This is a genomic window from Comamonas trifloxystrobinivorans (genome assembly GCF_043359985.1).
GTDB lineage: Bacteria > Pseudomonadota > Gammaproteobacteria > Burkholderiales > Burkholderiaceae_C > Comamonas > Comamonas trifloxystrobinivorans.
In genome coordinates this window covers 1-54,840 of the sequence record NZ_JBHZGV010000009.1, presented here as the reverse complement: position 1 = coordinate 54,840, position 54,840 = coordinate 1, and the positions used below count along the sequence as shown (strand labels likewise).

55 protein-coding genes (1 of these 55 only partly in view) are annotated in these 54,840 nt (G+C 62.1%); 26 read left to right on the top strand and 29 right to left on the bottom strand.

Going from position 1 to position 54,840, the window contains the following annotated elements; genetic code table 11:
• Positions 1–946, bottom strand: partial view of a tripartite tricarboxylate transporter substrate binding protein gene (locus ACFIQF_RS12065; RefSeq protein WP_393943103.1) — the 5' portion only. 17 nt of this gene lie to the left of the window's left edge; the window shows 946 of its 963 coding nt (coding positions 1–946); it begins with the start codon at positions 944–946; its stop codon lies beyond the left edge, outside the window.
• 119 nt (positions 947–1,065) lie between these two features.
• Here ACFIQF_RS12065 and ACFIQF_RS12060 point away from each other — a divergent pair, with 119 nt between their 5' ends.
• Both ACFIQF_RS12060 and ACFIQF_RS12055 read left to right on the top strand, forming a co-directional pair.
• The gene (locus ACFIQF_RS12060) at positions 1,066–1,953 is read left to right on the top strand and encodes a LysR family transcriptional regulator (RefSeq protein ID WP_393943101.1); all 888 of its coding nucleotides are present in this window, start codon (positions 1,066–1,068) and stop codon (positions 1,951–1,953) included.
• A gap of 190 nt (positions 1,954–2,143) precedes the next feature.
• Entirely contained in the window at positions 2,144–3,754 is a 1,611-nt protein-coding gene (locus ACFIQF_RS12055; protein WP_393943100.1) for a carboxylesterase/lipase family protein, read from the top strand.
• Positions 3,755–3,879: 125 nt separating this feature from the next.
• Here ACFIQF_RS12055 and ACFIQF_RS12050 read toward each other — a convergent pair whose 3' ends face one another.
• The 6 genes from ACFIQF_RS12050 to apbC all read right to left on the bottom strand — a co-directional run bounded on the left by ACFIQF_RS12050 (position 3,880) and on the right by apbC (position 9,767).
• On the bottom strand, positions 3,880–4,266 hold the full coding sequence (locus tag ACFIQF_RS12050) for a DUF6616 family protein (protein WP_393943099.1): 387 nt from the start codon (positions 4,264–4,266) through the stop codon (positions 3,880–3,882).
• 27 nt (positions 4,267–4,293) lie between these two features.
• A complete protein-coding gene (locus tag ACFIQF_RS12045; protein ID WP_393943097.1) occupies positions 4,294–4,788 on the bottom strand; it encodes a MarR family winged helix-turn-helix transcriptional regulator in 495 nt (164 codons plus the stop codon).
• A 95-nt stretch (positions 4,789–4,883) separates the two neighbouring features.
• The gene (locus tag ACFIQF_RS12040; RefSeq protein WP_393943096.1) at positions 4,884–5,171 is read right to left on the bottom strand and encodes a hypothetical protein; all 288 of its coding nucleotides are present in this window, start codon (positions 5,169–5,171) and stop codon (positions 4,884–4,886) included.
• 4 nt (positions 5,172–5,175) lie between these two features.
• Positions 5,176–7,467, bottom strand: coding sequence for an FdhF/YdeP family oxidoreductase (locus tag ACFIQF_RS12035; RefSeq protein WP_393943094.1), 2,292 nt, complete (start codon positions 7,465–7,467; stop codon positions 5,176–5,178).
• Positions 7,468–7,734: 267 nt separating this feature from the next.
• Positions 7,735–8,676 carry a LysR family transcriptional regulator gene (locus tag ACFIQF_RS12030; RefSeq protein ID WP_393943093.1) on the bottom strand — a complete coding sequence of 314 codons (942 nt, stop codon included), beginning with the start codon at positions 8,674–8,676 and terminating at the stop codon, positions 7,735–7,737.
• The gene (gene apbC, locus ACFIQF_RS12025) at positions 8,676–9,767 is read right to left on the bottom strand and encodes an iron-sulfur cluster carrier protein ApbC (RefSeq protein WP_393943091.1); all 1,092 of its coding nucleotides are present in this window, start codon (positions 9,765–9,767) and stop codon (positions 8,676–8,678) included. The genes ACFIQF_RS12030 and apbC overlap by 1 nt, the downstream gene beginning before the upstream one ends.
• A gap of 136 nt (positions 9,768–9,903) precedes the next feature.
• Between apbC and ACFIQF_RS12020 the strand changes: the two genes are divergently transcribed.
• The 4 genes from ACFIQF_RS12020 to ACFIQF_RS12005 all read left to right on the top strand — a co-directional run bounded on the left by ACFIQF_RS12020 (position 9,904) and on the right by ACFIQF_RS12005 (position 14,506).
• Positions 9,904–10,470 carry a restriction endonuclease gene (locus ACFIQF_RS12020; RefSeq protein WP_393943089.1) on the top strand — a complete coding sequence of 189 codons (567 nt, stop codon included), beginning with the start codon at positions 9,904–9,906 and terminating at the stop codon, positions 10,468–10,470.
• A gap of 83 nt (positions 10,471–10,553) precedes the next feature.
• Positions 10,554–11,807: a patatin-like phospholipase family protein gene (locus ACFIQF_RS12015; protein WP_393943088.1), complete on the top strand. Its 1,254-nt coding sequence runs from the start codon at positions 10,554–10,556 to the stop codon at positions 11,805–11,807.
• A gap of 126 nt (positions 11,808–11,933) precedes the next feature.
• Complete coding sequence (metG, locus tag ACFIQF_RS12010) at positions 11,934–14,084, top strand: methionine--tRNA ligase (protein ID WP_393943087.1); 2,151 nt, start codon at positions 11,934–11,936, stop codon at positions 14,082–14,084.
• A 62-nt stretch (positions 14,085–14,146) separates the two neighbouring features.
• Entirely contained in the window at positions 14,147–14,506 is a 360-nt protein-coding gene (locus ACFIQF_RS12005) for a hypothetical protein (RefSeq protein ID WP_393943085.1), read from the top strand.
• A gap of 15 nt (positions 14,507–14,521) precedes the next feature.
• Here the strand turns inward: ACFIQF_RS12005 and ACFIQF_RS12000 are convergent, their stop codons facing one another.
• Positions 14,522–15,184, bottom strand: coding sequence for a YitT family protein (locus ACFIQF_RS12000; RefSeq protein WP_393943084.1), 663 nt, complete (start codon positions 15,182–15,184; stop codon positions 14,522–14,524).
• A 239-nt stretch (positions 15,185–15,423) separates the two neighbouring features.
• Positions 15,424–15,918, bottom strand: coding sequence for an outer membrane protein assembly factor BamE domain-containing protein (gene bamE / locus ACFIQF_RS11995; RefSeq protein WP_393943082.1), 495 nt, complete (start codon positions 15,916–15,918; stop codon positions 15,424–15,426).
• A gap of 42 nt (positions 15,919–15,960) precedes the next feature.
• Between bamE and ACFIQF_RS11990 the strand changes: the two genes are divergently transcribed.
• The 3 genes from ACFIQF_RS11990 to ACFIQF_RS11980 all read left to right on the top strand — a co-directional run bounded on the left by ACFIQF_RS11990 (position 15,961) and on the right by ACFIQF_RS11980 (position 17,565).
• Complete coding sequence (locus ACFIQF_RS11990) at positions 15,961–16,167, top strand: DUF3460 family protein (protein ID WP_393943081.1); 207 nt, start codon at positions 15,961–15,963, stop codon at positions 16,165–16,167.
• Positions 16,168–16,330: 163 nt separating this feature from the next.
• On the top strand, positions 16,331–17,128 hold the full coding sequence (locus tag ACFIQF_RS11985) for a segregation and condensation protein A (RefSeq protein ID WP_393943412.1): 798 nt from the start codon (positions 16,331–16,333) through the stop codon (positions 17,126–17,128).
• 74 nt (positions 17,129–17,202) lie between these two features.
• Positions 17,203–17,565, top strand: coding sequence for a 5-carboxymethyl-2-hydroxymuconate Delta-isomerase (locus ACFIQF_RS11980; protein ID WP_393943079.1), 363 nt, complete (start codon positions 17,203–17,205; stop codon positions 17,563–17,565).
• Between the two features lie 93 nt (positions 17,566–17,658).
• On the opposite strand, the gene ACFIQF_RS11975 is transcribed toward ACFIQF_RS11980, so the two are convergent.
• The gene (locus tag ACFIQF_RS11975; protein ID WP_393943078.1) at positions 17,659–19,479 is read right to left on the bottom strand and encodes a chorismate-binding protein; all 1,821 of its coding nucleotides are present in this window, start codon (positions 19,477–19,479) and stop codon (positions 17,659–17,661) included.
• 75 nt (positions 19,480–19,554) lie between these two features.
• Between ACFIQF_RS11975 and ACFIQF_RS11970 the strand changes: the two genes are divergently transcribed.
• Both ACFIQF_RS11970 and panC read left to right on the top strand, forming a co-directional pair.
• Positions 19,555–20,202: a tRNA-uridine aminocarboxypropyltransferase gene (locus ACFIQF_RS11970; RefSeq protein ID WP_393943076.1), complete on the top strand. Its 648-nt coding sequence runs from the start codon at positions 19,555–19,557 to the stop codon at positions 20,200–20,202.
• A 143-nt stretch (positions 20,203–20,345) separates the two neighbouring features.
• Positions 20,346–21,197 carry a pantoate--beta-alanine ligase gene (gene panC / locus ACFIQF_RS11965; RefSeq protein WP_393943074.1) on the top strand — a complete coding sequence of 284 codons (852 nt, stop codon included), beginning with the start codon at positions 20,346–20,348 and terminating at the stop codon, positions 21,195–21,197.
• Between the two features lie 27 nt (positions 21,198–21,224).
• Here the strand turns inward: panC and ACFIQF_RS11960 are convergent, their stop codons facing one another.
• From ACFIQF_RS11960 to ACFIQF_RS11925, 8 genes are all read right to left on the bottom strand, one after another.
• Positions 21,225–22,310 (bottom strand): purine-nucleoside phosphorylase, encoded by a 1,086-nt coding sequence (locus tag ACFIQF_RS11960; protein ID WP_393943073.1) that lies wholly within the window; start codon positions 22,308–22,310, stop codon positions 21,225–21,227.
• Between the two features lie 86 nt (positions 22,311–22,396).
• Entirely contained in the window at positions 22,397–23,461 is a 1,065-nt protein-coding gene (locus ACFIQF_RS11955; RefSeq protein ID WP_393943071.1) for a malate/lactate/ureidoglycolate dehydrogenase, read from the bottom strand.
• 41 nt (positions 23,462–23,502) lie between these two features.
• Positions 23,503–25,029: a UxaA family hydrolase gene (locus ACFIQF_RS11950; protein WP_393943410.1), complete on the bottom strand. Its 1,527-nt coding sequence runs from the start codon at positions 25,027–25,029 to the stop codon at positions 23,503–23,505.
• Between the two features lie 39 nt (positions 25,030–25,068).
• The gene (locus ACFIQF_RS11945) at positions 25,069–26,463 is read right to left on the bottom strand and encodes a TRAP transporter large permease (protein ID WP_393943069.1); all 1,395 of its coding nucleotides are present in this window, start codon (positions 26,461–26,463) and stop codon (positions 25,069–25,071) included.
• Positions 26,464–26,476: 13 nt separating this feature from the next.
• A complete protein-coding gene (locus ACFIQF_RS11940; RefSeq protein ID WP_393943067.1) occupies positions 26,477–27,034 on the bottom strand; it encodes a TRAP transporter small permease in 558 nt (185 codons plus the stop codon).
• A 158-nt stretch (positions 27,035–27,192) separates the two neighbouring features.
• Complete coding sequence (locus ACFIQF_RS11935; RefSeq protein WP_393943065.1) at positions 27,193–28,185, bottom strand: sialic acid TRAP transporter substrate-binding protein SiaP; 993 nt, start codon at positions 28,183–28,185, stop codon at positions 27,193–27,195.
• A gap of 80 nt (positions 28,186–28,265) precedes the next feature.
• A complete protein-coding gene (locus tag ACFIQF_RS11930; protein ID WP_393943063.1) occupies positions 28,266–28,979 on the bottom strand; it encodes a FadR/GntR family transcriptional regulator in 714 nt (237 codons plus the stop codon).
• A 199-nt stretch (positions 28,980–29,178) separates the two neighbouring features.
• Positions 29,179–30,198: a LysR family transcriptional regulator gene (locus tag ACFIQF_RS11925; protein ID WP_393943061.1), complete on the bottom strand. Its 1,020-nt coding sequence runs from the start codon at positions 30,196–30,198 to the stop codon at positions 29,179–29,181.
• Positions 30,199–30,368: 170 nt separating this feature from the next.
• Here ACFIQF_RS11925 and lysA point away from each other — a divergent pair, with 170 nt between their 5' ends.
• Both lysA and ACFIQF_RS11915 read left to right on the top strand, forming a co-directional pair.
• Positions 30,369–31,619 carry a diaminopimelate decarboxylase gene (lysA, locus tag ACFIQF_RS11920; protein WP_393943060.1) on the top strand — a complete coding sequence of 417 codons (1,251 nt, stop codon included), beginning with the start codon at positions 30,369–30,371 and terminating at the stop codon, positions 31,617–31,619.
• Between the two features lie 247 nt (positions 31,620–31,866).
• Complete coding sequence (locus tag ACFIQF_RS11915; protein WP_393943058.1) at positions 31,867–32,004, top strand: hypothetical protein; 138 nt, start codon at positions 31,867–31,869, stop codon at positions 32,002–32,004.
• A 515-nt stretch (positions 32,005–32,519) separates the two neighbouring features.
• On the opposite strand, the gene ACFIQF_RS11910 is transcribed toward ACFIQF_RS11915, so the two are convergent.
• On the bottom strand, positions 32,520–33,920 hold the full coding sequence (locus ACFIQF_RS11910) for a M20/M25/M40 family metallo-hydrolase (RefSeq protein WP_393943056.1): 1,401 nt from the start codon (positions 33,918–33,920) through the stop codon (positions 32,520–32,522).
• Positions 33,921–34,131: 211 nt separating this feature from the next.
• On the opposite strand from ACFIQF_RS11910, the gene ACFIQF_RS11905 reads away from it, so the two are divergent.
• Positions 34,132–35,022 carry an NAD(P)-dependent oxidoreductase gene (locus ACFIQF_RS11905; RefSeq protein ID WP_393943054.1) on the top strand — a complete coding sequence of 297 codons (891 nt, stop codon included), beginning with the start codon at positions 34,132–34,134 and terminating at the stop codon, positions 35,020–35,022.
• 46 nt (positions 35,023–35,068) lie between these two features.
• Here the strand turns inward: ACFIQF_RS11905 and ACFIQF_RS11900 are convergent, their stop codons facing one another.
• From ACFIQF_RS11900 to ACFIQF_RS11885, 4 genes are all read right to left on the bottom strand, one after another.
• A complete protein-coding gene (locus tag ACFIQF_RS11900; RefSeq protein WP_393943052.1) occupies positions 35,069–36,070 on the bottom strand; it encodes an NAD(P)H-dependent glycerol-3-phosphate dehydrogenase in 1,002 nt (333 codons plus the stop codon).
• A 133-nt stretch (positions 36,071–36,203) separates the two neighbouring features.
• Positions 36,204–36,662, bottom strand: a complete 459-nt coding sequence (gene secB / locus ACFIQF_RS11895; RefSeq protein ID WP_393943051.1) for a protein-export chaperone SecB — start codon at positions 36,660–36,662, stop codon at positions 36,204–36,206.
• Between the two features lie 126 nt (positions 36,663–36,788).
• On the bottom strand, positions 36,789–37,046 hold the full coding sequence (gene grxC, locus ACFIQF_RS11890) for a glutaredoxin 3 (RefSeq protein ID WP_393943049.1): 258 nt from the start codon (positions 37,044–37,046) through the stop codon (positions 36,789–36,791).
• 117 nt (positions 37,047–37,163) lie between these two features.
• Positions 37,164–37,571 (bottom strand): rhodanese-like domain-containing protein, encoded by a 408-nt coding sequence (locus ACFIQF_RS11885; RefSeq protein WP_393943048.1) that lies wholly within the window; start codon positions 37,569–37,571, stop codon positions 37,164–37,166.
• Positions 37,572–37,854: 283 nt separating this feature from the next.
• Here ACFIQF_RS11885 and gpmA point away from each other — a divergent pair, with 283 nt between their 5' ends.
• The 4 genes from gpmA (at position 37,855) to ACFIQF_RS11865 (ending at position 41,691) form a co-directional block, all read left to right on the top strand.
• Complete coding sequence (gene gpmA, locus ACFIQF_RS11880; RefSeq protein WP_393943046.1) at positions 37,855–38,595, top strand: 2,3-diphosphoglycerate-dependent phosphoglycerate mutase; 741 nt, start codon at positions 37,855–37,857, stop codon at positions 38,593–38,595.
• Between the two features lie 247 nt (positions 38,596–38,842).
• A complete protein-coding gene (locus ACFIQF_RS11875; protein WP_393943044.1) occupies positions 38,843–40,342 on the top strand; it encodes a S41 family peptidase in 1,500 nt (499 codons plus the stop codon).
• A 73-nt stretch (positions 40,343–40,415) separates the two neighbouring features.
• Positions 40,416–41,165 (top strand): HesA/MoeB/ThiF family protein, encoded by a 750-nt coding sequence (locus ACFIQF_RS11870; RefSeq protein WP_393943043.1) that lies wholly within the window; start codon positions 40,416–40,418, stop codon positions 41,163–41,165.
• A gap of 139 nt (positions 41,166–41,304) precedes the next feature.
• Positions 41,305–41,691, top strand: coding sequence for a response regulator (locus ACFIQF_RS11865; RefSeq protein ID WP_393943041.1), 387 nt, complete (start codon positions 41,305–41,307; stop codon positions 41,689–41,691).
• Positions 41,692–41,763: 72 nt separating this feature from the next.
• Here the strand turns inward: ACFIQF_RS11865 and ACFIQF_RS11860 are convergent, their stop codons facing one another.
• A complete protein-coding gene (locus ACFIQF_RS11860) occupies positions 41,764–42,396 on the bottom strand; it encodes a response regulator (RefSeq protein ID WP_393943039.1) in 633 nt (210 codons plus the stop codon).
• A gap of 113 nt (positions 42,397–42,509) precedes the next feature.
• Between ACFIQF_RS11860 and ACFIQF_RS11855 the strand changes: the two genes are divergently transcribed.
• From ACFIQF_RS11855 to ACFIQF_RS11830, 6 genes are all read left to right on the top strand, one after another.
• Positions 42,510–43,892, top strand: coding sequence for a sensor histidine kinase (locus ACFIQF_RS11855; RefSeq protein WP_393943037.1), 1,383 nt, complete (start codon positions 42,510–42,512; stop codon positions 43,890–43,892).
• A 151-nt stretch (positions 43,893–44,043) separates the two neighbouring features.
• On the top strand, positions 44,044–44,205 hold the full coding sequence (locus ACFIQF_RS11850; protein ID WP_393943035.1) for a DUF1328 domain-containing protein: 162 nt from the start codon (positions 44,044–44,046) through the stop codon (positions 44,203–44,205).
• A gap of 107 nt (positions 44,206–44,312) precedes the next feature.
• A complete protein-coding gene (locus ACFIQF_RS11845) occupies positions 44,313–44,699 on the top strand; it encodes a hypothetical protein (protein ID WP_393943034.1) in 387 nt (128 codons plus the stop codon).
• Between the two features lie 83 nt (positions 44,700–44,782).
• The gene (locus tag ACFIQF_RS11840) at positions 44,783–45,103 is read left to right on the top strand and encodes a BON domain-containing protein (protein WP_393943032.1); all 321 of its coding nucleotides are present in this window, start codon (positions 44,783–44,785) and stop codon (positions 45,101–45,103) included.
• A gap of 322 nt (positions 45,104–45,425) precedes the next feature.
• Complete coding sequence (locus ACFIQF_RS11835) at positions 45,426–46,553, top strand: zinc-binding metallopeptidase family protein (protein ID WP_393943030.1); 1,128 nt, start codon at positions 45,426–45,428, stop codon at positions 46,551–46,553.
• Positions 46,553–47,281, top strand: coding sequence for an alpha/beta fold hydrolase (locus ACFIQF_RS11830; protein ID WP_393943028.1), 729 nt, complete (start codon positions 46,553–46,555; stop codon positions 47,279–47,281). Before ACFIQF_RS11835 ends, ACFIQF_RS11830 begins: the two co-directional genes overlap by 1 nt.
• 48 nt (positions 47,282–47,329) lie before the next feature.
• On the opposite strand, the gene coaD is transcribed toward ACFIQF_RS11830, so the two are convergent.
• The 4 genes from coaD to ACFIQF_RS11810 all read right to left on the bottom strand — a co-directional run bounded on the left by coaD (position 47,330) and on the right by ACFIQF_RS11810 (position 51,500).
• Complete coding sequence (coaD, locus tag ACFIQF_RS11825; RefSeq protein ID WP_393943026.1) at positions 47,330–47,824, bottom strand: pantetheine-phosphate adenylyltransferase; 495 nt, start codon at positions 47,822–47,824, stop codon at positions 47,330–47,332.
• Between the two features lie 127 nt (positions 47,825–47,951).
• Positions 47,952–48,626 (bottom strand): 16S rRNA (guanine(966)-N(2))-methyltransferase RsmD, encoded by a 675-nt coding sequence (rsmD, locus tag ACFIQF_RS11820; RefSeq protein WP_393943025.1) that lies wholly within the window; start codon positions 48,624–48,626, stop codon positions 47,952–47,954.
• Complete coding sequence (locus ACFIQF_RS11815) at positions 48,626–49,969, bottom strand: M16 family metallopeptidase (RefSeq protein WP_393943024.1); 1,344 nt, start codon at positions 49,967–49,969, stop codon at positions 48,626–48,628. The genes rsmD and ACFIQF_RS11815 overlap by 1 nt, the downstream gene beginning before the upstream one ends.
• Before the next feature lie 73 nt (positions 49,970–50,042).
• The gene (locus ACFIQF_RS11810) at positions 50,043–51,500 is read right to left on the bottom strand and encodes a M16 family metallopeptidase (protein WP_393943022.1); all 1,458 of its coding nucleotides are present in this window, start codon (positions 51,498–51,500) and stop codon (positions 50,043–50,045) included.
• Positions 51,501–51,528: 28 nt separating this feature from the next.
• On the opposite strand from ACFIQF_RS11810, the gene ftsY reads away from it, so the two are divergent.
• Positions 51,529–52,719 carry a signal recognition particle-docking protein FtsY gene (gene ftsY / locus ACFIQF_RS11805; RefSeq protein WP_393943021.1) on the top strand — a complete coding sequence of 397 codons (1,191 nt, stop codon included), beginning with the start codon at positions 51,529–51,531 and terminating at the stop codon, positions 52,717–52,719.
• A gap of 39 nt (positions 52,720–52,758) precedes the next feature.
• Here ftsY and cutA read toward each other — a convergent pair whose 3' ends face one another.
• The gene (gene cutA, locus ACFIQF_RS11800) at positions 52,759–53,118 is read right to left on the bottom strand and encodes a divalent-cation tolerance protein CutA (RefSeq protein WP_393943020.1); all 360 of its coding nucleotides are present in this window, start codon (positions 53,116–53,118) and stop codon (positions 52,759–52,761) included.
• A 408-nt stretch (positions 53,119–53,526) separates the two neighbouring features.
• Here cutA and rpoH point away from each other — a divergent pair, with 408 nt between their 5' ends.
• Positions 53,527–54,504: an RNA polymerase sigma factor RpoH gene (gene rpoH / locus ACFIQF_RS11795; protein WP_393943019.1), complete on the top strand. Its 978-nt coding sequence runs from the start codon at positions 53,527–53,529 to the stop codon at positions 54,502–54,504.
• Positions 54,505–54,840 lie beyond the last annotated feature (336 nt).

Below are 54,840 nucleotides of genomic sequence, written 5' to 3'. Positions count from 1 at the left end.
CGATGGATTTCACAAGCGCCGACAGTCTTTCTATCTCCGTCTTGTAAAACAAGGTATTTTCTTGCGAGGATTTTTCTGCAAAAATAATCTTGGATTGCGCTTCCAACGTTTTTCTTGCAGTGGCATCCTGCATTCCCGCATAAATAGCCGAGCGCAGCTTCTCCATAATATCTGGCGGCGTTCCTTTTTTTGCCATATAAGCGGTCCAAATGGTGTAATTAAAGCCATTCATGGTTTTTGATTCATTGACGCTGGGCACCTGGGGCAAAGCCTCCAAACGCTTGGGCTCCAAGGTGGCAATGATTTTCAAACGCCCTTCGCGCTGCAAATCCAGGTAGTTCGCTTGCATGGGCAAAAACGCAAAATCTATTTGCCCGCCGGCCAACTCGGCCAGCAGGGGAGCACCGCCTTTGTAGGGCACATGCGTCAATGCGATCTGGGAGCGGCTGCCAAATGCCGCGCCCACCAAATGGATCATCGAGCCCACACCGCCCGAGCCATAAGCCAGCGGCGTCTGGGCCTTTTTGCCCAGGGCCACCAACTCGTCAATGCTGGCCACCGGCAAATCGCCGCGTGTCACCAGGATGTAGGGGGAAATGGCCACCGGCGCCAGCATCTCGAAATCCTGGGGCTTGTACTTGACCGCCTTGTTCGTCAGGCCCGCCAGAATTAGCTCGTTGGGCGAGCCCTGAAAAATATAGGCTCCGTCTGCCGGTGCATTCAAGACCTTGGCCGCGCCGATGGCGCCATTGGCACCGCCGAGGTTCTCGGTGATGACGGTGCCTGACAAAGCTTTGGCGATGGGCCCTTGCAGAGCACGCGCCGTGATATCGCTGGCGGCCCCGGCCGGGTACGGCACCATGATCGCCACTGGTTTGCTCGGATAGTTGCTGCTTTGCGCAGAGACGCCGTTCGAAAACGCCGCCATTGCAACCAGAATCGACATGACCGCCTTACGCATCTGCTGCCTCCTTGATTGATGTGCAGCGATCGTAGGGCTCGCCTTATGATGTGTCTACTGCATTGTAATTATTCAAATGATGCGCCTGATGCATAATAAAAGCCATGAACCTGCAGCAGCTCAAACACCTGGTCGCCCTGATAGACACCGGCTCCTTTTCCAAGGCTTCCGAGAAGGTATTCCTGTCGCAGCCCGCGCTCAGCCGCAGCGTGCAGGCCTTGGAGGAAGAGCTCGGCGCGGTCTTGATCGACCGCATTGGCAAGCGCAACGAAGCCACCGAGCTCGGCCGTCTGGTGGCCGAACGCGCCAGAAAAGTGCTGCTGGAGGTGGAAGACATTCGGCGCGAGGCCGAGCTGCAAGCCCAAGGCTGCCACGGCGCAGTTCGGCTGGGGCTGGGTGCCGCGCCCAGCGCCTTGCTGTCGGCAGAGCTGATGCGTTTTTTGCTGGAGCAGCATCCCAAAATCAAGCTGAAACTGGTGCGCGGCTCCACCCCCACGCTGCTGCATTTGTTGCGCGAGCGCGAGATTGATGGCTTTGTGGTCCATGAGCGTACCTTGGGTGCCGATGTGCGCGATCTGCAAGTCTCCCGGCCCCACACCCTGACATCCGGTTTTCTTTGCCGGCCAGACCACCCACTGCGCGAGCGGCCCAGCGCCAGCCTGGCAGACATCTGCCGCTACCCCATCATCTCTACCGGCCTGAGCCCCGAGGCCACCAAGCTCCTGTCCAAAACCGGCAACCCGCTGCATTTTGAAAGCGAGGATGTGCCCTACCTTTTTCAAACCGCCTGCAACACCCATGCCATCTTGCTGGGCGTGCAGGCCTTTCTCAGTCTTAATACCGAGCACAAAGCATTAACTGCCCTGCAAATGCAGCCGCCCCAAACCTTGTCAGCCAATTTTGTCTTTGTCGAGCTATTGGGTAGAAGCGCCAGTACCCCCATGCGCATCGTCAGCGATTTTTGCCATTCAGTATTTCAGCGCTACGAATAAAACCTGGCGCTCCGCATAAATGCAGGTACCTCATGCTTCAAATGAGAACAATGCATTAGACGCCACGCTCTCCCCATTTCTAAAATCCCATCGCTCCAACCGTGGCTGAATCACGGCCTCGAGAGTATGGAGTGGCCGTGCATTCAATCACTGAAGCGCTGCAGTTTCACAAAAAAGAGATGGAGACGAAATGAAATCTATTGCCAGTTTTCTCTGTTTGGGTGCATGGATTCTGAGCGGTTGCGGCTCCGGCCATGAGACCTCCAGCACCCGGATTGAAACCCGGGAAGGGCCAGTCGAAGGGGTGATCGAAGCGGGGCTGATGGCTTTCAAAGGCATCCCTTATGCGCAAGCGCCGGTGGGCGCCTTGCGCTGGCAGGCGCCGCAAAAACCGTTGCGTCGCCAGCAAGTGCTGAGCGCCAATACCTATGCGTCCGCGTGCATTCAAACCACGAGCTCTGCCGCAGGCACAACGACTCCGGCCACCGAAGGCCCAGCTGAGCTGGCTGGCGCATTTCCGCCACCGGCCTCCGCCTCTGAAGATTGCCTCTATCTGAATGTCTTCAAGCCCGCAGCAGCAAGCGCTGGCGCCCGGCTTCCGGTTTTGGTTTATGTGCATGGTGGCGCCTTCACCCAGGGCTCGGGAGAAGGGGATTTCAGTGCCCTGGTCCAGCAAGGCGTGCTGGTGGTGAGCATCAATTACCGCTTGGGTGCGCTGGGCTACCTGGTCGACAGCGAAATCGCCAAGGGCGACAGCCAGGCAGCCTTCGGCAACTTCGGCTTGCGGGACCAGATTGCCGCGATCGACTGGGTCCACGACAACATCGCGGCATTTGGTGGCGATCCCCAACGCATGACCTACTGGGGCACATCTGCTGGCGCCACTTCCGGCTTTTCCGTGCTTCAGTCGCCCTTGAGTAAAGGGCTGCTCGCCGCAGCGGTGCTGCAAAGCGGCGGCGGTGGCAGCTACTCCAATCCCAGCATTGAGCAATCTGCCAAAGCTGGCTCAGCGCTGGTGAAAAAACTCCAGTGCGATAGCGCACCAGACAGGGCGGCCTGCCTGCGCGCGGTACCTGCTGCGGACATTCTGGCTGCGCAAGACAATGTTCGCTGGCGCCCTACGGTCGATGGCGTAGTGCTGACCCACGCTCCAGCACAAGCATTTGAAAGCGGCAACTTCAACCACGTACCGGTCATACTGGGCGGCGTGCGCGACGAAGGCACCTTGTTCTCCACGCCGGCTTTGCCTGCGAGCTACTACGCCTCCGCTGTCTCCAGTTTGATCTCGCTGTCGGGGGCGAGCGCAGAAACTGCCTTGCACGACTATCCCCTCAGCGCCTTCTCTTCACCCGGAATGGCGTTTGCCCGTGTGCAGGGCGATGCCTTGTACGCCTGCGGTAACGCTGCGCGTGGCGACGCTCTGTCGCGCTGGGTCCCTGTCTACAGCTATGAATTTACCGACCCCGCAAAGTCATTCCCTGCCGAGCCTGCAGCCTACTATTACGGCACATTCCACGGTTACGACTCTCTCTACTGGTTTGGCACCCGCAATGCAGCTACGGTCGACGCACAGCGCCTGTCGCTGCAAAACGCCATGCTCGAGTATTTGCTGCAATTCATCCGCACCGGCAACCCGAATCGCCAGGAAGGGACACAGGTACCCTGGCCACGCTATTCGCAAAGCAGCCCCACGGTGCAAGCCTTGACCATCCCGCAGATCGCGCCACGCACGGACTTCAAAGCCGTCCACCGTTGCGACTCCACCTGGGCCGCCCCCCAGCTTCCGGCGGGCTTTTTCTAGTGCCTCCATTCCACAAAGACCATCTACCCACCGGCGGAACCGGCTAAGCGTCGAGTTTTACGGCAAGCGCTCGCCATCATCCGGATGCCTTGCTGCGACTTGCCGCGCTGGAGCAACCTGAGCGATCAGGCGCTTACCAGGTCGGCAAAGTGCGCTGCAAAATCCCCGCTCGCACCGGCGGCATTCAGATGGTCAAAGTACTCATACCAGCCGCTGGCCTGAATGCCTGCCAACAGGCCAGCGCGTGCTTGTGGATTGGGGAAACGCCAAACGCCAAGAAAGCGGTGTTCGCTGGATTGATCGATTCCCGGCTCCACCTTGGCCAACGTCAGCACCTCAACACCCATGCTGGACAACGCGCCCATGGCATCCTGAATCCCTTGCAAAAACTGATGGCGATTTTCAGCAGACAGTGCCGTCCAACGGGCGTTGGGCGTATAGAGTTCGACGAGATAGTGAGACATGGCTTCCTCCTGAAAGCTTGGTGGTAAATTCGCGGCGCTCGCATGCAAATGCGGTTTACTGCTTAACACTCGCAGTCATTGATTTTTCGTCCCCACATTGGCAGACACTTTCTCGAGCAAGGCCGTCAACTGCTTGCGCTCTGGCTGCGTGAGATTGCCGTAGAGACTGGCGATCCAGCGGCCATGCTGCTCAAACACAGCCTTGGCAACACGCTTTCCTTTGCGCGTGAGTCGGATACGCAATGCGCGTCGGTCATTTGCGTCGGCATGCCTCTCAATCAACTCTTCACGCTCCAGCCCATCGAGCAGCCCGGTGACCGTAGCGCGGGTCACTCCGGCTTCTTCCGCCAACATATTGGGCGCCAGACCGTCGGAAACAGAATCCAGCAGAAAGAGCAGCACAAACCTCCCTTCGGACAGGCCATGCGGTGCCAGCAGTGCGGCGCAATCACTGTCGATCTCCGTGGCGAGTGACAGCGTCTGAAAGCACAGGCGAATCCCTTCCACATCTGGGAGATTGCGTCGTTCGGCCTCTCTTAGGAGAGCCAGATATTTCTGTTCCAACTTCATTTATTAGTCAACACATTGTATGGCGGCTAATTATATGCGAGATGCATACCTTCAAGCAAGTCGCTCAGGTATGCCACTTCAGAACTGAAACAGTTTCAGTCGTCTTGCGCTGCCAACAGATCGATTCCCTCAGGCGTCAACACCACCAGCCAGCGGCCATCGTCCTGCCACATACGCAGCAGACCGGGGCCGCGCTGAGCGCCCAGCATGGCGTCGGTGAGCATGGTGATCTCGCGCATCAGCACGCTCACGCTGGCGTCTAACCGCTTGCTCAAACGCGTCAAAGGAATCCCTTGCTGGGCACGTTCGCCGCGCGCATTCTGCTCGTCGTGAATGGCAAGCAGAATGCGCCAGGCCAGCGGCAATGCCGCTTCATCATTCATCAACTCAGGCAACGGCCTGCCCTGCTTCAAGCACTACGGGAATCGACTTGGAGGTCGGCGTGCCCGCATTGGCCGCAACGGCAGACAAAGGCACCAGCGGATTGGTTTCCGGGTAGTAAGCAGCAATATCTCCGCGAGGGATGTTGTACGCCACGAGTTTGAAGCCATCGGCGCGGCGCTCCTGGCCGTCGTCCCAGACCGTGCGGATGTTGATCCAGTCTCCGTCCTTCATGCCCAGCGCACGAATGTCTTCGGCATTGATGAACACCACGCGGCGCTGACCGAAAACGCCGCGATAGCGGTCGTCCATGCCGTAGATGGTGGTGTTGTACTGGTCATGCGAGCGTGTGGTGAGCAGCGTGAAGACGATCTGATCGCGCACACGCTCGCGTGCCTTGTGCGATGGGGTGTCACGCGGCACGTCGTGGGCGTAGAAGGTGGCCTTGCCATTGGCGGTGCTCCACACGCGCTCGCTGGCGGTGTTGCGCAAGCGGAAACCTCCGGGCACGGCCACGCGTTGGTTGAAGTTGGCAAAGTCGGGGAAGACTTTTTCAATCTCATCTCGAATCAGTGCGTAGTTGCCCATCAACTGCAACCAGTTCACACGGCTCTTGGCACCCAGTGTGGCGTGCGCCAATCGGGCCACGATGGCGGGCTCGGAGAGCAGATGCTCAGACGCTGGCGGATTGATGCCCATGGAAATGTGCACCATGCTCATCGAGTCTTCCACCGTCACGCCCTGCACGCCAGCGGCCTGCATGTCGATCTCGGTACGGCCAAGGCAAGGCAGGATCAGCGCCTCTTTGCCGTGCACCACATGGCTGCGGTTGAGCTTGGTGGTGACATGTACGGTGAGGTCGCAACGCTGCAGCGCCTTCCATGTTTCATACGTGTCGGGCGTGGCCGCGGCGAAGTTGCCACCGAGTGCAAAGAATACCTTGCCTTTGCCGTCGCGCATGGCCTCGATGGCCTCCACGGTGTCCACGCCGTTCTGGCGCGGTGGCTCAAAGCCGTAGACGTCGCGCAGCTTGTCGAGCAAGGCTGCGGGCGGCTTTTCCCAAATGCCCATGGTGCGGTCGCCCTGCACGTTGCTGTGGCCGCGCACAGGGCAAGCGCCTGCGCCGGGGCGGCCCAGGTTGCCGCGTAGCATCAGCAGGTTGACGATCATCTGAATGGTCGCTACCGAGTGCATGTGCTGCGTGATGCCCATGCCCCAGCAGGCGATCACGCTCTTGGCTTCGATGTACACATCCGCCGCGCTGCGCAACTGCGCTTCGGTCAGGCCCGATTCTTCTTCGATGATCTGCCACGACTCGCCGCGCAGGCTTTGCACCAGCGCTTCAAAGCCACTCGTGTGCTCGGCGATGAAGGCGCGGTCGAGCACATTGCCACGCGCACCGTCTTGCTCCAGCACATGCTTCATCATGCCTTTGACGGCCGCCAGATCACCGCCTACGCGCAACTGGAAGTAATGCGTGCTGATGGGCGTCGAGCCCAGCGTTGCCATCTCCAGCTTGTCCTGTGGGTCAGCAAAGCGCTCCAGCCCGCGCTCGCGCAGCGGGTTGAAGCTGACGATGCGTGCGCCGCGCTTATGCGCCTCGCGCAACTCACCCAGCATGCGCGGATGGTTGGTGCCGGGGTTCTGGCCGAAGATGAAGATGGCATCGGCCTTTTCAAAATCCACCAACTCCACGGTCCCCTTGCCCACACCAATTTGCGGGCGCATGGCACTGCCGCTTGGCTCATGGCACATGTTGGAGCAGTCGGGGAAATTGTTAGTGCCGAACTCACGCACAAACAACTGATAGAGGAACGCGGCCTCGTTGCTGGCGCGGCCCGAGGTGTAGAAGATGGCCTCGTTCGGGTCCGGCAGCGCATTCAGGTGCTTGGCGATGATGGCAAATGCATCATCCCACGCAATGGGGCGGTAATGATCGCTCGCCGGGTCATACACCATGGGATGCGTGAGCCGGCCCTGATCTTCGAGCCAAAAGTCGCTTTGCTGGGCCAGATCGCTTACCGTATGTTTGGCAAACAGCTCGGGGCCAGCACGGCGGGCCGTAGCTTCGGCAGCCACAGCCTTCACGCCGTTCTCGCAGAACTCGAAGGTAGACGCATGGTTGCGATCCGGCCACGCACAGCCCGGGCAGTCAAAGCCATCGGGCTGGTTGGCCGATAGCAAGGTTTTAGCGCCCTTGATCGCTATATCCTGCTGCAACAGCGTGTTCTTGACACTGTTGAGCGCGCCCCAACCACCGGCGGGACCTTTGTAAAAGGCAATTTTCTGTTCGTGCATGGCAAACCCTCCACTACAGTGAGTGGCTGAAGGCTTGCATTTCAGCGGTCTGGGCGCTGCCGGTCAAATTTCTTCTGCCTATGCCGGCATTCAGAATAAAAATGAGAGCAGACGATGCTCCACAGGCGCGGCAGCAAAAAACCGGTATTCAAACAGCACCGCTTAGCAGCGAAGCGGGCATGGAAATCAGGCTCCCAACACAGGCTTGCAACCAGCTTGGTCACCACGCTTATGCTTCACCTGAGATCCGTCAGGCCGCATGCTGGATCAGCTGCTTTGCAACGCCCCCGCGTGGTGCAAACACTGCCCCCGCCACACTTCATCACCCATCAACACCAACGCCGCTTGCAACGCCGGCATGCTCGCCTGCGTTTGCTGGTAAATAAACGCCACTTCGCTGTGCACGGCAGGCTCCACCAGCGGGGCAGCATGTACGCCCGGCAAATGGCGCACCGTGGCCAACACTGCGCCGGGCACGATGCTCGCCATGCCTGCTTCCAACACCGCTTGCAGCAAAGCCTGGACGGAATTGGTCTCCAGCACTGGCCGCACTTGCAGGCCGACCGAGGCAAAAGCGCGCTCGACGATCTGGCGGTTGTGCATGTCGGGCGTCAGCAGGCAAAGCCGGTCCACCCGCGCTTGTGCCCAGGGCAAGGGCTGGTCCCATTGCGGATCAGCGCTTTCCACAGCGCTACGGCAGCGCAGCAGGTAGTACTGCTCCTGGTATTGCGGCAGGCATTGGGTGCGCGGGCTGCGGATGCGGTCGCTGTAGCCCAGCGCCAGGTCCAGGTTCAGCGCTTCGAGCCCGCGCTCTATGTCGGGCGAGCTCATCGAATGCAATACAGGCTGCAGGGCCGGATGGCGCTCGCGCAGCAGCGCTGCAAAGCGCAGGAGCATGGGCATGGCCGTGGGCACGGCCGCCATGCGCAGCTGGCCTTGCAGGCGCCCGGCCTGGGCGGAGAGCGTTTGGCGCAGGCGCTCTTCCTGCATCAGCATTTCCAGCCCGGTTTGCAGCACCTGTTCGCCTTCGGGCGTGAGCCCGGCAAACAGGCGGCCGCGCCGCACAATGGCCACGCCAAACTCTTGCTCTAGCGCCCGCAAGGCATTGGACAGCGCGGGCTGCGTGATGTGGCAAGCCTCCGCCGCCCGCGCAAAGTGGCCGTGCGCTTGCAGCGCAGCCAGGTAGCGCATGGCGGCGAGGACGTTCATCAGGTGTTGCTGCTGACCGTGATGCTGGGGAACTTGGACGAGAAGTCCTTGGCCTGCTGTGCAATCTTCACGGCAATGCTGCGCGCCACTTGCTTGTAGATGCCAGCCACTTCGCTCTCCGGCGCGGCCACCACGGTAGGCGTGCCGCTGTCGGCCTGTTCGCGGATCTGCAGCGACAGCGGCAGCGCGCCCAGGTAATCGAGCTGGTATTCGGCAGCCATGTGCTTGCCGCCATCAGCGCCAAAAATATGCTCGACATGGCCGCAGTTGGTGCAGACGTGCATGGCCATGTTCTCGATCACGCCGAGCAGCGGAACGCCCACCTTCTCGAACATCTTGATGCCCTTGCGCGCGTCCAGCAGCGCAATATCTTGCGGCGTGGTGACGATAACGGCGCCCGTCACCGGCACGCGCTGGCTCAGCGTCAGCTGAATGTCGCCGGTGCCCGGTGGCAGGTCGATCAGCAGGTAATCCAGGTCTTTCCAGTTGGTCTGGCGCAGCATTTGCTCAAGCGCCTGCACGGCCATCGGGCCGCGCCAGATCATGGCCTGGTCCTGGTCCACCAGCAGGCCGATCGACATGACCTGCACGCCGTGGTTGAGCTTGGGTTCCATGGTTTTGCCGTCGCTGCTCTCGGGCTTGCCCGAGACGCCCAGCATCATGGTCTGGCTGGGGCCGTAAATGTCGGCATCCAGCACGCCCACGCGGGCGCCTTCGGCGGCCAGTGCCAGCGCCAGATTGGCCGTGGTCGTGCTTTTGCCCACGCCGCCCTTGCCCGAAGCAATGGCAATGATGTTCTTCACGCCCGGCAGCAAGGGCACGCCGCGTTGCACCGCGTGCGAGATCACCTTGTTGTGGATGGACACCGAAACGTTCTCCACACCCGGCACGGTTTTGGCAGCCGCCACCAGCTGGCTGCGCAGTTGCGGCACCAGGCTTTGGGCGGGGTAGCCCATCTCCACATCAAAGGCGACATCGCCGCCGCTGATCTGCAGATTGCGCACCGCGCGGGTGCTGACATAGTCTTTGCCCGTGTGCGGGTCTTGTACGCTGGCCAGGGCGGCCATCAGCGTGGTTTCGTTCACTGTCATCGTGTTCGCTATTCCTGAGACAGCAATAAGTCTAGCGAAGCTGGCTTGCCCTTGTGAAGCAGCGACAATCACGCCTGGGCCGCCCCGGCGGCAAACCTGTTCGATTGAAGAAAGAGCTGCGCCCGTGAAACTGAAGATGGCTGAGAATTCCGTGTTTGCGATTTTGCTGCGCTCGTCGTGGTGGATCAGTGTGGTGGTGGGCGCCGTCATCGTGCTGCTGTGCCTGGCCTTGTTGCCCAAAGACATCCGCTTTGTCGGCGCTGCCGGCAGCCTGCCTTTCCTGGTGATCGGGGCAATTGCCGCCAAGCGCCAGTGGAAAGAGCCCAGCAGCGCCGCCACCGAAGCGCTGCTGGCCCAGGCCACCAGCCTTTCGGCCCGCGACCTGCAAGCCTGGCTGACCCGCGCCTGGCAGGCCGAAGGCTATACCGTCACGCCACGCAAACAGGCCGATGCCGACATTCAGTTGCAGCGCGAAGGCAAAACCACCCTGGTGCTGACCAAGCGCAGCAAGGCTGGCGTACACGGTGTTGAGCCGTTGCGCGCTCTGCACGAAGCCGCACTGCAAGCCAACGCCGCCAGCGCCTATGTGCTGCTGCAAGGCGAGCTGAGCGAGAATGCCCGCCTGTTCGCCCGCGATAACCAGATTGCCGTGCTGCAAGGCAAGGGCCTGGCCACGCTGCTGCACAAAGCGCCAGCACCGTAAAAACAAGGGCTTGAAAAGCCACTGCAGCCAATGCGCGACAGCGAAGTTTGGCGCTTGGCCGGGCTTTCCGCTATGGTTCTGCCATGGCCTCCGCTTTGCACCACGACCCGCGTGATGGCCCGACGGCGATTGTGCTTTCGGGCGGCGGCGCGCGCGCTGCCTACCAGGTGGGCGTGCTGCAAGCGCTCTCGCGCCTGCGCCAGAACGCCGGGGCCGACCACGAGCCCACGCCCTTCCCCATTGCGGTGGGCACCTCGGCCGGCGCCATCAATGCGGCCGGCCTGGCCTGCGGCGCTGACCATTTTGACCGGGCCGTGCAGCGCCTCTCGCGCGTGTGGCGCAATTTCTCCACCAGCCAGGTCTATCGTGCCGATGCGTTTGGCGTCGCCCGCAGCGGCGCGCGCTGGCTGAGCCTGCTGACCCTCGGTTGGGCGCTCACGCGCTGGCACTACAGCAAGCCACGCTCGCTGCTGGACAACACGCCGCTGTTGCAATTGCTGCAAAACGAGCTGCCGCTGGAGAAGCTGCCACATTTGCTGCACAGCGGCCAGTTGGCGGCGCTGGCGATATCGGCATCAAGCTACACCACGGGCGAACACGTTACCTTTTACGAAGCCGGGCCGCATGTGCCGAGCTGGTCGCGCATGCAGCGCCGGGCGCTGCAAGACCGCATCACGCACCAGCACCTGATGGCCTCGTCGTCCATCCCCTTTATCTTTGCGCCCACCGAGATCAGCATTCGCGGCCAGTACAACTACCTGGGCGATGGCGCCATGCGGCAGACCGCGCCGCTGGCCCCTGCCGTCCACCTGGGCGCCAAGCGCATTGTGGTGGTGGGCGTGGGCCGCTCGCACGAGGTGGTGCAACTGCCGCAAGGTGAGCACCCACCCTTCCCCAGCCTGGCGCAGGTGGCGGGTCACGCACTGTCGACGATTTTTCTCGATGCGCTGTCACTGGACGTGGAGCGCGCCCAGCGCATCAACCACACGCTCAGCCTGATTCCGCCCGCCGAGCGCGAACGCGCTGCGCTGCGGCCGGTCGATCTGCTGGTGTTCACACCTTCGCAGTCGCTCGACGCGATTGCGCTGGCGCACCTGCAAGACCTGCCCACGCCGGTGCGGGCGCTGCTGGCCGCCGTGGGCGTTTCGGCGCACAACCACAGCATTGGCAGCGCGGCGCTGGCCAGCTACCTGCTTTTCGAGCCCGGCTACACCCGCGCCCTGATTGCGCTGGGCCGCGCCGACACCATGGCCCGGCAAGACGAAGTACGGGCCTTTTTTGGCTGGCCTGAGCGTGCGAATCCCCCGATCCGCCTGTCCGGCTCTGTAAACCCCTAAAATTGCCCGGTTCTGGTGCGCCGCGGGGCGCAGACGGTGGCCACCGGCCCGCCGTCCACGTGACCAGAACCCGTGCCCGGCCTGGGCCGAGCACCCTTCAGAGTGATCAGAAAGTTCCGCAACCCTATGTCTCAACGAAAGTTATTCGTCACCACCGCCCTGCCGTATGCCAACGGCAACTTCCACATCGGCCACATCATGGAATACATCCAGGCCGACACCTGGGTGCGTGCGCAGCGAATGCAGGGCAATGCCGTGAACTTTGTCGGTGCCGACGACGCCCACGGCGCGCCCATCATGATTGCCGCCGAAAAGGCCGGCAAGACGCCCCAGCAGTTTGTGGCCGACATCGCCGCCGGCCGCAAGCAGTACCTCGACGGCTTCCACATCGCCTTCGACAACTGGAGCAACACCGACAGCCCGGAAAACCACGAGCTGTCCAAGCAGATCTACCTCGACCTGAAAAAGGCCGGTTTCATCGAGACGCGCACCATCGAGCAGTTCTTCGACCCCGAGAAGAACATGTTCCTGCCCGACCGCTTCATCAAGGGCGAATGCCCTCGCTGCCACGCCAAAGACCAATATGGCGACAACTGCGAAGTCTGCAGCTCGGTCTACGCGCCTACCGATTTGATCAACCCGTTCTCGGCCCTGTCCGGTGCCAAGCCGGTGATGAAGTCGTCCGAGCACTTCTTCTTCAAGCTCTCCGACCCACGCGCTGTGGAGTTCTTGACCGAGTGGACGCAGGACGGCCAGCACGTGCAGCCCGAAGTGGCCGCCAAGATCAAGGAATGGTTTGGCGTGCGCACCAACCCCGATGGCTCGACCAGCGAAGGCCTGGACGACTGGGACATCTCGCGTGATGCGCCCTACTTCGGCATCGAGATTCCCGACGCACCGGGCAAGTACTTCTACGTGTGGCTGGACGCGCCCGTGGGCTACCTGGCTTCGCTGAAGAACCTGCTCAACCAGCGCGGCGAAGATTACGACGCCTACATGGCCGACCCGGCGCTGGAGCAGTACCACTTCATCGGCAAAGACATCATCACCTTCCACACGCTGTTCTGGCCTGCGATGCTGAAGTTCAGCGGCCGCAAGACGCCCACCAAGATCTGCGTGCACGGCTTTTTGACCGTGAACAACGGCGAGAAGATGAGCAAGAGCCGTGGCACCGGCCTCGATCCGCTCAAGTACTTGGCGCTGAAGATGAACCCCGAGTGGCTGCGCTACTACCTGGGTGCCAAGCTCAACGGCCGCAACGAAGACATCGACTTCACGGCCGAAGACTTCATGCTGCGCGTCAACTCCGACCTGATCGGCAAGTACGTCAACATCGCCAGCCGCGCTGCCGGCTTTATCAGCAAGCGCTTTGAAGGCAAACTCGGCCAGGTGTCCGAAGACGGCCAGGCCCTGCTCGCCACGCTGCGCGAAGCCAAGGACGGCATCGTTGCCGCCTACGAAGCCCGCGACACGGCCCGCGCTGCACGCGAGATCATGTTGCTGTGCGACAAGGTCAACAGCTATGTCGACGCCAACAAGCCCTGGGAGCTGGCCAAGAAGGAAGGCATGGAAGCGCGCCTGCTGGACGTGTGCACCACCTGCATCGAGGCCTTCCGCATTCTGACCATTTACCTCAAGCCCATCCTGCCCGGTGTGGCTGCCGAAGTGGCCAACTTCCTGATCGTGCCGCCCGAGAGCTTTGCCGACGTGGCCAAGCCCCTGGGCCAAGGCCACCAGATTGGCGAGTACAAGCATCTGATGCAGCGTGTCGACCCCAAGCAGCTCGAAGCCCTGTTCGAGCCACCCGCAGGCAGCGCCGCCGCTGCAGCCGCCGAGCCAGCCAAGGCCGAGAAAAAGGCGGCCAAGAAGGCCGAGCCAGTGATCGACCCCAACGCGCCCGGCGGCGAGCCGCTGGCCGAAACCATCAGCATTGACGACTTCGCCAAGATCGATCTGCGCATCGCCAAGATTCTGGAATGCAAGGCCGTCGAAGGCTCCACCAAGCTGCTGCAACTGACCTTGGACGTGGGCGAAAAAGATGCCGAAGGCAAGCCCACCACGCGCAATGTGTTCAGCGGCATCAGCAGCATGTACCAGCCAGAACAACTGGTGGGCAAGCTGACCGTGTTGGTGGCCAACCTGGCCCCGCGCAAGATGAAGTTCGGCCTGTCCGAAGGCATGGTGCTCGCCGCCAGCCACGCCGACGAAAAGGCGCACCCCGGCATCTATGTGCTGGAGCCCTTCCCAGGCGCACAGCCGGGCATGCGCATCCATTGATGGCCAGCTTTAGCAAGCTCACAAAGCCCCTGCGCCCCTGGGCCGCAGGGGCTTTTTTCTGCATGGCGCTTTCTGGCTGCACCGTGGTGGCCGTAGGCGCAGCCACAGTGGGCATTGCAGCATCGGCAGTTGGCGTGGCGGCCGACGTGGCCGTGGGCACCGCCAAGCTCGCCGGCAAAGGCGTGGGCAAAGCCTATGACGCGATATCGGACGACAAGCCCGACAACAGCGGCCTGAGCATCAAGTACCGCGAAAGCGACCCGAACCGCCCCTACCAGCCCGGCCCCGGCGTCAGCAATGCACGCGACCCGGAGACGCTGGAGCCTGTGACGGCCTCACCGGCAGCAGCAGCGCCTGCACCGGCTCCCGCAGCGCAAGCAGAGCCTGTGCGCCGCCTGGAGCCCAGCATCTCGGCGCCCTGAAACGCGGCGTGCTGATCAGTTGCCCTGGTAGCGCCCGGGCCGGTGGCTGATCCACAGAAAAATGCCCATGATCACCGCCGCCAGCACCGAGTAGGCCACGCGCTCCAGCGGCACCACCCACAGCGCCAGCAGCACGACGGTGCAGTCAATCATCAGCTGCACCTTGCCGGCGCGGATGCCGTAGCGCTCTTGCATATAGAGCGAGACGATGGTTGCGCCGCCCAGGCTGGAATGGTGGCGCGCCAGAAACAGGCAACCCGTGCCCATCATCAAACCGCCCAGAACAGCGGCGTACAAAGGGTTCAGATAGTCGATGTGGATGAGGCGCGGCCCCAGATCGGCCATCAGCGCCAGCATGGCCACCGACACAAAGGTCTTGAGGGTGAACTCCGGCCCCATGCGCCGCCAGGCGAACCAGTAGAACGGCAGGTTGATGGCGAAGAAGATCGCGCCAAACGGCAGACCGGTCACGTAGTGCAGCAAAAAGGCCAGGCCTGCGGTGCTGCCGGTGAGCAAACCCGCCTGGGCAAACAGCATCATCGTGATCGAGACAAAGAGCGAGCCGGTAAAGAGCGCCTGTGCGTCTTCAAAACGGCCATGGCGCAAGCTCGCCGCAGGTGCAGGGCTGCTGGCCACGGTGCCCGCAGATGGGGCTGGGCGGGAAAGCGGTGTAGACATGTCGGGTGGACTGCAAATTTCATGCCCGCGCCTGGGTGTGGCGCAGGCTGCCTGGCGCGGATAGCGCTAGGTAGTAACCCGAATTCTAGAGAGCTTTAGCCACCCCAAAAACGGTGCGGGCATCAGCTGCCCGCCCTTTTTTGTGCATTGCAGCAAAAGTGTTGCTGAACGGCTGCACCAGGGCGCTTCAGCTTTCGGCGCAGGCCGCTGGCAGCAAGGCGCTTGCTTGCGCCCGCGCCTTACTTGCTGGGCATGATCATGGTGCTGCCGCTGCGCACCACCTTGCCCTGGCTGTCAAACACCACGGTGAACAGCATCTTGGTGCTGGGCGGGTCGTTCCACTTCCAGTCCCACTCGGCCTCGTTTTTCAGCGGGTAGCTGCTGCGCTTGGCGGGCTGGCCGAGCAGGCGGCGCACCTCCTGCTGGTCCATGCCGGGGCGCACCTTGGCAAAGTACTCGGGCGCCAGCACCTGGCGCAGCGCGGTCATCTTGCCGTCTTTGCCGATGGTGATCATGTAGTTTTGCGTGCCTTCGGGCTGGCGCGTGTATTCGAGCGTGTGCGCGCCGTCGGCCTCGTCCCAGATCTGGTTGGGCGGGCCGAATTTGTCGCGCACGTCCTGCTCGGTCGAGACAAACTCCTCCAGCTCCTTGATGCGCTGTTGGTCGCAGCCCACCAAAAACACGGTCGCAGCGACTGCAGCGACGCCGATTGCAAGCTTGGTGACGAGGGACATGGTCAGGTTCGGTAGAATCGAGGAAAGAGGTAAATATAAGCCATGTCATTCTTCCAACGCCCCCATTACGAATCCGACGCCACGCAGTTCCTCCTCAAGCTCAAGGAACAGCGCCCACACCTGGAGCAAGGCCAGCGCGAAGGCCGCGCCCTGCTGTGGGACAAGGAGCTCGACCGCGATGAGCAAGCCGATTTCAAGGCTGGCCGCGTGGCACAAAAGCCCTACGTCTACCAGACCAACCACGATTGATCGGCCAGCAGCTGCTGGCAGAAAGCTCGGCCTGATTGCTTCCCAGCAATTACCAGGCAAGCACCGACAGCTCTTTATTTGATAGCAACCCATCCACCGCATGGCGCAACCCGGCAACCTGGATTCTGCTGACCCCGCCACCACGGCCGAGGCCGAAGCGGCGATGCCGGCAGTGGTCGACCAGGTGGCTTTGGCGCGTCTGTACGGCGAGCCCCTGTTCGCGTTGCCGCAGGATCTGTACATCCCGCCCGATGCGCTGGAGGTGTTTCTCGAGGCCTTTGAAGGCCCGCTCGACCTGCTGCTCTACCTGATCCGCAAGCAAAATTTCAATATTCTTGACATTCCGATGCTGAGTGTCACGCGCCAGTACCTGAGCTATGTGGACGAGATTCGCAGCCGCAACCTGGAACTGGCCGCCGAATACCTGCTGATGGCAGCGATGCTTATCGAGATCAAGTCGCGCATGCTGCTGCCGCCCAAAAAGCAGGCAGAAGGCGAAGAGGCCGAAGACCCGCGTGCCGAGCTGGTGCGCCGCCTGCTGGAATACGAGCAGATGAAGCTCGCCGCCCAGGGCCTGGGCGCTGCGCCCACCTACGGGCGCGATTTTCTGAAGGCCCAGGTCTTTATCGAGCAAGCGCTGCAACCGCGCTTTCCCGATGTGGAGATCAGCGAGCTGCAAGCGGCCTGGCGCGATATTTTGAAGCGCGCCAAACTGGTGCAAACGCACAAGATCACCCGCGAAGAGCTGTCGGTGCGCGAATACATGAGCGCCATCCTCAAACAGCTGCAAGGCCGCCGCTTTGTGGAGTTTGAAGACATTTTCGAGCCCGAAAAAGGCAGCACCGTGCTGGTCGTCACCTTTATCGCGCTGCTGGAGCTGGCCAAGGAAACCCTGATCGAGATCACCCAGGCCGAGGCCTTTGCCCCGATTTACGTGCGCCTGGCCTACACGCCGGTCTGAGCACTTTTACGATTTGTACGCACGGCTGCCGCGCCCGGCAGCCACGGTTTTGCAAGTTTTCCAGGAGAGACAACATGCCCCATCTGATCGTTGAATACAGCGCCAACCTCGAAGGTTTCCCCGAAGCCCAGGTGCTGGACGCCCTCAACGCCACCGTCATCGCCACCGGCCAGGTGCAAAAAGAAGCGGATCTGAAAAGCCGCACCTTCCGCACCGAGCAATTCGTCATCGGCAACGACCCCACCGCCTCGCGCGGCTTTGTCCACGCCGAGCTGCGCCTGCTCGCCGGCCGCACGCCCGAAGTCAAACGCGATCTCTCCGACCGCATCGCCGCCGTGCTGCGCGAACTCACACCCCACCCCGAAGGCATGCTGGTGCAACTGAGCGTGGATATTGTCGATATGGACAAGGGCGCTTACTACAAAGGCGCGCTGTAACGCGGCTACCGCGCTGCTTGCAGCAAGCTGAGCAGGCCGCCGTTTGGCGGCCTTTTCTTTTTTCTTCAGCCAGCCTCTGCGGTAAGGCTTTGATCAATCCCTCAACTGCGGCCCCGACCCCACCATCTGCGCCGGAATCCAGCCGCGCAAACTGTTGATAAAAGCCCAGCCCTGCACACGCGGCACATCAGCCAAGCGAATCACGCCTTCCGCCACCCGGCCTTCGGCCAAAGCCACTGCGCGGCCCACGCCGTTGAGCAAGCCGCAATGCAAGGGCGGTGTCACCCAGCGCCCATCGAGCATAGCGGCGATATTGCCGCGTGTGCCTTCGGTCAGCTCGCCAGCTTCGTTCCACAAAACCGTGTCAAAAACAGCGGCATCGCTGGGTGCCCAGCGCTCGTAGTGTGCGCGGCGCGTGGTTTTATAGCGGACGAATTCGCCATGCGCCTCGGCCAATGGCGCTGTCGCCCATTGCAACTGCACCAAGGCGGGCGATGGCGGGCAGGCAAAAGCCTGGCAATCGAACTGGCCACGAGCATTCAGCAGCAAGCGCACGCGCCACAAGCCTTGCGGGTGCGCGTCGGCCACGGTTTGCAAGGCGGCTTGCGCAGCAGCCTCGTTCCAGCGGTAGGCAAAATGCGCTGCCGCCGCAGCCATTCGCTGCACGTGCAAGCTGCGGTGGCGCAGCGTTCCAGCCTCCAGGGCCAAGGTTTCGATCAATCCAAAATCCATGCTGGCTCGCTCCAGAAATGCGCGTTTGTGCTGCCATTCGCGCCATTCGCCATCCGCCGTTGCATCAGCCGTGATGCCGCTGCCAATGCCACATTGCAATTGCTGGCCGCGCTGCACCACGGTGCGGATGGGCACATTGAAAGTGGCACGCACGCCGCCAGCGCCATCGGGCCGCACCACGCCCAACGCGCCGCAATACCAGCCGCGCGGGCCGCTTTCCAGCTCGGCAATCGCCTGCATGGCTGCCCGCTTGGGCGCGCCGGTGACCGAGCCGCAGGGGAACAAGGCCGCGAGCACATCGAGCAGGCGCGTGCCCTGCGGCAAACGAGCCCGCACGTCCGACGTCATCTGCCAGACCGTGGGCAAGGCTTGCAGCGCAAACAGCTCCGGCACGCGCACCGAACCCAGCTCGGCCAAGCGGCCCAGGTCATTGCGCAGCAGGTCGACAATCATCACGTTCTCAGCCCGCTCCTTGGCGGAGCTGCGCAACGCCTCGGCCTGCGCCGCATCTTGCTGCGGCGTGGCGCCGCGTGCGGCAGTGCCCTTCATCGGCCGGGTCAGAATCTCGCCCGAGCCACTGGCGGGCTGGTGCCAGTCAAAAAACAGCTCGGGCGATACCGACAGCACCTGCTCATCACCCATGTCCAAGCCCAGCGCATAACCACCCGGCTGCGCCCGCTGCAAAGCCTCAAACAAAGCGTCAGCGTCGCAAGCTGGCTCGCTGTGGGCTTGCAGCTGCTGCGTGTAGTTGATCTGGTAGAAAGCGCCGCTGGCAATGCCGGCGTGGATGCGCGCAATGCGCTCATCAAAATCTGCTCTGGCCAACGGCTGCTGCCACTGCATAGGCGGCAAGTCAGCGGTTGCTGGCGCGGCGGCTGGTTGTGCCGCCAGCACTTGTTCCGCGCTGAACAAGGCAAACCAGACCAGCGGGCCGGGCGCAGGCTTTTGCACCGGCAAGCGGGCGTCAAGCGCAGCAGCGGCCTCGTAGCGCAAACCGCCCACACAAAAATAGCCGTTACGCGCTGCTTGCTCCAACTGCAGCAACAAGGGCGCCAGCTCGGCGGCTTCGTGTGCCTGCAGCACTTGGACCGGCGATTGCAAATGCAGCTGCAAGCGCGGCGCACCAGCCTGCAAAGGCTGGCCCATGTCGATTCGGGCAGAAATGGGCGGTGAGTTGCGCATGGGCCGCAAGCATAGCGGCGCTGCCATGCCCCCAGAGCGTGTTGACGATCTGCTTGCGGCAAAATAGCGCTCCGCATGACTTCCACTCCCCGCCGCGCCATTTGCCTGCATTGCCTGCGTCCGCAAAGCGCCTGTATCTGTGCTTTGGCGCAGCCCGTGCTTTGCGCAGCACAAGTGCTGATCTTGCAGCACCCGCTGGAACTGCACGAGGCCAAAGGTACTGCCCGCCTGTTGCACCTGTGCCTGCCCGGCAGCCGGCTGGAAGTGGGCGAGCAGTTTGACGCAGCCCAGCTGCAGCAATGGCTGCACGCACCTTGGCAACCCAACGATGCACCGCGCCAGCCCGTGCTGCTCTACCCGCCTTCGCCCGATTTGCCAGCGCCGCCAGCCCTACCCGAGCCCTTGCCTGCCAGCGCGGTGCGTCTGGTGGTCATCGACGGTACCTGGCGCAAAAGCCGCAAGATGCTGTATGCCAACCCGGCGCTGCAAACCTTGCCACGCCTGGGCTTAGCGGCCAGCCTGCCGTCGGAATACCGCATTCGCAAAGCGCAGCGCGCAGGCCAGCTCTCCACGCTGGAAGCCTGTACCCATGCGCTGGCCGGTTTGGAGAACTGGGCTGCCGACGGCGCCGAACCCCAGGCGCTGCTCAACAGTTTTGACAGCTTGTTGAACCAGCTCACAGCGCAACGCAATCAGCAGCAGCCGAGCAACGGACAGCCCTAGAGCCCCCGGCGGAACCGGCGGCGAGCAAACGTATTGCCGTTCATCAAACCAGGCGGCAGCGCAGGCTCTTTCGGCTTGGCAGTACAGCACCACATGGTGTAAAACGCAGGCCAACTTCTGCTACGGCGAATCGCCTGCCTGTCATGCAAATTGTCCATTCCATCCCCGATCTGCGCGCCGCCCTGGCGGGCTGCCAGCGGCCTGCCTTTGTGCCCACCATGGGCAATCTGCACGAAGGCCATTTGTCTTTGGTACAGACCGCTCAGACACGCGGCACACTGACGGTTGCCAGTATTTTTGTGAACCGCCTGCAGTTTTTGCCGCATGAGGATTTCGACAGCTACCCACGTACCTGGGACTCCGATTGCGCCAAGCTGCAAGAGGCGGGCTGCGATGTTTTGTTTGCGCCGCGCGAGCACGATCTGTACCCCGTGCCGCAGCTATTCAAGGTGCAGCCCGATCCGGCCATTGCCGATATTTTGGAAGGCGAGTTCCGCCCCGGCTTTTTTACCGGCGTCTGCACCGTGGTGATGAAACTGTTCAACGCGGTCTTTGCCGGCACCGGTGGTGGCGCTGCGATTTTTGGCAAAAAAGACTACCAGCAGCTCATGCTGATACGCCGCATGGTGCAGCAGTTCGCCATGCCGATTGATGTGGTCAGCGTCGACACCGCCCGCGCCGATGATGGCTTGGCGCTCAGCTCACGCAACGGCTACCTCAGTGCGGCAGAGCGCCAGCAAGCCGTGGCTTTGTCGCAAGCCTTGGCAGAGCTGGCCCGCAGCGTGCGCAGCGGCGAGCAGGGGCTGGCCGAGCTTGAAGCCCAGGCCATGCAAAAGCTCCAAGCCCAGGGCTGGGCGCCCGATTACATGACGGTGCGCCAACGCACCGATCTGCAACCGCCACCTGACGCACAGACGCTGCGCGAAGGCCCTCTGGTGGTGCTGGGCGCAGCGCGCCTGGGTACAACGCGCTTGATCGACAATCTGGAGTTCTGAGCGGGCTAGCACGCCTTTCGCTGCGGATCAGCGCAGCACTGGCACGCCCTTTTGCCACTGCGGCCAGTTCTTCACCACGGCGTCGACAAAAGTGCCACCCACGGTGGCGACATTGGCCACGGTTTCGGCAAAGCCGCCTGCGGTTTCGCCGGGCTTGGGGTCCAGATGGGCCTGCGTGCTTTCGTTGGGGTTGCCCTGGTCAAAGTTGACCGAGCCGCGCAGGCTCAATATGCGCTCCGTGCCCTGCGTGCGCTTGAGCACCAGTGCAATGGCGGCGGCTTCCATCTCGGTGGCCACATAGTCGTCCGCACCATACAGCTTGGCGATGTACTGCGCCTCTTTCGACAAACCCGGGCCGTGGAAGAACGTGTCGCCCGTCATGTGCGTGCCCACATGCACGCTGGGCGCTTTGCGGGCCGCCGCATCCGGATAGCGCATGCGGTAGCTTTGCGCGGATTCGCTGTCTTGCAACTCCACTTTGCGCGTCATTTCATAGGCCGCCTTGGTCAGTGCCGGGCTCAGCTGAAAGCGGCGGTATTGCTCGTAGCCCTTGCGCGGCATGAAGACGGGCTCGCCCGGCTGGCCTTCTTCGGGTGCCCAGCGGTGGCCCAGGTCGTAATCCACCAGCCAGCTGCCCCAGGTGACGTCGCCAATCGTGCCACGCGAAGGCGGCGTACCGGCCACGCCGCTGATCACGTAGTAGGCCTTGGAGAAGTTGAACTGCGGGTTGAGCACGATGGCCTGCATCGAGGCCGATGAGTTGACCTTGCCCATGCCCAGCACGCTGCCGCAAACGCCGTCTGCGTTGCAGTACACCGGGTTCAGCGCGCCGGGCACGGTGATCGGTTTAGCGTTGAGAAAGTAGCGCTCGTACCAGTGCTGGAACTCACCCGCCCGGTCGCCCGTGTTCTGGCCAATCTCGAACATGGCGGCAATAAAGACTTTGACTTGGATGGGCGCGGCAGCGCTTGCGGTGTTTGGTGCGCTGGCTGCTTTGGGCGCGTTTGCGTTGGTGCTGACCATGCCGCAAGCAGTCAGCAGGAGCGCAGCAGCGGCGCTCATGCCAATCATGGCACCGCGCAGTGGCAGGCCGGCGGGGGTAGAGGCTGTCATGGCAAATCCTTGGTCCGGGAAAATCAGCAAGATTGTGCAGCATGCCCTATGCCAATGGGAGGCCAAACGGCCGCGACAACGCCCTGTTACAGCTCTACCGTGAACCCCACTTTTTTACCCGCGGCCACAATCTCACCCAAGGTTGTATCGTCCAGCACAATGCCGTCACGCTCTCGTGCCACACGGGCTGCTCGTTCAGGCTCTCCGGCGATCTGTACACCGTCAAACCCGGCACCGGCCGGGCTTTGGCGCAGCCAATCGACAAACGCGGTGGCCTCTTGCTCAAAGCGGGCCTGGGTGCCCAACTTGGCCGGGTCTATCAAGATGGTGAGCATGCCGTTCAACACTGTGCGCGCATTGTCTGCCGGGCGGTGCCAAGTGCCGCCGCCGCTCAGGGCGCCGCCCAGCAGCTCACAGGCCATCGCCATGCCGTAGCCCTTGTGCTCACCAAAGGTCATCAGCGCGCCAAACAGGCCCGTGTCCGGCTGCGGCACCACCACGACGCCGGGGTTGTTGGTGGGTGCGCCGTGTTCGTCGATCAGGTAGCCATCTGGCACCGATTCGCCTTTGTTGTAGGCAACCCGCATCTTGCCCTGCGCCACGCGGCTGGTGGCAAAGTCGAGCAAGAAGGGCGCGCCTCCCGGCAATGGCACACCAATACAACAAGGGTTGGTGCCGAACCTGCCGTCGCCGCCGCCCCATGGCGCGACTACCGGGCGCGACAACACATTGACAAAATGCAGTGCCACCAGCCCTTGGGCGGTGGCCATTTCTGCGAAGTGGCCGATGCGCCCCAAGTGGTGCGCGTGGGCCAGCGTCATGATGCAACTGCCGTGTTGCCGGGCCCGCGAAATGGCCAGCTCCATCGCCTGTACACCAACCACCTGGCCGTAGCCATATTGGCCGTCCAGCGCCAGCATGGTGCCGATGTCCATGTTCACGGTGACTGCGGCGTTGGGCTTGAGGCCGCCTTCTGCCACCGCGTCCACATAGCGCGGCAGCATGCCTACGCCGTGGGAGTCGTGGCCACTCAGGTTGGCCAGAACCAGGTTGGCGGCCACTTGCTCGGCTTCGGCGGGTGCGCTGCCGGATGCCATCAGAATGCGAGCGACTTGCTCACGAAGAACCGGTGCAAAAATGTGTTTGGGCATAAATAGAGGGTCTAATCCAACGGTGCTGATCGGAGCTTGCGCTACATCACTGCGCCCACTTGCCAGGGCACAAATTCATTTTGGCCGTAGCCGTGTTGTTCGCTCTTGCTGTGTGCGCCGGAGGCGGTAGCCAGCATCAGCTCAAAAATGCGCTGGCCCATCTCTTGGATGGATGCGCTGCCGTCCACAATCTCACCGCAGTTGATGTCCATGTCCTCTTCTTGGCGCTGCCACAGCACCGAGTTGGTTGCGAGTTTGAGCGATGGGGTGGGCGCGCAACCATAGGCCGAACCCCGCCCCGTGGTGAAGCAAATCAGGTTCGCGCCCCCCGCCACCTGGCCGGTAGCGCTGACGGGGTCATAGCCCGGGGTGTCCATGTACACCAGGCCGTGCGCGGACACGGGCTCGGCATATTCGTACACGGCCTCCAGGTTGCTGGTGCCACCTTTGGCCACTGCGCCCAGGGATTTTTCCAGAATGGTGGTGAGCCCGCCCGCCTTGTTGCCAGGCGAGGGGTTGTTGTTCATTTCGCCGCCGTTGATGGCGGTGTAGTTCTCCCACCAGTGAATGCGATCCACCAGCTTTTGCCCGACTTCTTGGCGCACAGCGCGCCGCGTCAACAGGTGTTCTGCACCATAAACCTCGGGCGTTTCACTCAGGATGGCCGTGCCACCATGGGCCACGAGAATGTCTACCGCGGCGCCCAGTGCCGGGTTGGCGCTGATGCCGGAATATCCATCCGACCCACCACACTGCAGGCCGACGGTAATGTGGGCTGCGCTGCAGGGTTCGCGCTGCACATCGTTGGCGCGGGGCAGCATCTCATGGATGAGGGCAATGCCTTTTTCCACAGTCTTGCGCGTGCCGCCGGTGTCTTGGATGTTGAAGGTGCGAAAGTTGTCCCCCTCGGTCAAGTGGCCGGAGCTGAGCCAGGTATTGATCTGGTTGGCCTCACAGCCCAGCCCCACCACCAGCACAGCCGCAAAATTGGCGTGCGTGGCGTAACCGGTCAGGGTGCGCTCCAGCACTTGCATACCCATGCCTTCGGTGTCCATGCCGCAGCCCGTGCCGTGGGTGAGTGCAACGACGCCGTCCACATGAGGGAATGCGGCCAGCGCCTGCGGGTTGGTTTTTCGCGAAAAATGGTCGGCTATGGCGCGTGCTGCCGTGGCCGAGCAGTTCACGCTGGTCAGCACGCCGATGTAGTTGCGCGTGGCCACACGTCCGTCCGAACGCTTGATGCCCATGAAGGTGGCCACGCGCGGGGTGGGTGCGGGTTTCACGTCCGCACCAAACGCATAGTCGCGAACAAAGTCGCCTTTGTCAGGGCCCATGTTGAGGTTATGTGTGTGCACGTGTTCGCCAGGCGCAATGGCTTTGCTAGCAAAGCCAATGATCTGGTTGTAGCGCCGCACCGGCGCACCCGGGGCAATGGCGCGCATCGCCACCTTGTGACCCGCTGGAATGAGGCCCCGTACAGCTACGCCTTCTACGCTGGTGCCCCCCACCAGTTGGGCGCGCGCAATCACTACGTCATCAGCAGGGTGGAGTCGGATAAAGGGAGTCATCATGAATGTCGTTTCCATGTGGTCATGTCCATGAAAGTGTCAGCGCATCATGCTGGGCAGCCACAGCACGGTGGCGGGCCAGTAGGTGATGATGAGCAGGCTGATGAGCAAAGGCACCAGCCACGGCAGAATCGCCATGGTGGTGCGCTCGATGCTCAGGTTGGCAATACGTGCCAGCACAAACAGCACCATGCCCATCGGAGGGTGCAGCACACCAATCATCAGGTTCAGCACCATCACCACGCCAAAGTGCACGGGGTCAATGCCCAACTGGTTGGAAATCGGCAGCAAGATGGGCACCAGGATCGTGATGGCAGCGGTGGTCTCCAAAAAGCAGCCGACGAACAGCATCAACAGATTGGCCAGCAGCAAGAAGATCCAGGGCTCCTTGGTGAAGTTGAGCACCCAGGTGGCGATGTCTGCGGTGACGCCCGTAGCGGTCAGCATCCATCCGAAAATGGATGCGGCAGCCACGATGAAGAGCACCGTAGATGTGGACTCCACTGTTTCAATGCACACCTTGAGGAAGGTTTTCCACTTCAGCGTGCGGTACCAGAACAGGCCGAGCACCATGGCCCACACGCAGGCGGCAATGGCGCCCTCTGTGGCGGTGAAGAGGCCTGTGGCCATGCCGCCGATCAGCAGCACGGGCGTCATGATGGGCAGCACCGCCTCGAACTTGAAAATCTTGTCCATGACGAACAGGAGGACCAGCGCCACCAGCACGGCTGGCTGCGCGGGCACGCCGAGCTTGTCCACCGTCAACCACAGCAAAGTGGGCCAGGCGCACACCACCAGCAACTCCAGCAGCGCCTTGATCAGACGGAGCCAATCGAACTTGATGTCCGCCCCCCAGCCGTTTTTGTGGGCGTAGTAGGCCACCGTCATCATCATGAGGATGGTCATGAGAGCGCCAGGCATCAGCCCCGCCAAAAACAAGGAACCCACCGACACGTTGGCCATCATGGCGTAGATCACGAAGGGCAAACTGGGCGGGATGATGGGGCCCAGCGTGGCCGACGCAGCGGTCACGCCCACCGCGAACTCGGTGCTGTAGCCATGCTCCTTCATCGCCTTGATCTCGATGGTGCCCAGGCCTGCCGCATCGGCAATGGCGGTGCCGCTCATCCCCGAAAAGATGACCGAGCCCAGGATGTTCACATGACCCAGGCCGCCCTTGAGCCAGCCCACCAACGCCAGTGCGAAGTTGTAGATGCGGTTGGTGATACCCGCGTTGTTCATCAGGTTGCCAGCCAGGATGAAGAAGGGCACGGCCAGCAGCGGGAAGCTGTCTACACCGCTGACCATGCGATGGATGACCACAAAAGGCGGCAGGTTGCCCGACCAGAGGATGTAGATCAGCGAAGCGCCCGCCATGGCCACGGCCACAGGGATGCCTGCACACATCAAAATCAGAAAGGCGATTTTCAACATGGTGAGGCTTCTTTCAGCGATCGTTGATCGTGCTTTCGGGCCGCTCCAGCACGCAATAGCCACGCCGCCAGTGGATCACGCTGACCTGTACCGAGCGCACCAGCATGGCCACAAAGCCCAACAGGCATACGCCATAGACAATGTTCATAGGCAGATCGACGATGGTCATGTTGGCGCTGTTGCCGATCTTGAGCATCATCTGCACCGTCATCACCACCGCGGCAGCAAAAAACAGCGTCCGAAGCACATCCACCGCAACACCTATGGCACGCGCCATGCCCGCTGGCATGTGGCGGTAGAAAAAATCCACCTGGATATGGTTGTTCTTGCGCACGCCGATAGCGGCCCCTACGAACACCACACCCACCAACAGGTAGCGTGCAATCTCTTCGGTCCATGCGGCAGAGTCATTGAACACGTAACGCGTGACGAACTGGTAGAGCACCGTCAGCCCCAGCAGCCAGAACAAGCCCAGCGCCAGCCAGGCCTCTGCGGTCGTGCCCGACAAGTCCACCACCTCGTCTTCGGCATGAAACTGCCCATCGTCACCGACGATTTTTGTATCTGTCATTGCTTTTTGTCTCCGTGGGGCAGAGCGAAGTCTGCCAAGCCAAGCGCAGCAATGCCTGTTCGCGCCCCCCGCAGAACTGGCTCAGCCAGACCGCGGATGTGGCCCCATGCAAGAGAGCAGGCAGATGCTGAACGAAGTCTGCGCAGCCTGGGCGCAGGCTATTTGATGGCAAGAATCCGGTCGTAGTCTTGCTGCCTGTAGCCGTGGTCCGTAGGCTTGGTGTTCTTGAGCACGGCTTCGCGGAATGCGGCCTTGTCCACCGTGATCACGTTGTTGCCCCGCTTCTTGAACTCGTCCACCAGCCTGGCTTCCGAGGCGATGATTTCACGGCCGGTTTTCTCGGCTGCTTCTTGCATCACGTCGCTGAAGATTTTCTTTTCATCCGCATTGAGCTTGCCCCAAAGCTGGCCGGAGGTGATGGTCAGCAGCGAGTCGATGATGTGGCCGGTCAGCGAGATGTTTTTTTGCACCTCATAAAACTTCTTGGCCTCAATCGTGGGCAGCGGGTTCTCCTGCGCATCCACGGTGCCACTTTGCAGCGCGAGGTAGACCTCGGCAAAGGCGATCGGAGTGGCATTGGCGCCCAGAGATTTGGGGAAGGCCAGGTAGGCAGGCGCGTCTGGAACGCGGATCTTCAGGCCCTTCATGTCTTCAGGCTTGCTGACCGGCTTGGCGGCACTGGATGTGACGTGGCGCGCGCCGTAGTAGTTCAGCGCGGTGATGTGGTTTCCGCTCTTGTCGTCGTAGCCTTTGGCCAACTCTTTGAAGACGTCGCTCTTGGCATAGGCGAGTTGGTGCTCCGCGTCTCGGAAGATGAAGGGGAAGTAGGTAATAGCCAGTGGCTTGTAGGTGTTGCCTGCAAAGCTGGCGCCGGACAGGATGATGTCTACCGTGCCCAAGGTCAACCCCTGGTTGATGTCGGCCTCTTTGCCCAGGCTGGACGCCGGGAACACCTGTATCTCGTACTTGCCGTTGGTGCGTTTCTTAATTTCTTCAGCGGCCCACACCGAGTATTTATGGAAGGGTTCCGAGGTTTCGTACACATGAGCCCACTTCAGCTTGGTCTGGGCATTGGCAATACCTAATGTGCCAAAAGCGCTTGCCAGCAGCGCGCAGGCAGCTATTTTTGTAAGAGTATTTCGCTTGCTCATGAGTTTGTCTCCTTCGTGGTTATTGAAAAGGTACTGACACTGGTTTTCGCACTGTGGTGGGCGGTTTTTTTTGCAGCCTCTCAGTTCGCTTTCGCGCGGCGCCAGCTCGCGCTGAATCGGGTGTGGGATTTGTCCATATGGGCATGCATCGCGGCGCGTGCGCCCTCCGCGTCGTGCGCAGCAATGGCGTCCACGATGGCGGTGTGTTCTGCGATGGCCGAGCGCCAGGTCGCCTCGGTTTCAAAATAATTGCCGAGCCTTTCGAACAGCGGCCCTCTGCGCGCTTCCCAGAAGGTTTGCACCGTTTCGATCAGCACAATGTTGCCGGTGCACTGCACAATGGCCGAATGGAATGCGCGATCGCCATCAATGGGCACCGTGCCCGCATCGGCGTCGCGCACCATGGCCGCCAGCGCCACACGCATGGCATTAATGTCTTTGCGGCGGGCCTGGGCTGCGGCAATGGCGGCGATCTCGCCTTCGATCACGCGTCGCGCACGAATCAGCTCCAACGGGCCCCATTCGCTCAAGGCAATGGGCGTGTCGCGCGCCAATGTGCCACTGCGATCCAGCACGTACACGCCCGAGCCTGTGCGCACCTCCACCCAGCCTTCCACTTCCAGCGCAATCAGGGCTTCGCGCACCGATGGGCGGCTCACGCCCAGCTGTTTGGCCAGGTCGCGCTCGGCAGGCAAACGGCTGCCCGGCAAGAACTCCCCCGCCGCGATGAGCGTGCGCAGCTGTTCGGCAATTTGCTGGTACAGGCGCTGGGGCGCCACGGTTTGCAAGGGCATGGGAGCACAAAGCGATAAGCAGGTCGCAAGAGTCAGCCACCAAGAGTGGCCAAGCGGCCTTACCAATATGCTGCTGAATCATTCTCAGCAACACCCGGCAAAACCCTGTGTGATGGCGGGAGCGTCGCCCTAAGAGCGTATTTACGATCTCTACGCAGTCACGTTGTGCTGCGATCGCGTCCGAGTTCGCAGCTGCAATCTAGCTGTCAAAACCATCCGTATTGGGCCGCTGCACCGCATCTTCCAGCGCCTGCACCAACCCATCCACCTCGACCACCGCAGGCCGGTGCAGTGGCAGCAGCACCTGTACTTGGAAGGGGATGGAAAACGCCAGTGGCCGCACCACCAACTGCGGGCCTGCGCAAGCGCGGGCGGTGAGAGGATTGACGATGGCGACACCCAAGCCTTGCTGCACCATGGCGCAGACGGCGATGGCGCTGTAGGTGTCCAGCAGCAGTTGGCGTGCAACTCCGGCATCGGCAAAGATGCGGTCGATATGGGAGCGAAAACTGTCGCCTTCGGCCAGGCTGATAAAGGGCTGGCCCGCAAAATCCTGCGGCTGCAGCACGGCCTTGCTTGCCAGCGGGTGGTGGGCGGGCAGCACGGCTACTTCATCTACCGCTGGCAGCAATACAGACCGGGTACCTGGCGGTGCTTCGCCTCGCTCGGTCAGGCCCAGGTCGTAGCGCTGGGCAGCCATCCATTCTTGCAGCAGCGGGGCTTCTTGCGTGGCTACGCTGACCGCCACCGGGCCTTGCGCGGCCTGCATGCGCGCCAGCGCGTTGGGCAGCAGGGCGTGGCTGAGCGCGGGCATGGCCAGCACGCTGATGCGCGCGCCCTGCGGGCGGCCCAGCGCGGCGGCGCGTTCAATCACGCGGTCCAGGCCTTGCCAGCTGCGCTGCACTTCATCCCACAGCGCCAGGGCGCGGGCATTGGGGCGCAAGCGGCCTTGCACGCGCTCGAACAAGGCATAGCCCAGCAATTGCTCCAACCGCGCCAGCTCGCGGCTGACGGTAGGTTGCGATGTGAACAGCAAACCCGCCGCGCCCGTGACCCCGCCGGCCAGCATAATGGCGCGGAACACCTCGATATGGCGGTGCTGGATGCGCGGTGGCGCCTCGCCCGCGCTGGTAGCGCTGATGGCGGCGCTGGTCTGGGCTGGCTTGGTGCTTTTTCTGGGGCTGGGCATGGTGGTAGCAGTGGCAACGGCGGTGGGCAATCCATATCCATTATGAATGACATGGTGACAAGAAAGTATTAGACCAAATAACCACAACCGGGCACACTGCGCAACATTGACGGTGCATGGCATGCGCCGGTTTTGCTGTTTTTTGGCATGGGCGCTGCAGTTTGCGGCGCCAGCGGCCAAAGTTTCAAGAGCACCCAAGCATGAGCAACCCTTTCTCTCCCGATCTGTTGTGGCAACTGGCCGACGAATTTGGCACCCCGCTGTGGGTCTACGATGCCGCCACCATCCGCCAGCGCATTGCCCAGCTGCAGGCATTTGACACGGTGCGTTTCGCGCAAAAAGCATGCTCCAACATCCATGTGCTGGAGCTGATGCGCGGCCAGGGCGTGAAGGTCGATGCGGTATCGCGTGGCGAGATCCTGCGCGCCATCGCAGCCGGCTTCAAACCCGGTTTTGGCGAGCCGGCCGAGATCGTCTTCACCGCCGACGTGATGGACGAGGCCACGCTGGCCACCGTGGTGGAGCACCAGGTGCCCGTCAACGCCGGCTCCATCGACATGCTGCACCAGCTTGGCCAGGCCTCGCCCGGCCACGCGGTGTGGCTGCGCATCAACCCCGGCTTTGGCCACGGCCACAGCAACAAGACCAATACCGGCGGCGAGCACAGCAAGCACGGCATCTGGCACAGCGATCTGACGATGGCGCTAGCGGTGATTGCCGAGCGTGGCCTCAAGCTCGTGGGCCTGCACATGCACATTGGCTCGGGCGTCGATTACGAGCACCTGAAGGAAGTCTGCGGCGCCATGGTGCAACTGGTCGAGCGCACCAAGGCCGCCGGCCACGATCTGCAAGCCATCTCGGCCGGCGGCGGCCTGTCCATTCCGTACAAAGACGGTGATGCGACCATCGACACCGAGCACTACTTTGGCCTGTGGGACGCTGCGCGCAAGCAGGCCGAGGCCGTCATCGGCCACCACCTGGGGCTGGAGCTGGAGCCGGGCCGCTTCCTGGTGGCCGAATCGGGCGTGCTGCTGGGCACCGTGCGCGCCAGCAAAAACGCCGGCAACAACCACTTTGTGCTGGTCGACACGGGCTTTAACGAACTGATGCGCCCCAGCATGTACGGCAGCTTCCACGCCATGCACATCCAGCGCCGCGGCGTCGGCATTCTGCCGCCCGCGCGTGAGGCCGTCGTAGCCGGCCCACTGTGCGAATCGGGCGACGTCTTCACCCAAGGCGATGGCGGCGTGGTGCTGCCGCGCGCGCTGGGCGATGCCCAAGTGGGCGACCTGCTCGTCATCCACGACACCGGTGCCTACGGCGCCAGCATGTCCAGCAACTACAACACGCGCCCGCTGGCCGCCGAAGTGCTGGTAGACAACGGCAAAGCCCGCCTGATCCGCCGCCGCCAGACGGTGGAAGAGCTGCTGGCTTTGGAGCTGGGTTTGTAAACCGGCCAGCACAGATCGCGGCCTTTAAGTCCGCACCACCTAAACAAACAGCACCTGCTCGGGTGCTGTTTTTGTTGTCGCCTGCCGGGTTTGGGGTCTGGGCCATGCACTCGCCTTCGCCGGATCCCAAGCGAACTCGCGGCCTGTTGAAATAAATTTTCAATTAACTTTGAAATATTGATGCAATTTATTAAATCAATATTTACAATAGCCAATAACCGCAACCCAACACCCACAGGAGCCCCGCATGATCGGAATGACCTTCGCAGCCACTCTGGGTTTTGCCTTTGGCGCCAGCTTCAAATCTGGCTGGGTGCTGGTACATGGCGCGGTGGCCGCAGTCACCAGCACAGTGACTTTTGCAGCCGCCATGCATTTGCTTTAACCGTTCACTCCAAGCGCGAATTGCAGCACCATTGGGTGCTGCTTTTTTGTGTGCCGGTCTAAACAAGAATCGCGATCCGCTGGCCAACTCTCGCAGGCTGTTGGCTGTTGGCTGTTCAGGATGTCCCTCCTCACCCCTTTCAGCCAGCGCCTGCGGACGCAGCAAACGCCGGCGGTTTGTCTGCCGCAGGACAGTCAAACTTCGTGCGCTGACTTGCGGCATCTGTCTGAGCGCAGCGCCCTGGCGCGGAGCGAGTTATGCCGCACGCCGGCTGCCCGCCCGGGACGTTTGTTGTGGCCGCAGGTTGCCCCGAAAGATTCGCTCCGCGAAGCTTTCGGGGACGCTGGATGTGGGGCAGATTTTTCGCCTCCCTTTTTGGCTGGGCAAAAAGCGAGGTCGCCTGCCGGGGCGAGACCCGGCCAGCTGCAGCCAGCAAAATACACCAACGCCAGTTAGAAAACTGGCCCACCCACGCCTCCCCAAGCGCTGCCCCACCAGGGGCAAACACCCGCCCCTTACTTCGACAATTCCTTCACCAGCTTGTACAAAAACTCCCGCCCGTCATACAGGCGCGGAATGGCCACGCGCTCGTCCAAACCGTGGGCGCGTGCATCGCTGGGCTCGGTGAAGATGCCTGATACGCCGTACATCGGAATGCCGGCGTTGCGCATGAAGCGGCTGTCCGTCGCGCCTGTGCTCATGACTGGCACCACCGGCACGCCCGGCCACATTTGCTCGGTCAGGCCTTCCACGGCTTTCATCACGTCGGGGCGCATGGGCGAAGCTGGGCTGCGCAGCGGCTGGTTGATGACCTTGAGCTTGACGCGCTCGTTCTCGGTCAGCTTGCGCAGCTGGGCTTCCACTTCGGCCGGGTCGTCGTGCGGCAGGATGCGGCAGTTGATGGTGGCGCGCGCTGCTTGCGGCAAGGCGTTGGCAGCGTGGCCGCCGTTCACCTCGGTCGCCACACAGGTGGTGCGCATGGTGGCGTTGTAGAGCGGCGATGCCGACAGGCGCTGCACGGCCTCGGGCGATGGGTTGCCGGTGGCCACGTCTTTCATGTCGGCCGATTGCTGGCCCTGGGCAAAGCCGGCGCTGCGCTGGAAGTAGGTCTTGGTCACGTCCGAGAGCTTGACCGGGAAGTGGTAGTTGCCCAAGGCCGAGAGCGAGCTGCTCAGTGCATAGACCGGGTTGGTGGTGGTGGGCACCGAACTGTGGCCGCCCTTGTCGGTGGCTTCGAGCTGGTAGGTGGCATACATTTTTTCTGCCACCTGGATGCGGTTGAGCACCGGCTTGCCGTTTTCCAGCTGGCCTCCTGCACCTTCGTTGATGCCGTATTCCGCATCGATCAAGGGGCGCTGGTTGTTGACCAGCCAGAATGCGCCGTTGCTGGGCACATCGCCCTGCTCTTCGTCAGCGGTCAAGGTGAGCACGATGTCGCGGCTGGGCACAAAGCCTTCGCGCTTGAGCTGGCCGAGGATGGAGACAAAAGCCGCCGCCATGGCCTTGTCGTCCGAGGAGCCGCGAGCGGTGAAATAGCCGTCGTCCTCCTTGAGCTTGAAGGGGTCGCTCTTCCAGTCTTCGCGCTTGGCCTCGACCACGTCGATGTGCGCCATCAGCAGCAAAGGCTTGCCTGCGCCGCTGCCCTTGTATTTGACGACCAGATTGCCCTTTTTCGGGAAGGGTTCGAAGATTTGCATCGCATCGGCCGGGATGCCGTCTTCGGCCAGGCGCTTTTGCATGGCCTGCGCTGCCTCGGTGTTATTGCCCACCGAGTTGGTGGTGTTGATCTCGACCAGCTCTTTGTAGATGGTGTAGAAGCGCTTTTGCTCGGGCGTCTTGGCGCCCACTTGGGCTTGCGCGCCTGTGGCCAGCAAGGCGCAGGCCGCAGCGGCCAGAACATGGTGGCGGAATGCCATGGGAGTCTCCTCAAGGTTGTGTGTTATTGGCAGGGCCGGCCTGCGCCATGCATGCAAAACGCTGGCGGCTGCGCTGCATTTTGCGTAGCGGCAACCGCAAAACCTACCGCTGGCCGTCACCTATTTGACTGGCTCCGCCAGGCTCTGGCCCGCCTCCCTACGAGCGATACGCTACGCTGTACGCATTCCATACAGATATTCGGAGATTCGCATGGCAGAGCAAGCAAACCGTCCCACCGTCGGCCTGATTGGCGTGGGCCTGATGGGGCACGGCATTGCCCGCAATGTGGCCGCCAAAGGCTTTGCGCTGGTGCTGCTGGAGCACCCGGGCAACCAGCCGCTGACCGAGCTGCTGCAACTGGGCGCACAAACCGTGCAGACGCCGGCCGAGCTGGCACGCCGCAGCAATGTGATCATCTTGTGCGTGACCGGTTCTCCCCAAGTGGAAGCAGTGCTGACCGGCGAAAACGGCGTGCTCTCGGCCATTCAGCCCGGCACAGTCATCATCGATTGCTCTACCGCCATTCCTGCCTCCACGGTGCGCATGGCGCAAGCGGTGCAAGCGGCGGGTGGCCAGTTCATCGACGCGCCGATGACCAAGACATCGAAAGCCGCGCACGACGGCACTTTGAACCTGCTGGTGGGCGGAGACAAAGCCGTGCTGGCCCAGGTGCAGCCAGTGCTGGCCACCTTCACCGAGAAGGTGACGCATGTGGGCGCGCTGGGCAACGGCCACCGCATGAAGCTGCTGCACAATTTCGTCTCGGTCGGCCAGATGACTTTGCTGGCCGAAGCCACGGCCTGCGCACGCAAGCAAGGCATGGACATGCAAGCCTTTGCCGATGTGCTGGGCAACGGCGGCGGCGCCGGTGTGGCGCTGGAGCGTTTGAAGAGTTTTATCCTGGCCGACGACCCCTCGGGCATTGCCTTCTCAGTCTCCAACGCCGCCAAGGATTTGCAGTACTACGCCACCATGGCGCACGACGCGCAAGCCGCCAGCCAGGTGGCAGACGCCGCATCGGCCACGCTCAAGGCCGAGGTGGATGCGGGCCATGGCGATGCCATGCTGCCTGAGGTGATTGGCTTTTTGGCCAAGCGCTGAGCACCGGGCGGCTGTATTACCGCCCAGCGGAGAAGCCGCCTTGCGCTTATTCGGATTTGGGCTCGCGGCCCATCAGCGCGCTCACCACGTCGCGCACCGGCATGCTGCCGTCGAGCAGGGCCACCACGGTTTCGGTGATCGGCATTTCCACGCCCAGTTTTTGCGCGCGTTGCAGCACAGTGCGGGCGCTGTACACGCCTTCTGCCACATGGCCGAGTGATTGCACGGCCTCTTGCAGGCTTTTGCCTTGCGCCAGCAGCAGGCCAATTTTGCGGTTGCGCGACAGGTCGCCGGTGGCGGTCAGCACCAGATCACCCAGGCCGGAGAGGCCCATGAAGGTGTCGTGCTGCGCGCCCAGGGCCACGCCCAGGCGCGTCATCTCGGCCAAGCCACGGGTGACGAGCGCGGCGCGGGCATTGAGGCCCAGGTTCAGGCCATCGCACAGGCCGGTGGCAATGGCCAATACGTTTTTCACGGCGCCGCCTACTTCGACACCGGTGATGTCGTCATTGGCATAGACGCGCAAGTTGTTGCCGTGGAATGCGCTGACCAAAGCGTCGCGCACATCGGCATGCTGGCTGGCAGCCACCAAGGCCGTGGGCTGGTGGCGCGCTACTTCTTGCGCAAAGCTGGGGCCGCTCAACACGCCCGCATGCAGTTGCGGCGCTACCTGGGCGCAGACTTCATTACCCAGCAAACCGTGGCTGCCCGCCGGAGCATCGGCAGGTACAGCCTCAAAGCCTTTGCTGAGCCAAGCCACGGGCACTCGGCAATCGCGCAGCATGGAAAGGCCGCTGCGCAGCGCTGCCATCGGCGTGCCCAGCACGACCAATTGCGCCTGCGCCAGCAGAGGCTGCAACTCGCCGCTGACCACTTGCAAGCCGGGCGGGAAAGCAATGCCGGGCAGGTAGCGCGTGTTCTCGCCCGCCACCTGCATTTGTGCGGCCTGCGCAGCATCACGCGCCCACAGTTGCACGCTGTGGCGCGCCGCCGCGTTCATTGCCAAGGCCGTGCCCCAGGCACCTGCACCGATCACCAAAATCTTCATCGCCTACCCCACTCCTCGCCAACGGCACCTACCGGCACCATCGCTGTTTTTTACCATAGCCAGATACAACAAAGGCCTTGCAACTGCTTGCAAGGCCTTTTGCCAGGGCTGCGGTTGCAGCCCGGAGCAATGCTTACTGCACGGTAGCGGCTTCGCCGGCGCCGTTGGCTTGGGCTTGTTGCTGCTCGTACATGGCTTGGAAGTTGATTTCTGCCAGGTGCACGGGCGGGAAGCCGGCGCGGGTGACGATGTCGGCCACGTTGCTGCGCAGGTAGGGGTAGACGATTTGCGGGCAAGCCACGCCGATCACGGCGCCCATCTGGTCTTCAGGGATGCCACGGATCTCGAAGATGCCGGCTTGCTTGGCTTCCACCAGGAACACGGTGCGGTCTTCGATCTTGGTCTGCACGGTGGCGGTCACGGCCACTTCGAAAATGCCTTCGGCCACGGGGGTGGCTTCCACACCCAGCTGGATGTCCACGCTAGGCTGGGTTTGCTCCAGCAGGATGGCTGGTGAGTTGGGCTGCTCCAGCGACGCGTCCTTCAGGTACACGCGTTGAATCTGGAACACGGGATTTTCTTGATCCGCCATGGTGCTTGGTCTTTCGCTTGAAAAAGGGTTCGGTAAGAGTGCAATGCTGTCTGAGCACGGCACGGTGTGCGTCCCCTCGCATGCAGCCTGCCATTATGCAATGGCCAAGCGGGGGCGCAAAAAAGCTCAGGCGCCCAACAGCGGCACCAGCTCGCCGCGCTGATCCAGCGCAATCAGATCGTCGCAGCCGCCCACATGGGTGTCGCCAATGAAGATCTGTGGCACGGTGCGGCGGCCGGTGATCTGCATCATCTGGTCGCGCTGGGCCGGGTCGGCGTCGATGCGGATTTCTTCAATGTTTTCCACGCCCTTGGACTTGAGCACTTGCTTGGCGCGAATGCAGTAGGGGCAGACAGCGGTGGTGTACATCTTGACGGCTTGCATGGGGAGTGTCCTGTGGCTGCTGCGCCAGTGGGGGCAGCAGCGTTGGTAATGGTTGCAAAAAAGCCAGATGGGGCCAGTCCCGGCAAAAGCAAGCCGGCCCCGTGGCAATGCGCTGGATCAGCCCTTTTTCACGGGCATGTCTGCCGCGCGCCAGCCCTTCATGCCGCCTGCCAGGGCTTGCACGTTGGTGAAACCCAGTTTCTGGGCCACCGCCACGGCGCGCTGCGCACGCTGGCCATGGGCGCACACCAGAATCAGCGGCAAAGCCTTGTTCTTGATGGTGGTGGGCAGTTGCGCTTCGAGCTGGGCGAAGGGCACGTTCTTGGCGCTGGCGATGTGGCCGGCGCTGAACTCGTCGGGCTCGGAGACATCTACCACCGCGGCTTTTTCGCGGTTGATCAGCGCCACCGCATTGGCGGGCGAGAGCGTGCCGCCGCCCACGCTTTTCATCGCAGGCATCAGCAGCAAAGCTCCCGAGCCCAGCGCCAGCACGATCAGATACCAGTTGTCGATCAAAAAGTTCACACCAATCCCTTGTTTAAAAATGTCGCAAACAGCCGGCCATTCTAAAAGCGCTGCCATGCCTTGGCGCGGCAAAAGCCTTTGAAAGCATGCCAAGAGCGTTCTGCGCCAGGTCAAGCCCGGGACAGGCGCGCCAGAGCAAGCCCTGTGGACTTTGCCCCGCGTCCTACAATCGGCGCCATTGTTTGCAGCATGCCCCGCATTGACTTGCTATCTTATAAATAGCATTCAACAACCCATTGGCACGCCAAACCACCAGATTTTTGACTATTGCATGAAGGACAACATGTACAAGCTCGTACTGATCCGCCACGGCGAATCGACCTGGAACCTGGAAAACCGCTTCACCGGCTGGACCGATGTGGACCTGACCGACACCGGCGTGGCCCAGGCCAAACAAGCCGGCCAGCTGCTCAAGGCCGATGGCTTTGATTTTGACGTGGCCTACACCAGCGTCTTGAAGCGCGCCATCCGCACCCTGTGGCTCACGCTCGATGAGATGGACCGCACCTGGCTGCCCGTGCAAAAGTGCTGGCAGCTCAACGAGCGCCACTACGGCGCGCTGCAAGGCCTGAACAAGGCCGAAACCGCCAAGAAGTTTGGCGACGAGCAGGTGCTGGTCTGGCGCCGCAGCTACGATGTGCCGCCACCAGCGCTGGAAGCCAACGACCCACGCTGCGAAAAGAGCGACCGCCGCTACGCCGGCGCGCAAGAGCAGGTGCCACTGACCGAGTGCCTGAAAGACACCGTGGCCCGCGTGGTGCCGTTCTGGAACGAATCCATTGCGCCCACCATTCAAAGCGGCAAGCGTGTGGTAATTGCTGCGCACGGCAACTCGATCCGCGCGCTGATCAAGTACCTGGACGGCGTGTCCGACAGCGACATCGTCGGCCTGAACATCCCCAACGGCATTCCGCTGGTGTATGAGCTGGACGCCAATCTCAAGCCGATCCGCCACTACTACCTCGGTGACGCCGAAGCCGCTGCCAAGGCCGCTGCCGCGGTAGCCTCGCAAGGCAAGGCCTGATCCTGTTGCGGCCATGCCGCCAAAGCTGCCCGGGCTGGCCCCGCGGCAGCTTTTATTGTTTTGATAGCAGCCAGCGCTTTCCCTGCAAAGGTCAAAAGCCAATTCGGCAAATATTTTCTGCTTGGCACCGCACCTGCATGGCGGCCGGGCGAACGTAAAGACTTGTCACACAGGCGCGAAAGCGCGGCGCTCTAAGCCCCGCCTAAGCGCTTCGGTGTATATTGGCGCGCTATAGAAAGTTTTGTGTATGGGCCAAAAATTGAAGATTGCCGGCTGGGTTTCTCTGGGCGTGGTGGCTGGCGCGCTGACCACCGTATCGTTGCAGACCGTGGCACGCGGCGTGATGTCGCCCATGCCGCTTGAAGAAATTCAGCAACTGTCTGCCGTATTTGGCCTGATCAAGACCGACTACGTGGAGCCAGCCGACGACAAGAAGCTGATCACCGATGCCATCTCTGGCATGGTCTCGGGCTTGGATCCGCACTCGCAGTACTTCGACAAGAAGTCCTTCAAGGAATTCCAGGAAGGCACCAGCGGCAAGTTCGTCGGTGTCGGCATCGAGATCACGCAGGAAGACGGGCTGATCCGCATCGTCTCGCCCATCGAGGGCTCGCCCGCTGACAAGGCCGGCCTCAAAACCAATGACCTGATCACCAAGATCGACGACGCCGCCGTCAAAGGCCTGTCGCTGAACGAAGCGGTCAAGCGCATGCGCGGCCAGCCCAACACCAAGGTGACGCTGACCATCCTGCGCAAGGACGAAAGCCGCAGTTTCCCCGTCACCATCACCCGCGCCGAGATCAAGACCCAGTCGGTCAAAGCCAAGATGGTGGAGCCCGGTTACGGCTGGGTGCGCGTCTCGCAGTTCCAGGAACGCACGGTGGAAGACTTTGTGCGCAAGGTCGACGAGCTCTACAAGCAAGACCCGAACCTGAAGGGCCTGGTGCTCGATCTGCGCAACGACCCCGGTGGTCTGCTCGACGCCGCCGTCGCCATTTCTGCCGCCTTCCTGCCGGCCGATGTGGTGGTGGTGTCCACCAACGGCCAGCTGGCCGAGAGCAAGGCCACTTTCCGCGCATCGCCCGAGTTCTACGCCCGCCGTGGTGTCGATCCGGTCAAGGCACTGCCCGCAGCGGTCAAGAAGGTGCCGCTGGTGGTGCTGGTCAACGAAGGCTCTGCCTCGGCTTCTGAGATCGTCTCGGGCGCCCTGCAAGACCACAAGCGCGCCACCATCATGGGCGCCCAAACCTTTGGCAAGGGCTCGGTGCAAACCGTGCGTCCGCTGGGCCCAGATACCGGCATCAAGCTGACCACGGCGCGCTACTACACGCCTAGCGGCAAGTCGATCCAGGCCAAGGGCATCGTGCCCGACATCATGGTGGACGAATCGGCCGAAGGCGATCTGTTCGGCGCCCTGCGCACCCGCGAAGCCGATCTGGAAAAACACCTCTCCAGCGGCCAAGGCCCAGAGGTGAAGGACGCCGCCCGCGAAAAAGCCCGCGAAGAAGCCTTGAAGCGCCTTGACGAAGAGAGCAAAAAGCCCGCTTCGGAGCGCCGCCCGCCCGAGTTCGGCTCGGACAAGGATTTCCAGCTCCAGCAAGCCTTGCACCAGCTCAAGGGCGAACCGGTTCAGGTCAGCAAGACCAAGACCGAGCGCCCCGAAGAGAAAAAGGACGAGGACAAGAAGGACGCTGACAAGCCCGAAGCCAAGGACAACAAGGCCGAAGAGCCCAAGCAGCCCAAGTAAGCGCCAGCACCCCACACCAGGCCGGAAGCAGACACCCTGCTCCGGCCTTTGTTTTTGCCGACAATGCACTCCTATGAATGACGACCAACTGCTGCGCTATTCGCGGCATATCTTGCTCGATGAAATTAGCATCGAAGGCCAGGAGGCCATGCTGGCCGCGCATGCGGTGATCGTTGGCGCGGGCGGGCTCGGCAGCCCGGCAGCGCTGTACCTGGCGTCGGCCGGGGTGGGCAGCATCACCTTGATCGACCATGATGATGTGGACCTGACCAACCTGCAGCGCCAAATTGCCCACACCACGGCGCGTGTCGGCCAGCCCAAAGTAGCGTCCTGCGCCACCGCCATGGCCGAGATCAACCCCGGCGTGCAAGTGCAAACGGTGGCCGAACGCATCGACGCCGACACCCTGGGCCAGTACATTGCCCAGGCCACCGTGGTGCTGGACTGCACCGACAACTACCGTACGCGCCAGGCCATCAACCAGGCCTGCGTGGCGCATGGCAAGCCGCTGGTCAGCGGTGCTGCCATCCGCTTTGACGGCCAGATCAGCGTGTTCGACCGCCGCCGCCACGGCAGCGCCTGCTATGCCTGTTTGTTTGCCCCCGACGAGCAGTTCGAAGAAATCAGCTGCTCGACCATGGGCGTCTTCTCGCCGCTGGTCGGCATCATCGGCACCATGCAGGCGGCCGAGGCGCTCAAGCTGATTGCGGACATCGGCACCACGCTCGACGGCCGCCTGCTGATGCTCGACGCCAAGCACATGGAGTGGAACACCATGCGCATCAGCGCCAACCCGCAGTGCCCGGTGTGCCATGGCGCTTGAGCCGGCCGCTCACCCATGAAGCGGCTGCGGGAATGAATTGGGGGCTTTGTCCTACTGGATCGCTCCCTTCCCACCGATGCTAAAGCGGTCCCGGCTTGCTATGATTGTTACAGTTTGACGCGCCATTTGTTACAAGCCTATGCATCGCCGCCTCCGCACCTATCTGGTTGAAGACAACAAGACCATCCGCGAGAACCTGATCGCCACCTTGGAAGATCTGGCCGAGATCGAGCCGGTGGGCTATGCCAGCACCGAAACCAATGCGACGGCCTGGCTCGCCAACAATGCCGAGGCCTGGGATCTGGCGATTGTCGATATCTTTTTGCTCGAAGGCAGCGGACTCGGTGTGCTCGAGCGCCTGCGCAAGCGCGCGCCCGAGCAACATCTGGTGGTGCTGAGCAACTACGCCACGCCCAGCATTCGCGAACGCTGCACGCAACTGGGCGCCAACCAGGTATTCGACAAATCGCAAGACATCGACGCACTGATCGACTACTGCGCCGAACGCGCCATGGCGATTCGCTGAACGCAGCTTGTCTGTCGACCCATAAAAAAATGCGGTTTTCACCGCATTTTTTTATGGACAAATACGTAAGGCTCAGTCGATCAAACCGTTTTTCAGCGCGTAATAGGTCAGGTCGCTGTTGGACGAGAGGCCCATTTTCTCCATCAGCCGGGTGCGGTAGGTGCTGACGGTTTTGACGCTCAACGACAGTTGATCGGCAATATTGCCTGCCGTCTCGCCGCGCGCCAGCTTCAGAAACACCTGGAACTCGCGCTCGGACAGCTGCTCGTGCGGCGGCACATCGTCCTTGCGGTGCAGTTGCTGCGCCAGCAAATCGGCCACCGTCGGCGTCAGGTAACGCTTGCCCAAAGAGATGGTGCGGATCGCTTCGACGATTTCCGATGGATCGCATTCCTTGTTCAGATAACCGCTGGCGCCTTGGCGAATCAGGTTGATGGCGTAATGCGCTTCCGGGTAACCGCTCAAGATCAGAATGCCCATGTCCGGGGCTTTGGCGCGCAGCATGGCCAGGGCATCGATGCCGCTTTGGCCGGGCATCGACAGGTCCATGATCAATACGTCGATCTCTTCGTTGCGCACCAGATCGATGGCTTCGCGCCCATTGGCCGCCTCACCTACTACGCGCAGATCCACGTGCTCGGCCAGAAATTGCTTCAATCCGGATCGCACAATCGCGTGGTCATCCACGATACCCACTTTTATCATAGGACTCCTAGGGTTAGGGCGCTGCAATAAGTATCGCTATTCGCTGTCATACAGCCATAGCATATGCTCTATTATGAAAGCATAAACCGAAACACTGCACAAAAGGAAGCTCCATGCGCTGGTCGCGCTTACGCCAATGGGCCATCAGTTTGCCCGCTGCCCTGCTGGCTGCTCTGGTACTGATTGGTATCAACGAGCTCAGCTACACGCGCTCCAGCGAGTCTTTGCAGAACCTGACGATCACGTTCCAAACCCGCACCACGCTTGACAAGCTGATGCAGCAAATCGCCCTGGCCGAGGGCAATGTGCGCGGCTACCTGCTCTCGGGCGACGAGCAACACATTGAGAACTTTCAGCAAGCCAGCACCAATGTGAACAATGCTGTAGATGAGCTGCGAGCCATTTACAGTCTGTTTCCGGAAGACCTGCAAACCTCGTCCCTGCTCGGGCGCGAAATCGCCAAGCGGCTCAACGAAATGGAGCTGAGCCTGCAGATGCGCAAAAAGGGCTACAGCGACGCCTTGCAATACATGGTCAACAACCCGGAGAGCAAGGCCTCGATGGACCTGGTGCGCCGCCTCGGCGACGAACTCATCACCCACAGCTATGAGCGCCGCATGCACAACGAGGCCGAGATCATGCGCTCGCTGAAACTGGCGCGCATTGGCATCGCCATGGTCTGCGTTATCGGCCTGATCGCTTTTTACCTGTACCTGCGCCAATCGCACCAGCTGACCGAGCTGATGCGGCGCGAGCAAAAAATGCTGGAAGACGAGCGCGACCTGCTCGAACAACAGGTACGCCAGCGTACCGCTACCTTGGCCGAGCTGGCCACCCACTTGCAAGAGGTGCGCGAAGACGAGCGCGCCCATTTGGCACGCGAGCTGCACGACGAATTGGGCGCCCTGCTCACCGCAGCCAAGCTCGATGTGGCGCGCCTCAAATCCAAAATCGACATGGAGCAACCCGATGTGCGCGAGCGCATTCAGCACCTGATTGACACCCTCAACAGCGGCATCGCGCTCAAGCGCCGCATCATCGAAAACCTGCGTCCCTCCTCGCTCTCCAACCTGGGGCTGGCACCCCCGCTGGAGATTTTGGGCAAAGAATTCTCCGACAGCAGCAACGTGCTGGTCGAGCTGAACCTGGAGCCGATTGCGGTGCCCGAGAGCACGCAACTGGCCATCTACCGCCTGATCCAGGAATCGCTCACCAATATTGGCAAATACGCCAAGGCCAGCCACGTACAGATTCACTTGCAAAACTACCCCAGCCACATTGCCATCAAGGTGCGCGACGACGGCGTGGGCTTTGACACCAGCGCCATCAACCCGTCTTCGCACGGCCTCGCCGGCATGCGCCACCGCATTGAAGCGCTGGGTGGCAAACTCAAGCTGCAATCCGTCGCGGGCCAAGGCACCGTGGTCGAGGCAGTGCTGCCGCAGCCACTGGTGGCAGACACGGCCAACGCCGACACTTCGCCAGGCAGCGCCTGAAGCCGTACCTGACGTTTCCCAGCAGCACTGCAAGAATCTTCCTACACCCATATGCCGCCCTCACCGGCAAGGCTGAGCTTCACGACTCCGCAAAATCGACGCCATCGCACACTGAAGTGCATGCCTAAGGCAGACATTAAAGGAGTCATTCATGCTGCATTACGCTGTCGTGTTTCTGGTCATCGCCTTGATCGCCGCCGTCTTCGGTTTTGGTGGCATCGCTGCTGGAGCGGTGAGCATCGCCAAGATTCTGTTCTTCGTCTTTATCGTCCTGGCCGTCATCTCCTTCCTGATGGGATTGTTGAAGAAGTAGCGTCACCGCCAACTTGTAGCCGCAGTCACCAGGAGATACATTTGTATTGGGTGCGCAGGTCAACGTACACTGCGGTTTTGCCATTGAAACAAGAGAAAGGGCTCTTTATGAATACTGAGAAAGTCGCCAAGGACGCTGTGGACAAGGCTCAAGACGTGGCCAACGATGTGTTGGACGGTGCCGAACAAGCCGTAGACAAAACCCGCAAGGCCGTCTATTCGGCTGCCAACAAAGCCGAGCGCGCGATTGATGAATTTGGCAATGAAAAGCGCCTGTCCATCGACAGCATCGCCTCGCGCGCCCAAAGCGCTGCTGAGCGCGGCATCAACTATGCGGCCGACACCTCGCACCGTGCCCGCGAACAGTTCTACCGTGCACAAGAACGTGCCAACGAGTACGTGAGCGACCAACCCGGCAAGTCCATGGCCATTGCCATGGCTGCAGGTGCCGCGCTGGCTACGCTGGTCATCATGGCCACCCGCCGCCGCGACTGATTTCCCGCCGTCGGCATGCGAGGCCTGGGCTTGGCATGCAGCGGTTTTTTCGACCCACCCTTAATCAACCGAGGACATAACAAATGCAATTCTCTCGTGCTATCGCCATCGCCGCCATGGCTGGTGCCACTCTTGTCATCGCCACCGGCTGTTCCGTGGCCCGCAAGCAAGAAACCGTGGGTGAATACATCGACGGCTCCGCCGTGACCGCTGCCGTCAAGGCCAAATTGGCCGAAGACAAGGACACCGCTGCCACCTCGATCAATGTCAAGACCATTGATGGCGGCATCGTGCAACTGTCGGGCTTTGCCAAATCGCAACACGAAAAAGACCGCGCCGGCCAACTGGCCCGCGAAGTCAAAGGCGTGACCGAAGTGCGCAACAGCCTGGTGGTCAAGCAATAAGCCGGCCCAGCGCCCGCAAAGAACAGGCCCGTCGGGCCTGTTTTTTTATGCCCGTCACGCGGGTGTGGGAAGCTGACACCTGCTCTTGTCTGCTGCAAGACAGCTGTCTTTGCCTTCTCTTCGGTGCCGGTACACCGGACGAACTTCAAGACAATAACTCGCCTGCCTCGGGCAACACCCGGCCAGTTGCTGCACACCAGCAGCACAACGCCAACCAGAAAACAGCCCCGCAGCCGTTATGGCAAGCATTGCCAGCCACTTTGAAACAACATGCAGCCTCCCCGCTTACGCGCAAAGCGCCCACATCCGCTAAGCTTGCGCCATGCGTTTGTTCCATTGCGACCAATGCGGTCACATCGTATTTTTTGAGAGCGTACAGTGCGTGCACTGCGGCGCCATGCTCGCTTATCTGCCGGGTATCGACGATGTGAGCGCCATCGAACCGGTAGCGGCCGCAGCCAGCCTGGCCGAGCAGCAATACCATCGCCTGGGTGCCGCGCACCAGGCGGGGCAAACAGAGCAGTACTACCGCCTGTGCGCCAACCGCCTGCATTACCAGGCCTGCAATTTTGCGATTCCGGCGCAGGAAGAGCACCAGCTGTGCAGCGCCTGCCGGCAGACGCACATACTTCCGGACCTCTCGGTCGATGGCAACACTTTGCGCTGGCAAAAGCTGGAGACCGCCAAACGCCGTCTGTACTACAGCCTGGCCCGGCTCGGCCTGCACCCGGAACAGGCAGAAAGCTCGCCGCGCTACCACTTTCTGGCCGACCTGCCCGACCAGCCACCGGTGCTGACCGGCCATGCCAGCGGACTCATCACCATCAACATCGCCGAAGCCGACGACGACGAGCGCGCACGCCGGCGCCTGGCGCTGCATGAACCATACCGCACCCTGCTCGGCCACCTGCGCCATGAATCCGGCCATTTTTACTGGGACCAGCTGGTGCGCGATGGCGGCCAGCTCGACTCTTTCCGCCAGCTGTTTGGTGACGAGCGCCAGGATTACCAGCAGGCGCTGAACCACTACTACGAGCACCCGCTCAGCTATGAGCAGTGGAGCCCGCACTACGTCAGCGCCTACGCCAGCGCCCACCCGTGGGAGGACTGGGCCGAGTCCTGGGCGCACTACCTGCACATGGTCGATGTGCTGGAAACGGCCGCCACCTACCACACGCAGTTGGCCGTGCCAGAAAACGGCCAAACCAACGCGGCGCGCATCCAGGACCCGTTCACCGCACCGCAGCCGAGTTTTGACGACATGGTGACGCAGTGGGTGCCGGTCACCCTGCTGCTCAACAGCCTCAACCGCAGCCTGGGCCAGCAAGACGCTTACCCGTTTGTGCTGACAGGCGGTGCACTCCAAAAGCTGCGTTATGTGCACAACCTGGTGCGCAACGCAGCCTCGGGCATGCAACAAAACAACTACACCTCTCCAGCCAGTACCTGATGCCAACCCCTGCTCTGATTTTGCTTCCCGGCCTCGGCTGCGACGAACGCCTGTGGCTGCCCGTGCTGGAGCACTTGCCGCGTGGCCTGCGCACCGCCATCAGCCTGGCACACATGCACGAGGCCGAACACAGCATTGCCGAGATGGCGGCCCGCGTGCTGCGCAACAGTGAAGGGCCGCTGCTGCTTGCTGGCGCCTCGATGGGCGGCATCATCGCCATGGAAGTGGTGCGCCAGGCGCCCGAGCGGGTGGCTGGTCTGGTGCTTTGCGGCACCAATGCGCGGCCCGAAAACGATGCCATGCGCGAGCTGCGCGCCAGTGCCATCGAGATGTTCGAAGCCGGCGATTTTGCCGATCTGATCCGCGCCAACGTGGCCATGGCTTTTCACCCGGACAGCGCAGCCCGGCCCGAGTTGGTGCAGCATTACCTGGACATGGTGCTGTTTGCTGGCGGCGCGCAGCTGGCGCGGCAAAACCGGGTCATCTCGGCGCGGCCTGACGCACGCCAGCACCTGTCGCAATGCGCTTGCCCGGTACTGGTGCTGTGCGGCGACAGCGACCAGCTGACACCACCCGAATGCTCGCAGGAGATCGCTGATCTCATCCCGCACGCTGAGCTGCTGTGGATTGGCCGCTGCGGCCACATGCTGACCATGGAGCATCCACAAGCCGTGGCTGCCGCCATGCAACGCTGGTTGCAGCAGCACGGCTGGTTGGCTGAGTCGTAAGAGTGTGTGTGGCAGACGCATGCAGCCAGGTGCTGCGTCTGAAAGCGCTTATTCCTGCGCCTTGCGCTCGGCCACTTTCTTCATCAGCTTTTCGGCCACGTAGGGCGAGACAAACTTGTCCACCTCGCCACTGAGCATGGCGATCTCGCGCACAAACGTGCTGCTGATGAACTGGTAGCGCGTGCTGGGCGTCAGAAAAACGGCTTCCACATCGGGCATCAGCGAACGGTTCATGCCGGCCAGCTGAAACTCGTAATCAAAGTCGGTCACGGCGCGCAAGCCACGCACAATGGCGTTGCCGCCCTTGGCCACGACAAAGTCGCGCAACAGGCCCGAGTAACTGGCCACCTGAACGCTGGGGTAGTGCTTGACGGCTTCGCGTGCCATCTCCAGCCGCTCTTCGAGCGAGAACATGGTCTTTTTGTGGTGGCCCTCGGCGACCGCGACGATCACGTTGCCAAACAACTGGTAGGCGCGGCGCACCACGTCTTCGTGGCCCAAGGTCATGGGGTCAAAGGTGCCGGGGTAGATGGCCAAGGTCATGCTTGTCTCCTGCTGTCACTGCATAGCCGCGCCAGCCTGCCCGGCGCTCGCTGCAGCGCAGCATAAACGATTTCTGAAAACGCACCAGCGCAACCGCGCAAAGCTGTCGCGCAGGCGAAGCAGCTGCTCACAACTGGCGCAGCAAGTGCGCGTGCACAGCGCCGGCTTTCAGGTAGCGTTGCTGCACCAGGCCGAAAGGCGCCAAGCGCTCGTCGCTCCAGGCTTCGGGCGCTTCCAAGTAGATGAGGCCGCCTTCGGCCAGCGCCTTGGCCGCTGCCTTGAGCGACGCTTCAAACAGGCTGCCGCTGAAAGGCGGGTCGAGAAAAATCACATCCCAGCGCGAGCCCGCTTGCAAGGCTGCCAACGCATCGCCGCGTGCCACCTCTACCGTGGTGGCGCCCAGCTTTTGCACCAACTGCTTGAGTTGGGCTGCCAGTTGCTGGTCGGATTCGACCATGCGCACCTGCGCAGCGCCGCGCGATGCGGCTTCCAGCCCCAGTGCGCCGGTGCCGGCGAATGCATCCAAGCAGCGCCAACCGGCCAAATCCTGGCCCAGCCAGTTGAACAAGGTCTCGCGCACGCGGTCGGGCGTGGGGCGCAGGTCGGGCTTGGTCAGCACCGCGAGCTTGGTGCGCCGCCATTGGCCGCCGATGATACGGATCTCGCCTGCCGCCGTGCTGGCCACGCGGGCCGAGCGGCCAGCGCTGGCCGTTTTGCGCTCGGGCACAGCTGCTGCAGGCTGCGCGGCCAGCTTGCTGAGCTCGCGCAGTTGGCGTTCGTCTTTGATGGTGCTGCGGCCCATTATGGTTTGGCTCCCAAGACCAGGGTGACTTGTTTGTCGGGTTGCACCATGCGCGCCATGGCTTGGCGCACATCGTCCTTGCTCAGGGCTTCGACACGGTCCGTCCAGTGGTCCAGGTAGTCAAGCGGCAAGCCGTTCCAGGCGATATTGGTGACATTGCCCAGCAGCTTGGCATTGCTGTCCACGCGCAGGGCGAAGCCGCCAATCAGGTTGTCTTTGGCGTCGCGCAATTCCTTGTCGCTCGGGCCTTCGGCGATGTACTGGCGCAGCACTTCGCGCGTCACCTTCAGGGCTTCGGCCGCCTGGTCGGGCCGCGTTTGCAGGCCAATCTGGAAAGCACCTGCATCCAGCCCCGGATTGAAGGTGGAATACACGCCATACACCAAGCCGCGCTTCTCGCGCACCTCTTCCATCAGGCGCGAGGCAAAGCCGCCACCGCCCAGAATCTGGTTGCCCAGCATCACGGCCAGAAAATCCGGGTCGGCGCGGCGAATGCCGGGCTGGCCGATCAGCACCTGGGCCTGGGCCGAATCAAAGGGAATGCGGATCTCTTCGGCCTTGGCCAAAGGCTGCACCGCAGGCACGGCTGGCAGCGCAGCACATTGCGCAGCGGGCGTGGCCGGAATCTTGGCGAGCAGGCGCTTGACCAGAGCATCGGCCTGCGCCTTGTCCAGCGCACCGACCAAGGTCACCTTGGCGCGGCAAGCATCCACATAGCGCCCCAAATATTGCTGCATGGCGGCCGGGTTGATCTGTGCCAGCGTTGCCTCGGTGGCGCGTTGGCCATAAGGGTGCGTGCCAAACACGGCTTTGCTGAAAGCACGCGAAGCCACCACCTGCGGGCGCGTATTGCCTTCCTTGATGGCGGCGTTCCAGCGCTCGCGCTCACGCTGCCACACGGCCTCGTCGTAGCTGGGCTGCGCAATCTGGCGGGCCGCCAGATCTGCGGCCTTGCCCAGCAAGCTGGCGTCGGTCAGCGAGCGCAGCGAATAGCTCAGCGAATCGTTGCTGGCACCGGCCTGGAAATTGGCGCCCAAATCGGCCCAGGCTTCGCCCACGGCATTTTCGTCCAGCGCGGGCTGGGCACCATCGGCTTTTACGCCTTTGGCCACCATCAGCGCGGCCGCGCTGGCCAGGCCCGCTTGGGCGGCCGGATCGCGGCGGCTGCCCGCGTCGAAATTGATCTGCACGTCGACCATCGGGATCGTCGGACTGTTCACCAGCCAGACCTGGGCGCCACCGGCTTGCGTCCAGTGCTCGATGGGCAACAAGGCCCAGGCCGAGTGCGAAGCCAGCAGCGCCACCGCGCCGCCGATCAGGGATTTGTGTGTGGTGTTCAACATGGATTTGTCACCGTCTGCCGGCAGCCTGCGGCTGCCTGGGAAAAAAAAGATTGGGGTTGCGGTTGCCGCAGCATCAATGCACGGCGCCGTCCTTGCCTTGCGCCGCACTGCGCTTTTGCGCGGCGCGGTCGGCGTCGGTCAGAGGCTGGGGCAGCAAGGTGGCCACGGTCAGCTGGTCGTCGCCAAAATAGCGCGCCGCCACGTCTTGCACTTGGGCGCTGGTCACGGTTTTAAGCAGCGCCAGCATCTGGTCGTTCGCATCCAGCGGCAGGCCCAGTACCCAGTTCGAGCCCAGATCGTTGGCCTGGCCAAAGACCGAATCGCGCTCGTACACCGTCGATGCCTGCCACTGCGTGCGCACGCGCGCCAGTTCGGCTTCGCTCACGCCTTCTTTGGCAATGCGGGCCACTTCGGCGCGCAGCGCGTCTTCCACATCCTTGGCGGTTTTGCCTTGCGAAGGCACGCCGCCGAGCATGAAAACGGCCGGCCCGCGGCTGACCACGCTGGCGCCACTGAAAGCCGCATCGGCCACGCGGGTGGCGCCTTGCGTCAGGTTGCGGTCCAGCCGGGCGCCGTCGTAGCCGCTTAGCAGTTGCGACAGCATCATCAGCGCCATCGCATCTTTGTCGCTGGCATCGGGCTCGGTCAGCTTGCGCAGGCTCGGCGTTTTGAAACTCATCAGCACATAGGCCTGCTCGGCCGGTGCCTTGTATTCCACGCGGCGCATGCCCTTTTGCAACGGCTCGGGGCGCGGCTTGCGCTCGGGCAGCGCACGTTTGGGCATGCTGCCGTAGTATTTTTCAGCCAGCTGGCGCACTTTCTCGGGCTCTACATCGCCAGCCACCACCACCACCGCGTTCTCGGGCACATACCAAGCCTGGTGGAACTCGCGGGCGTCGTCGGGCTTCATCGAATCGAGATCGCCCATCCAGCCCACAACCGGGCGGCGGTAGGGCGAGGCCGTCCAGGTGACGGCGTTGAGCTGCTCCATCAGGCTGGAGCGCGGGTTGTCGTCGGTGCGCATGCGGCGCTCTTCCTTGATGACCTCGATCTCTTTCAGAAACTCGCTGTCGGGCCACTGGTTGTTGGCAAAGCGGTCTGATTCGAGCTGCATCACCGCTTCGAGCTTGTCAGCCGGAATCTGCTGGTAGTAGCCGGTGTAATCGCGGTTGGTGAAGGCGTTTTCCTGCCCGCCCAAGGCGGCCACCTTGCGCGAGAAATCGCCCGGCGGCACGGTTTTGGAGCCCTTGAACATCATGTGCTCCAGCACGTGGGCCAGGCCGGTGCGGCCATCGACCTCGTCCATGCTGCCCACGCGCACCCAGACCATGTGCACCGCAGTGGGCGCTCGCTTGTCGGGTTGCACCAGCAAAGTCATGCCGTTGGACAGCGTGAACTGCCGGACTGTGCTAGCCTGGGCGACGCTGGCCGAGGCCGGTTGAGACATGTTGGACGGCGTTGCAGCCAGTGCGGCCGAAGCCCCAGCGCCCAGGGAGGCCATCAAGGCCAGCGAAAGGATGGAACGTTTCATAGAATAGGCTGATTCTACGTAGCCCACAATGTTCAGTTTTTTCAAGAAAAAATCTCCTGCTGCTGACGCAGCACCCGCCACCCCGGCTCTGCCGGCGGCCGAGACCGATAACAAAACCGCTCCGGCCCCAGCGCCGGTGACCCCGGCTGCGACGACACCTGCGCCCGCCGCCGAGCCCGCCAAAACCGGCTGGTTGCGCAACACCTTTGGCATGGGCGGCAAGCCCGAAGCCGCTGCCGATGCAGCGCCTAAAAGCGCAGCAGCAGCCACCCAGCCAGCGCCTGTAGCTCCAATCACTATAGCACCCGAGCCCGCCAGCGATCGCGGCAGCTGGATGGACCGTCTCAAAAACGGCCTGCGCAAAACCGGCTCCAGCATTGCCACGGTTTTCACCGGCACCAAGATCGACGACCAGCTCTACGAAGAGCTGGAAGAGGCGCTGCTGATGGCTGACACCGGCGTCAAAGCCACCTTGCACTTGCTCGATGACCTCAAGCGCCGCGTCAAAGAGAGCAAAACCACCGATCCCGCCGCCGTCAAAGGCTTGCTGGCCGAGGCGCTGGCCGAGCTGCTGGCCCCGCTGGAAAAGCCTCTGGTCATCGGCGAGCACAGCCCCACGGTGATCATGGTCACCGGCGTCAACGGCGCGGGCAAAACCACCTCCATCGGCAAGCTCACCAAACACCTGGCCGACAGCCAGCAAAGCGTGCTGCTGGCGGCTGCCGACACCTTCCGCGCTGCAGCGCGCGAGCAATTGGGCGTCTGGGCCACGCGCAACACGGTCGAAATCATCAGCCAGGAAGGCGGCGACCCGGCCGCTGTCAGCTTTGACGCCGTCACCGCCGGCAAGGCCCGTGGCAAAGATGTGGTGCTGGTCGACACCGCCGGCCGCCTGCCCACCCAGTTGCACCTGATGGAAGAGCTGAAGAAGATCAAGCGCGTGGTCACCAAGGCCGACGACACGGCCCCGCATGAGGTGCTGCTGGTGATCGACGGCAACACCGGCCAGAACGCGCTCGCCCAGGTCAAGGCCTTTGACGACGCGCTGCAACTGACCGGCCTGATCGTCACCAAGCTCGACGGCACCGCCAAGGGCGGCGTGCTGGCCGCCATTGCGCAAGAGCGGCCCATTCCCGTCTATTTCATTGGTGTGGGCGAAAAGGTCGAAGACCTGGAAACCTTCCGCGCCAAGGAATTCGCCCAGGCCTTGCTGGCCTGAGCGCCTGTGTTGCCGGGGCGGCGGCCCCAGCGCCAAACTTCACACTTGCAGCGGCGCGGTCACCTCGCCAGCCACCCAGGCCGCATAGGCCGGGCTGGCTGCGCTCTCGCCCCACAGCCACTGCGGCAGCTTGTACGGATGGCGGCTGGCGAGCAGCTTTTGCAGTGCCGGGCGCTGCCCAGCCGTGGTTTTATAGGTAATGCGCCACTCTGCGCTGGTTTGCAACGCATTGTCCCACCAGTAGTACGACTGAATCGCCTCCACCTGGGCGCAGGCTGCCAGGCGCGCATGCACGCCAGCAGCCGCCAGCACGCGGGCGGACTCTTCGCTGTCTACGGTGGTTGCCAACCATGTCACCATGGCAGAGATACCGTCCGGGCTTGTCACAGGCAAAGCCATGTTGTCGATCTTTCTTTAAAACTACAAAATTGATAGCTTTCAGCGTTTGACTGAAAAGGCATTAGGGCGAATCAGCAGCAAAAACTGCGCGGCACCAGATACTGGCCAAAAACCCAGGAAGCGATGGAACTTTTCCTGCCAGCCTTGCTCCAACCCCACTATGAAGAACCAGTTCTCCACCACCGCAGGTCAGGCGCGCCCAAGCCTGTGTCAGCCATAGCCGATAAACCCGGCCGGCTGCAGCGCAGCAGCGGCGGGTAAAGAATCATAAAGCGCTTTTAAATTGATAGCTTTCATAGCTTTGAATACAAGCCTTCAACAGCATCTCAGCAGAAAAATCGATGGGCCAACAAGCCCGTCAGCTGGCAGGAACTCCCAGCCCACGTAGGGACTCCAACCAGTGTTACTATGCAACGCATAGACGAAAGGACTTCTAGCGTGACAACTCATACTGGAGCCGTATCCCCAAGCACCGCATTGGCTCCTGCAAACCCCTGGTCGCTCGTACCGCCACTGGGGAATCTCGATGCCTATATCTCTGCCGTCAACCGTATCCCGCTGCTCACCGCAGAGGAAGAACAGAACTACGCCCAAAAGCTCAAAGCCAATGGCGATGTCGATGCCGCCGGCCGTCTGGTGCTCTCGCACCTGCGCTTGGTCGTGTCGATTGCCCGCCAGTACATGGGCTATGGCCTGCCGCATGGCGACCTGATCCAGGAAGGCAATGTCGGCCTGATGAAAGCCGTCAAGCGCTTCGACCCCGATCAGGGCGTGCGCCTGGTGAGCTACGCCATGCACTGGATCAAGGCCGAAATCCACGAATACATTCTGAAGAACTGGCGCATGGTCAAGGTGGCCACCACCAAGAGCCAACGCAAGCTGTTCTTCAACCTGCGCTCGATGAAGCAAGGCTTCAAGGCCGAGGCCGGCATGGAAGACGGTGCCATGCACCGCGACACCCTGTCCGAGAGCGAGATCGACCAGATGGCCGAGCAGCTCAACGTCAAGCGCGAAGATGTGATCGAGATGGAAACCCGCCTGTCGGGTGGCGATGTGCTGCTGGATCCCAGCCCTTCGGACGACGGTGAACAGGCCTACGGCCCGATCGCCTACCTGGCCGATGCTTCGCACGAGCCCACCGCCATGCTGGAATCGCGCCAACGCGATTACCTGGCCACCGATGGCATCCAAGAAGCGCTTGCCACCTTGGACGAGCGCAGCCGCCACATTGTGGAAGAACGCTGGCTCAAGGTGAACGACGATGGCTCGGGCGGCATGACCCTGCACGACCTGGCTGCCGTCTACGGCGTCAGCGCCGAGCGCATCCGCCAGATCGAATCGGCCGCCATGAAGAAAATGCGCAAGGCCTTGGCCGAGTACGCATAAGCCTTCACCGCTTGAACAAAAACGCCGCAGCTTGCGGCGTTTTTTATTGGCACCTCCAAAGCGTACCCACTCCTACCGATACAAGCCCCCCTTAACAGGAGCGACTCTCGCAGGCTGTTGGCTGTTCAGGATGTCCCTCGCCACCCCTTTCAGCCAGCGCCTGCGATCGCAGCCAATACCGGCGGTTTGGCTGCCGCAGGACAGCCAAACTTCGTGCTCTGACTTGCGGCAGCTGTTTGACCGGAGCGCCTTGGCGCGAAGATACTGTCGTGCCCGTCAAGTACTTTGTTCGTGTAATTTCATATCAAATGCCTTTCTTGTTCGCAATATCGCAAA

Excerpts from the sequence above, each read along its gene's own strand:
- ACFIQF_RS12060 (WP_393943101.1), top strand. The coding sequence starts at position 1,066 with ATGAACCTGCAGCAGCTCAAACACCTGGTCGCCCTGATAGACACCGGC.
- ACFIQF_RS12055 (WP_393943100.1), top strand. The coding sequence starts at position 2,144 with ATGAAATCTATTGCCAGTTTTCTCTGTTTGGGTGCATGGATTCTGAGC.
- ACFIQF_RS12045 (WP_393943097.1), bottom strand. The coding sequence starts at position 4,788 with ATGAAGTTGGAACAGAAATATCTGGCTCTCCTAAGAGAGGCCGAACGA.
- ACFIQF_RS12040 (WP_393943096.1), bottom strand. The coding sequence starts at position 5,171 with ATGAATGATGAAGCGGCATTGCCGCTGGCCTGGCGCATTCTGCTTGCC.
- ACFIQF_RS12035 (WP_393943094.1), bottom strand. The coding sequence starts at position 7,467 with ATGCACGAACAGAAAATTGCCTTTTACAAAGGTCCCGCCGGTGGTTGG.
- ACFIQF_RS12030 (WP_393943093.1), bottom strand. The coding sequence starts at position 8,676 with ATGAACGTCCTCGCCGCCATGCGCTACCTGGCTGCGCTGCAAGCGCAC.
- apbC (WP_393943091.1), bottom strand. The coding sequence starts at position 9,767 with ATGACAGTGAACGAAACCACGCTGATGGCCGCCCTGGCCAGCGTACAA.
- ACFIQF_RS12020 (WP_393943089.1), top strand. The coding sequence starts at position 9,904 with ATGGCTGAGAATTCCGTGTTTGCGATTTTGCTGCGCTCGTCGTGGTGG.
- ACFIQF_RS12015 (WP_393943088.1), top strand. The coding sequence starts at position 10,554 with ATGGCCTCCGCTTTGCACCACGACCCGCGTGATGGCCCGACGGCGATT.
- metG (WP_393943087.1), top strand. The coding sequence starts at position 11,934 with ATGTCTCAACGAAAGTTATTCGTCACCACCGCCCTGCCGTATGCCAAC.
- ACFIQF_RS12005 (WP_393943085.1), top strand. The coding sequence starts at position 14,147 with ATGGCGCTTTCTGGCTGCACCGTGGTGGCCGTAGGCGCAGCCACAGTG.
- ACFIQF_RS12000 (WP_393943084.1), bottom strand. The coding sequence starts at position 15,184 with ATGTCTACACCGCTTTCCCGCCCAGCCCCATCTGCGGGCACCGTGGCC.
- bamE (WP_393943082.1), bottom strand. The coding sequence starts at position 15,918 with ATGTCCCTCGTCACCAAGCTTGCAATCGGCGTCGCTGCAGTCGCTGCG.
- ACFIQF_RS11990 (WP_393943081.1), top strand. The coding sequence starts at position 15,961 with ATGTCATTCTTCCAACGCCCCCATTACGAATCCGACGCCACGCAGTTC.
- ACFIQF_RS11985 (WP_393943412.1), top strand. The coding sequence starts at position 16,331 with ATGCCGGCAGTGGTCGACCAGGTGGCTTTGGCGCGTCTGTACGGCGAG.
- ACFIQF_RS11980 (WP_393943079.1), top strand. The coding sequence starts at position 17,203 with ATGCCCCATCTGATCGTTGAATACAGCGCCAACCTCGAAGGTTTCCCC.
- ACFIQF_RS11975 (WP_393943078.1), bottom strand. The coding sequence starts at position 19,479 with ATGCGCAACTCACCGCCCATTTCTGCCCGAATCGACATGGGCCAGCCT.
- ACFIQF_RS11970 (WP_393943076.1), top strand. The coding sequence starts at position 19,555 with ATGACTTCCACTCCCCGCCGCGCCATTTGCCTGCATTGCCTGCGTCCG.
- panC (WP_393943074.1), top strand. The coding sequence starts at position 20,346 with ATGCAAATTGTCCATTCCATCCCCGATCTGCGCGCCGCCCTGGCGGGC.
- ACFIQF_RS11960 (WP_393943073.1), bottom strand. The coding sequence starts at position 22,310 with ATGACAGCCTCTACCCCCGCCGGCCTGCCACTGCGCGGTGCCATGATT.
- ACFIQF_RS11955 (WP_393943071.1), bottom strand. The coding sequence starts at position 23,461 with ATGCCCAAACACATTTTTGCACCGGTTCTTCGTGAGCAAGTCGCTCGC.
- ACFIQF_RS11950 (WP_393943410.1), bottom strand. The coding sequence starts at position 25,029 with ATGACTCCCTTTATCCGACTCCACCCTGCTGATGACGTAGTGATTGCG.
- ACFIQF_RS11945 (WP_393943069.1), bottom strand. The coding sequence starts at position 26,463 with ATGTTGAAAATCGCCTTTCTGATTTTGATGTGTGCAGGCATCCCTGTG.
- ACFIQF_RS11940 (WP_393943067.1), bottom strand. The coding sequence starts at position 27,034 with ATGACAGATACAAAAATCGTCGGTGACGATGGGCAGTTTCATGCCGAA.
- ACFIQF_RS11935 (WP_393943065.1), bottom strand. The coding sequence starts at position 28,185 with ATGAGCAAGCGAAATACTCTTACAAAAATAGCTGCCTGCGCGCTGCTG.
- ACFIQF_RS11930 (WP_393943063.1), bottom strand. The coding sequence starts at position 28,979 with ATGCCCTTGCAAACCGTGGCGCCCCAGCGCCTGTACCAGCAAATTGCC.
- lysA (WP_393943060.1), top strand. The coding sequence starts at position 30,369 with ATGAGCAACCCTTTCTCTCCCGATCTGTTGTGGCAACTGGCCGACGAA.
- ACFIQF_RS11915 (WP_393943058.1), top strand. The coding sequence starts at position 31,867 with ATGATCGGAATGACCTTCGCAGCCACTCTGGGTTTTGCCTTTGGCGCC.
- ACFIQF_RS11910 (WP_393943056.1), bottom strand. The coding sequence starts at position 33,920 with ATGGCATTCCGCCACCATGTTCTGGCCGCTGCGGCCTGCGCCTTGCTG.
- ACFIQF_RS11905 (WP_393943054.1), top strand. The coding sequence starts at position 34,132 with ATGGCAGAGCAAGCAAACCGTCCCACCGTCGGCCTGATTGGCGTGGGC.
- ACFIQF_RS11900 (WP_393943052.1), bottom strand. The coding sequence starts at position 36,070 with ATGAAGATTTTGGTGATCGGTGCAGGTGCCTGGGGCACGGCCTTGGCA.
- secB (WP_393943051.1), bottom strand. The coding sequence starts at position 36,662 with ATGGCGGATCAAGAAAATCCCGTGTTCCAGATTCAACGCGTGTACCTG.
- grxC (WP_393943049.1), bottom strand. The coding sequence starts at position 37,046 with ATGCAAGCCGTCAAGATGTACACCACCGCTGTCTGCCCCTACTGCATT.
- gpmA (WP_393943046.1), top strand. The coding sequence starts at position 37,855 with ATGTACAAGCTCGTACTGATCCGCCACGGCGAATCGACCTGGAACCTG.
- ACFIQF_RS11875 (WP_393943044.1), top strand. The coding sequence starts at position 38,843 with ATGGGCCAAAAATTGAAGATTGCCGGCTGGGTTTCTCTGGGCGTGGTG.
- ACFIQF_RS11870 (WP_393943043.1), top strand. The coding sequence starts at position 40,416 with ATGAATGACGACCAACTGCTGCGCTATTCGCGGCATATCTTGCTCGAT.
- ACFIQF_RS11865 (WP_393943041.1), top strand. The coding sequence starts at position 41,305 with ATGCATCGCCGCCTCCGCACCTATCTGGTTGAAGACAACAAGACCATC.
- ACFIQF_RS11860 (WP_393943039.1), bottom strand. The coding sequence starts at position 42,396 with ATGATAAAAGTGGGTATCGTGGATGACCACGCGATTGTGCGATCCGGA.
- ACFIQF_RS11855 (WP_393943037.1), top strand. The coding sequence starts at position 42,510 with ATGCGCTGGTCGCGCTTACGCCAATGGGCCATCAGTTTGCCCGCTGCC.
- ACFIQF_RS11850 (WP_393943035.1), top strand. The coding sequence starts at position 44,044 with ATGCTGCATTACGCTGTCGTGTTTCTGGTCATCGCCTTGATCGCCGCC.
- ACFIQF_RS11845 (WP_393943034.1), top strand. The coding sequence starts at position 44,313 with ATGAATACTGAGAAAGTCGCCAAGGACGCTGTGGACAAGGCTCAAGAC.
- ACFIQF_RS11840 (WP_393943032.1), top strand. The coding sequence starts at position 44,783 with ATGCAATTCTCTCGTGCTATCGCCATCGCCGCCATGGCTGGTGCCACT.
- ACFIQF_RS11835 (WP_393943030.1), top strand. The coding sequence starts at position 45,426 with ATGCGTTTGTTCCATTGCGACCAATGCGGTCACATCGTATTTTTTGAG.
- ACFIQF_RS11830 (WP_393943028.1), top strand. The coding sequence starts at position 46,553 with ATGCCAACCCCTGCTCTGATTTTGCTTCCCGGCCTCGGCTGCGACGAA.
- coaD (WP_393943026.1), bottom strand. The coding sequence starts at position 47,824 with ATGACCTTGGCCATCTACCCCGGCACCTTTGACCCCATGACCTTGGGC.
- rsmD (WP_393943025.1), bottom strand. The coding sequence starts at position 48,626 with ATGGGCCGCAGCACCATCAAAGACGAACGCCAACTGCGCGAGCTCAGC.
- ACFIQF_RS11815 (WP_393943024.1), bottom strand. The coding sequence starts at position 49,969 with ATGTTGAACACCACACACAAATCCCTGATCGGCGGCGCGGTGGCGCTG.
- ACFIQF_RS11810 (WP_393943022.1), bottom strand. The coding sequence starts at position 51,500 with ATGAAACGTTCCATCCTTTCGCTGGCCTTGATGGCCTCCCTGGGCGCT.
- ftsY (WP_393943021.1), top strand. The coding sequence starts at position 51,529 with ATGTTCAGTTTTTTCAAGAAAAAATCTCCTGCTGCTGACGCAGCACCC.
- cutA (WP_393943020.1), bottom strand. The coding sequence starts at position 53,118 with ATGGCTTTGCCTGTGACAAGCCCGGACGGTATCTCTGCCATGGTGACA.
- rpoH (WP_393943019.1), top strand. The coding sequence starts at position 53,527 with ATGCAACGCATAGACGAAAGGACTTCTAGCGTGACAACTCATACTGGA.